Here is a 57,671-nt window from a genome sequence, read left to right as displayed (position 1 = left end):
CGTCAGTATCGTTATCTTGTGTTAGATAACGCGCTTAGGGTGCTATTGGTTGAAGATCAAGATGCCAGCCAAGCGGCCGCATCTATGGCTGTAGGCGTGGGTCATTTTGATGATCCCGCGGATAGACCCGGCATGGCGCATTTTTTAGAGCATATGCTCTTCCTTGGTACTGAAAAATTTCCCGACTCAGGCGAGTACCACGCCTTTATCAACCAACATGGCGGCAGCAATAACGCTTGGACGGGCACAGAGCACACTAACTTCTTTTTCACCATCAATGAAGACGTGTTTGCCGACTCCTTAGACAGATTCAGCCAATTTTTTATTGCGCCTAAATTTGACTTAGAACTGGTCGATAGAGAACGCCAAGCTATTGAATCTGAATTTAGTTTAAAACTGAAAGACGATATTCGCCGTACCTATCAAGTGCTGAAAGAGACAGTTAATCCACTGCATCCTTTCTCAAAATTTTCAGTCGGTAACTTAGTCACCTTAGGCGGAGAGCAAGCACAGGTACGTAGCGAATTACTCGATTTCTATCAAAGCCACTACAGCGCCAACTTAATGACCTTGTGCTTAGTCGCGCCGCTTTCCCTCGACGAATTAGAAGATTTAGCCTGCCATTATTTTAGCGGGATCCAAAACTTGAATTTAGTGAAAAACTATCCTCAAGTGCCGCTGTTTTCAGAAAATGAGCTGTTAACCCAAATTGATATCGTGCCGCTTAAGGAGCAAAAACGCTTAAGCATCAGCTTTAATTTCCCTGGCATTGACCACTACTACAAACGTAAGCCTTTGACTTATATCAGCCATATTTTAGGCAATGAGAGCCATGGCAGCCTTTTGTCCTATCTTAAAGAGCAGGGACTGGTGAATAACTTGTCCGCGGGCGGCGGCGTAAATGGTTATAACTTCAAAGATTACAGTATCGGTTTACAGTTAACCGATAAGGGACTGGCGAATCTTGATGAGATTATCAGCTGCTGTTTTGAGTATATTGAGCTCATCAAAACCCAAGGTTTAGATGAATGGCGTTATTTAGAGCGCGCAAACCTGCTCAAAATGGCATTTCGCTACCAAGAGCAAGTTAAATCACTCGATTTAGCCAGCCATCTCAGCATCAATATGCATCATTATGAAGTCGAAGATTTGGTCTTTGGTGACTATCGAATGGATGGGCTGGATATTCCAGAAACCATAGCCCTACTCGAGCTAATGACGCCCCACAATATGCGTCTGCAGCTTATTGCGCAATCGGTTAAAACGGATCGTAAAGCCAACTGGTATCACACGCCCTATAAAGTGCGCCCTATTGCACCTCAGTCCCTCGTTCGTTGGCAAGTGAGCAGTATTCGCCCAGAATTACAATTACCTGCTGCAAACCCATTTATCGTCGCCGACTCCATTCCTCGACCAGATAAGAGCGATGTCGAGGTACCAGTGATCGTTGCAGAATCGACGGGATACCGTATTTGGCACAAGAAAGACGATGAGTTTAATGTGCCCAAAGGCCACATGTATTTGTCGCTGGACTCAGAGCAGGCGAGTAAAACCCCAAAGCATGCCGCCCTCACCCGCCTGTATGTTGAAATGCTGCTCGATTATCTGACAGAACCAACCTATCAGGCCGAAGTCGCGGGCTTAAGTTACAATATTTATCCGCATCAAGGTGGCATTACCCTGCATTTATCGGGCTTTACCGGTAATCAAGAAACCCTGTTGGCCTTGTTAATCCACAAAGCCAGAGAGCGTAATTTTACTGAAGAACGTTTTGCCCTAATTAAATCTCAACTACTGCGCAGTTGGCAGAATCTAGCGCAGGCTAAACCTATTTCACAATTGTTTACTAGCCTCACTGTCACGCTACAAAAAAGCAGTTATGAGCCTGCCCGCATGGCTCAAATGCTCGAAGACATAAGCCTTGAAGATTTGCATAACCATGTACGCGCCTTTTACGAGAAGATCTATCTTGAAGGATTAGTTTATGGGGATTGGTTAGTCTCTGAAGCACAAGCTCTCGGTAAACGCTTAGAGCACATTTTATCCTTGGTTTCGACGCCAAGCGCAGAGTCCACCAGAGAATTAGTCAATTTAACGGGTCAAGGCACCTTACTTAGAGAACTTGCAATAGATCATCAAGATAGCGCGATCATTGTGTATTACCAATCCGCAGTAGCAACGCCAGAAAAAATGGCACTGTTTAGCTTACTAAATCATACTATGTCGTCCACCTTCTTCCATGAACTGCGCACTGAAAAACAGTTGGGCTACATGGTAGGCACAGGTTATCTGCCACTCAATCGTCATCCTGGGCTCATTTTTTATATCCAGTCGCCTACGACTGGACCACTGCATTTATTAGAGGCGATAGACGAGTTTATTGCAGACTTTAATTATGCCGTGATGCAAATCACCAACGAAGAATGGGAAAGCACTAAGGTCGGTCTTATTAGTCAGATCATGGAGCACGATGCGAACCTCAAAACTCGCAGCCAACGATATTGGGTCAGTGTCGGCAACAGAGATTATCAATTTAACCAAAGAGAACTGGTCGTAGACGAAATCACTAAGCTCACCCGCACTGATTTACTCAAATTCATGATGCGTAAAATGCGCACCAAACACAGTGACCGCTTAGTCTTATTTAGCACGGGTGAACAGCACAGAACTCAGGCAGCGTTGCAGTCAGAAAAGATGATCACAGATCTCAAAACGTTTAAGCAAACGGCAGAGAAGTTTAATTTCTAAACAAAAACACTTTTACACACACATTTGTTCACAAAGTTGGACAAACAAACAAAACCGCTACAAATTGCCCCAACTATAGTTGTATCTATCACGGTTGGGCGTAATACTAATGTAAAACATGGCTAGTCCATGTTCGACCCCTTCTACAGCGAACAATTTTGCTGCATCTACATGCTGTTAAAAGGATTTTTAGCCGCCTCCGCTTTGACAAAGCCCTCACTTTCTGGAAAAGTGATGTAACACAATTGTTTCATGGCATCCTCGGATAATAAGAACAAACACTATGCCTAAAGCACTCTTTAAAATCGTCTTGCTCGCTTTCTTTGGCTTGCATGCATTCGAAGACGTAAACGCATCTCCCTTTTCTGACAAATCTCCAATTATTCTCCAATCACAATCTTTTGGTGTCCCGCAAGGACTTTCCCAAAGCACAGTTACGTCTATCGTTACGGATAATGATGGCTACATTTGGATTGGCACGCTTAACGGACTAAATCGGTTCGATGGAAAAGAGTTTAAACACTTTTATGCTGATAATAGCGCTTCTGGTTTACCCAGCTCTTTTATTCGAAGCCTGCTAATCACTGAAGAAGGTGATCTACTAGTTGGTACTGACAAAGGACTTGCTATATATGATAGAAATGATGAATCACTTAAATTTATCGATGTGAAAAATGAATATTTGAATGGTGAAATATGGAGTTTATCCAACAATGACTTTACTAAAGAGATTTTAGTTGGAACCAATAAGGGCATACTTAGCCTCAACTTAAAAAATAAATCTCTAAGCTTAGAGTACATTGAAAAAGAATATTTCGAAGTAAAGAAAAGTGTAAACATTGGTGATGAAATATTTCTTAAAAGTTATGATGGTAAACTTTACAGGATAGATGGTAGTAATAAAGTAAAAATTATTGATAACGTACTTGATATAGAAAAGGAAAATAAAACCCTATATATATCAACAGAAAATGGACTTTACACCTATAGTGATAAAAGGGTATTAAAACTATCAAACAGCAAATATACTTTATTAAGTCGATACAATAGTGATATTTATGGAATAGATAAAAACAAAATATACTCGGTAAATAATGAACCCTATCTGATTGGGAAAACGGTAGAGGAGAAAGAAAAAAGTAAGGAAACATATCTATTTTCAACGGCTGACTACCTCATTATCGGAATGAACAATCAAGGGTTTGAAATAATAAGAAAGTCAAACAATCTTGTTTTAAGTACAGATCTAATAAAGGATAATGTTTGGCACATTAGTAAAACATTTGATAGCAAAATATTAGTATCATCTGATGATAGTATTCTTCGATGTTACGACATAAATTTGAATTTAATAAAAACTTATCAAACAGGCATTACCGGCTATAAAAATTCTGTAATGACAAAATATGGAATTTACATTGGAAATGAGAAAGGTGTAATTTTATTACATAACAATGGCAATATAAGTAACATAATAGGAGGTGAACAGATAACAACTATTGACTTAATCAATAACAATGAAAACATTATAGTTGGAACCGCTTCAGGGAAAGCTTTAATCATAAAAGATAATCTAATTTTAAAAAAAATAACAACTAATAAAAAAGATCCAGTTTTTGAAATCCTTTACATTTCAGATGCTGATATTTATTTAGCAAGCCAAAATGGTCTATATCATTATACTGATAATGAAACCAATAAAATAACAGATGAACTAACCTATAGCATTACAAAGTTTAGAAATGAAATTATATTTGGTACTTCAACCGCAATTAAGAAGTACAACCCCATTAGCAAAAAAACAAATAAATTATTCTCCGACAACAAAGAAATTTACTCCATATTAACTTTGGACAACTACATTTTCGCATCATCTCTTGGGCAAATTGTTTTAATTGATGGTGATAGTAATTATATTTTCTCAACAAATAATGGAAGTCAATACGAGTATAATACTAGAAGTAGCGTAGTCATTGATAATGAAAATATTTTTTTTGGGGGCATTAATGGTTTAAGCTTGATATCTAAAGATATAATTTTAGACCATATTAAAAACTCACAGCCACCAGAGACCTTCATCTCTGGATTACGTATTTTCAACTCCGTAATAGCTGGGGATGGTGAGTATTTCAAAGGTTCAATAAGTAAATCAAAGAGTATACAACTAAAATACTCTGATTATCCATTCACCATAACATTTAACTCACCAACATCAGAACCCTCTACTACGTCTTATTACTATAAAATGGATGGTCTATCAGATGAATGGATAGCATCAAATAAAATAAACTCAGCAACCTATACGAATTTATCACCTGATGAGTATATTTTCAAAGTTTATGCAGTTGATTCATTAACGCAGATAAATGGTCCAGTAAAAGAATTAAAAGTTATAATTACACCACCTTGGTGGCTATCAACATTAGCAAAGTCAATTTACTTCATTATTATAGTAATAACATTTTTAGGGATTACAAAATCAATTTTAAGAAAACGAGAGGTTCAACGCCAAATAGCGCTCAGCGAAGAAAGATTAAAGCTTTCCCTATGGGGAAGTGGTGATGAAATGTGGGACTGGGATATAGAAACTGGCAACATTTTCCGCTCAAATATCTGGGGAGCACTTGAATTTCCGCGTGATGGACATCGCTCGGGTAAATCGGATGAAGAGAGTAATATACATCCAATGGATCAAGAACGTGTTCGAGAAGCGCTCAATAAGCATTTTTATGGTGAAACAGATCATTTCGAAGCCGCATACCGAGTAAAAGGTAAAGACGACAATTGGGTATGGATCTTAGACCGTGCCAAAATTGTAGAGCGGGATGACAAAGATAATGCCCTGCGTATGACAGGTACAATTAAAAATATTAGTCAATTTAAACAAAAAGAAGAGCAACTAAAACTCTTTGAAAAAGCCATTGAAAATATTTCTGAAGGCATGTTTATCCTCGACGGTGAATACCGTTTTGTCGAAGTTAATGAAGCTTGCTGTAAGATTTCATTACGTAACAGAACTGATTTTATTGGCAACGTACTCACATTTGATTTATATCCTGAAACCTTCTCCACCCAAATCAGGACCATGTTGAAGCAACAAGGTCGCTGGGCAAATGAAGTCGAAGCCGCAAGAGGAGATAAAAGTCACTTCCACATGGAGCTGACTATCGATGCTATCTATGATGAGTTAGGCGAATTGTCACACTATGTCGGGGTTTTTTCGGATATTTCGAGACGGAAACAGCAAGAAGAAGAGCTTAGAAAACTAACCAATAATGATCTCTTAACCGGACTCCCAAATCGCTCCAACTTACAAGTGACCTTAAGTAACCTAGTGAATCGAGAAATAGCCCATGCGCTAATGGTGCTTGATCTTGATAATTTTAAACGTATTAATGATTCCTTAGGTCACCAGATTGGAGATACATTATTAAAGCTCGTTGCAGCTCGCATTAAGTCATTACTTCCCAAAAACACCAGTATTTACCGTCTAGGCGGAGATGAATTCGCCATTGTATTAGATAAAGGCTCAGATATAAGCGCCAGCGCTGCGATTGCTAACCGTATTATCGAAGGGTTAAAACCCGCTTTTGAAGTGAGTAATGAACAACTAGTCCTAGGATTAAGTATTGGTATAGTACTATACCCAGAAGATGAGCAAAGTGAGCAAGCATTACTGAGGAAAGCTGACATTGCTATGTACCATGCAAAGTCAGCAGGAGGTAATTGCTATCAGTTTTATTCAGAGTCATTAAATCAACATGCGATTAGGCAGTTAGAAATAGAGAATCTCATACGTGAAGGCTTAAAAGATGATCTATTTGAAGTTTATTATCAGCCTAAGGTTGATCTTAAGCGCGGTAAAATTGCAGGCATGGAGGCTTTAGTCAGATTAAATCATCCAGTACATGGCTTGATACCCCCAAATGATTTTATTCCACTTGCTGAAGAAAACGGTTTAATTGTTGAAATTGGTGAAATCGTCTTACGCAAAGCCTGTTTCGCAGCGCAGAAATGGCGTGAACAAGGAATATTCAGCGGCAGAGTCGCCGTCAATTTATCGTCACGTCAATTTGCACTCCCCGATATCCAACAACGAATAGAGTCAATTTTAAGACTCACCAAACTCCCCGCTTGTCACCTTGAATTAGAAATAACTGAAGGTACTGTCATTAAGCAGCCGGAAACGGCGATTATTGTCATGCAGCAACTGGCTAAAATGGGCGTTAGTTTGGCACTCGATGATTTCGGCACTGGGTACTCGTCCCTTTCATACTTAAAACGTTTCCCGATTCATACTTTAAAAATTGATAAAGCTTTTGTTGACGATATTGATAAGTCTGATCGCGATCTCAAAATGGTCGATTCTATTATCACTATCGCTCATAACATGGGGCTTTCTGTTGTGGGAGAAGGGGTAGAACAAGCAGCACAATTGAATATTTTACGAGCACTCAACTGTGAAGAAATTCAAGGCTATATTTTTAGTAAGGCCATAAAAGAGACCGAATTTACCCTGTTACTCCAAGAAGACATGATAAAGCCAAACACAAAAAGCAACATTACCTAATCATTTAACTCTCAATTTGATTGCGATTTACAACATTGGCACAACAAGTGCAATAGCTCTATCAGTGTCAATAATAAATCAATATCAACTACCCTGAGAGAGAATTAGAATGATTAAAGGAATCCTAGTAACAGTTACTTTATTATCTTCAATTGGTTTTGTAGCAAATAGTGTTGCTCTTCAAGGTTCTCCATATGTGAAGTTCAAACCCCTTGAAGTTGCGGGTTCTCCATATGTGAAATTCAAACCCCTTGAAGTTGCGGGCTCTCCATATGTGAAATTCAAACCACTAGAACAAGTTGCATAACATTAATCAGGTTAGGGAGAGTGACTATGCTAAATTCAATCAAAAAAGCACTCGGTTTATCCAAGCCAGCGCGTAAAAAAGTTAAGTTGCCAGAAGGCTTAAACCACCTTGAAGTGATTTCTGCGAAGGGTTGGTGGAATTAATTTAAGTCCTGTAGCCATGAGTCTAACTCGTGCACTGTGATGGAAAATTAGGCTAGAAACAATAAAGGGAGCATTAGCTCCCTTTAGTTTTACATAAGTAAAAAAGTATGAAAATACATAGCATTACATATTGATAGATTAGCTATTTAATATCCCTTCCTCACTACAACGGATTTTCCTCAAAGCTAAATGGCTGTGTGTCGTAAAGAGCGGATAAGCCAAAGGCCCGAGCACAAAACCCAGTAATGCCCAATGCGTAACAGAAAGGCCTGCGGTAAATGCAGCTAAGCCGAAGTACCAAGCCGAGATTAATGCGATAAAGATACCCAGCAAAGCCACAAATCACCTCTTTGAAAACAACTAAAAATCATAAATGTAGAGAAACTAATTCCCCATCAAAATGCGGATACGACTCGCTTAATTTTGCTGATTAATTCAATCTTAAAATACCGCTCTAACAGCACAATGAAAGGTTCTCCACACAGTGCAGAAACGAGCAGCACTCATTCATAGCTACGCTCTCAGCACAGAACAAATAGCTCTGAGCACTGAGCACTGAGCACTGAGCACTGAGCACTGAGCACTGAGCACTGCACTCTCGATCAAGCGCTCGGATTATACAAGATCCACATCTAAGTTATGAACATTTTTCAGGCAAAAACATGCCTTATGGCAATAAAAAAACGGCAATAACCTGCCGTTTTTTTGTTCAACCTTCATTGGCTAAAACCTAGATTAACTATGACTTAGATTCACTGAAACTTAGAAAAAGTGCGCGTTTTCTTGAGCCATGGTTTTTAAGCGCTCACAAGGTTCGAATCTGTTACCGAATTGGCTTTGATAACCTTCAAGAATTCGCACTAAGTTCGCGGCGCCTAAAGTGTCAATATAATGGAATGGGCCACCGAGGAATGGCGGGAAGCCAATACCGAAAATGGCGCCAATATCACCATCTCTTGGCGATGCGATAATACCATCTTCTAAACAACGCACCGCTTCGTTGAGCATTTGTACGACACAACGCTCGGCAACCGCTTTTGCGTCTTTATTGGTGCCAGGCTTAATGCCTAACACACCATAAACACTCTCATCGACAGCTTTAGCTTTCTTGCTCGATGCGCCGTATTGATAGAAACCTTTACCATTTTTACGGCCTTTACGATCGTCACTCAAAAGCTTGTCAAAAGCCGCTGGCGCTTTAAAACGTTCACCCAATTCTTTTTCGAGGATTGGTGAAATCTTAGCGCCCACGTCGATACCCACTTCGTCGAGTAAAGTAATAGGGCCCACAGGGAAACCAAACTTAACCAGCGCTTTATCAAGATGTTCAACACTTTGGCCTTCAAGTAATAATTGCGCGGCCTCGTTCATGTAGAGTGCAAGAATACGGTTCACGTAGAAACCCGCGCCGTCTTGCACCACTATCGGTGTTTTACCTTGCTTACGGGCAAATGCGACCGTAGTCGCAATAGTTTCTGGCGACGTTTTAGCATGGGCAATCACTTCCACCAGCGGCATTTTCTCTACTGGCGAGAAATAATGCAGTCCAATAACGTTCTCAGGACGCGTTGCCGCTTCGGCGATTTGGCTAATAGGCAAAGATGAGGTGTTTGACGCAAAAATGGTGTGCTCACCACACTCACGCTCAATGTCTTTCACCATTTGATGCTTAAGCGCTAGGTCTTCAAATACCGCTTCCACAACGATGTCGGCATCTTTAACGCCTTTATATTCAGTCGTTGTGGTCATCAGTGCCATTAGGTTGTCACGAGCAGCAGGCGTCATATGACGGCGCTTAACCCCTTTATCCAACAGCTTGTAGGCGTAAGCTAATGCATTGCTTAAACCTTTTTCGCTGATGTCTTTGACACGAACAGGGATTTTAGCCTTGGTCGTTGTGACAGATGCGATACCGCCACCCATTAAACCGCCACCTAAGATCACCGCTTTTTTCACTTTGCGCGGGCTCGCGCCTTCTGCGCCAGTTTCTTTCTTCATTTCTGTGGTTGCGAAGAAAATACTGCGCAGCGCTTCAGATTCTTTCGATACCACTAATTCGGCAAAATGACTGGCTTCGACTTCTAGCCCTTTTTGCATGCCCTTAGCAATCCCTTGACGCACGCAGTCAATGATCTTGGCAGGCGCAGGATAATTACCTTGGGTTTTCTTTTCGACCTGCTTAGTCGCTTGATCGAAAATAATATTACGGCCGAAACTCGTGCCTTCAAGCACTTGATTAACGAGTGACTTTTTAACAGGCTTCGGAACACGTTTACCCGCAAGCGCCATCTCAACGGCGGTTTGTAACAGAATCGTCTGCGGCACAACATCATTCACTAAGCCCATTTTCAAGGCTTGTTTAGGACGAATTTGTTTACCGGTCAACATCATATCTAAGGCTGTCGTAATGCCGACTAAACGTGGCAAACGTTGAGTCCCGCCGCCGCCTGGCAATAAGCCAAGTTGGACTTCCGGAACGCCGAGCATAGTCTTGCCATCGTCGCTACATACCCTTTGATGACAAGCTAAGGCTAACTCTAAACCACCGCCTAAACAGGCACCATGGATTGCGGCAACCACAGGAATCGTTAAGGCTTCTAGCTCATTAAAAACCACATGGCCTTGCAGGGATAAGGCTTTGGCATCGCCCGCCGTTTTACAGGCATCGAGCATAGAAATATCTGCGCCCGCGACGAAAGAATCTTTTTTGCCTGAGATCAGCACTAAACCGCGAATGCTCGAATCACTTTTGATCTCGGCCAGAATCTCACTGATTTCAGGGCCAAACTGCGCTTTTAGGGTGTTCATGCTTTCGCCAGGAACATCCATAGTCAAAATAGCAATGCCGTCGTCGCGGCGGGTTAAATTAAAGGTCTTTTCCATGCCGATTACTCCACTTCTAGTATCATAGCCACGCCCAAACCACCAGCCGCACAGGCTGTTGTTAGGCCAGTTCCACCACCACGGCGCTTAAGCTCACGACACACTTGCGTGATCAAACGGGTTCCCGTTGCAGCAAAAGGATGACCATAGGCAAGCGAGCCGCCGAGCACGTTAAACTTGCTCATGTCGATTTCACCAATGGCGCGGTTACGGCCAAGTTTTTCTTCGGCAAATTTTTTCGAAGCAAACATCTGCATGTTCGCTAATGTCTGCGCTGCAAAAGCTTCGTGCATTTCAATCAGGGTAAGATCTTCAAGCTCCATTCCAGCACGTTTCAGCGCCAGTGGCGTCGCGTAAGAGGGCCCCATCAGCATGTCTTGCCACACATCAATAGCGCTAAAGGCATAGCTCTTAATGTAGCCAATCGGTTGATAACCTAAGGCTTTCGCTCGACCTTCGCTCATCAGGATAATCGCTGACGCACCGTCAGTCAGTGGCGTACTGTTGGCCGCCGTCACAGTACCATGCTGTTTATCGAATGCAGGACGCAACTTAGCGTATGACTCCAGTACCGAGTTTTCGCGGATATTGTTATCGCGATCGATAAACTGTTTATACGGCGGCACATGGGCAACCATCACTTCGTCACGAAGATGGCCTGAAGCCCAAGTTTCACTCGCTAAGGTGTGTGAGCGGTGCGCTAAGGCATCTTGATCGGCGCGGCTAATATTGTAGGTTTTTGCCATTTGCTCAGCGGTTTGTCCCATGGACAAGCCCGTTGAGTACTCGGCAACCGCAGGCGGCACAGGTAATAAATCTTTAATGCCTAAACGACGGAAAATTTGTAATTTTTGCCCAAAGCTACGGGCTTTATTCAGATCGACTAACGCATGTGCTAATTTTTTCGACACGCCGATAGGCAAGACAGAAGAAGAGTCTGCGCCGCCCGCAATACCGATTTCGATATTGCCTGTCATGATAGATTCGGCCACGTTTACGGCAGATTGGAAGCTAGTCGCACAGGCACGAGTGACACTATAGGCATCGGTCGACACATTCATGCCAGTACCGAGTACGATTTCACGGGCGATGTTAGGTGCAGCGGGCATTTGCACCACTTGTCCATAGACCAGCTGCTCAATCAACTTAGGGTCCAGTTCAGAACGCGCCAATAATTCATTGACCACCATTTTGCCCATATCGAGCGCCGATACACCGTGGAATGCCGTGGCTTGCTTTGCAAATGGCGTTCTTAAACCCGCTACAATTGCGATACGCTCGCCCTTGGCGTTCGTAACCTGTTGTCTATCACTCATTTGTCACCCTCTTTATGTGCGCAATCGCTGAGAGATTTCAGGCGGCGCTAGCTATTTCCGTGTTTGACCCATTGTTTTACGGCGAAAAACGCCCAATAACAGGTCTGACCATTAAAGTGTGATCTGATTCTAACTTCTTGTCAGCAAGTTTTAAACACCTGTTTGTTTTTTTAACACTAGCCAAACCCTAAGGGAATTCTTTACCATATCCGTTGTCTATAGCCCACACACGCATTTTCAACATAATAAAACGAGTAGCATCATGCCTTTGAGTCGCTTCCATGCATTACGCACTTACCTAAATAAGGTTGTTTTAGGGCAGCCAGTATTGACCGAAAATCTGCTCATTGCCTTAATTGCCAATGGCCACTTATTAGTTGAAGGTCCACCGGGACTGGCCAAGACCCGTGCGGTGAAAGCCTTATGTGACGGGGTTGAGGGCGATTTCCACCGCATTCAATTTACCCCAGATCTGCTGCCTGCCGACTTAACCGGCACAGATATTTATCGCTCGCAAACCGGCACCTTCGAATTTGAAGCCGGACCGATTTTCCACAATTTGATTTTGGCGGACGAAATTAACCGCGCCCCCGCCAAAGTACAATCGGCCTTATTAGAAGCTATGGCCGAAGGTCAAGTCACCGTCGGTAAGCACAGTTATAAGCTGCCACCGCTGTTTTTAGTGATGGCAACCCAAAACCCATTAGAAAACGAAGGCACTTATCCCCTGCCCGAAGCACAACTTGACCGTTTTTTAATGCACTTGAATCTTGATTACCCGAGCGGCGAGACTGAAATCGAAATTCTGCGCCAATCCCGTAAAGAAGCACTCACCCACGAATTGCCGACGACTGAGCCGATTGCTCAGGCCGATGTGTTTGCCGCACGTGACGAAGCCATGGAAATCTATCTCGCCGAGCCACTCGAAAAATACATAGTCGAAATTGTTATGGCGACCCGCGAGCCTTTACGTTACAGCGAAGACTTAGCGAAATGGCTTGAGTACGGTGTCAGCCCACGCGCCACTATTTCGTTAGAACGCTGTGCCCGCGCCCGCGCTTGGCTGCACGAGCGAGACTTTGTTTCACCGGAAGACATTCAAGCCGTTGCACCAAATGTGTTAAGACACAGATTATTACTCAGCTACCAAGCGCAAGCCGAAGGCGTCAGCCGCGATCAGGTGATCAATCACATCTTGAGTCAAGTTGCAGTACCTTAACGGTGAAGATAAAGGTGAAATAAGATGAGTGACACTGCGCGACTCTCAGCCTCGGCCGATGGCTTGCCGCTGTTTGCCGATGGCTTGCATTTAACCGAGCAAGAGCTGCTGGCGTGCCAAAATATCGCCCGTGCTATGCCTGAACGTTACAGCCGTGCCCGCGCTAATTTAGCGGGCCATCGCAGCAGCTTAATCAAAGGCCGCGGGATGGAGTTTGCCGAGGTGCGCCACTATCAACAGGGCGACGATGTGCGCACCATTGATTGGCGCGTCACCGCTCGCACGGGCAAAACCCACACTAAGTTATTTGTCGAAGAACGTGAGCGCCCTATTCTGTTGTTAATCGACTTGAGCCAAAGTCTCTATTTTGGCTCAAGTTTATTGCTGCAATCGGTGCAAGCAGGACACTTAGCAACCACCTTAGGTTGGAATGCCATTAACCATGGCGATAGACTCGGCGCCTTGATCGCGTGCGAGTCTGAGCATCTAGAGCTTAAACCCCGCAGCCGTCGTCAGGGCATATTGCAATTGATCTCAGGCCTGCGCCGTGTACATGAGAATCAACTCAATCATGTTGGCAGTGGCCAGCGCGATCCTGATCATATTCTGCGCGCTTGTCAGCGATTACAACGTATCGCCAAACCCGGCTCCTTGGTTTGGATAGTGACCGATGGCAATCATTTTAGCCCCCAATGTATCGCGCCATTAACCGAGCTTAAACGTCATTGCGATGTGGGCGCCTACCTGATTACCGATCCCCTGCGCCAAGGGACACTGCCGTTACCGCACAACTTTAGTTTGCCGGTACGGGATGGGAATGAGGACTTAGTGCTCACCCGCCACAGTTATCAGGCATGGCTCGACATTCAGCTACGTCAGCAAAGGGACTTTATCGCCATGATGCAGCAACTGCGCGTGCGCACCCAGCTCATCGATGCGGGTGCTCCCCTAGCCCATCAATTGGAATTATTGCGTTAACTATGGATCCAGCAACAGTGAATTCAGAAATAGTGACACCAGTGATAGCAAATGCACAGCCTGCGGTCCCTATGGCTACAGCGCCAAACCCAGCGCTAGCGGATCTGCAGGATATCATTCATCCCGATCCAATCGGCGCTTGGCCTTGGGCAATCGGTTATTGGTTGGTCCTCGCGCTCGTGATTGCTCTCATCACACTCTTAGTTATCTGGCTAAGAAAACGCGCCCGTGACTTCGCGCCGAAAAAAGCCGCAAAGCAGTTACTTAATCAGCTCGATAAACAAGCACCGTCCTATGTCTCTGACGTTAATAGCCTATTAAAGCGTACCGCCATGAGTTACCTCAGCAGAGATGCAATAGCCTCCTTAGATGGTGAAGCTTGGGCGACGTGGCTAGACAGCTATTTACCCGCGCCTAAACGCCAACGTATTGGCCACTTGTTGGCCAAACGTCACCAGCCAAGGCCGTTAACCTTAGCTGAAGCCAATGAGTTACATGAACTCGCAAAAGCTTGGTTGGCATCGAAAGCCAAACTGAGTGCGCCTGAGCCGAATCTTGTTCAAGCTAAGGGCTACGTTCAAGCGAGAGACGACGCTCAAGCTAAAAGCCAAGCGCCAATCCAGCCAGCTGACACCAAACAACCGGAGGCACAATGTTAACAATTGCATGGCCTTGGCTATTGATATTACTGCCTTTGCCTTTGATTTTTTGGCGCCAACAAACCGTACAAGTGGATGGTGGCCGGCTGCAACTCCCCGGAATAAGCCAAACAGGCAAACAAAGCTTAGCGGCCAACACGCGCCAGAGTCGCAAACGCTACTGGCTGATGTGGTGCCTATTAGTGCTCGCTATTGCTCGTCCGCAATGGCTTGGCGAACCTATCGAACTGCCGAGCCAAGGCCGCGATCTGATGATGGCGCTGGATTTATCCGGCAGTATGCAGATTGAAGACATGGTGGTAAATGGCAAAACCGTCGACCGTTTCACCTTAATCCAACACGTCGTCAGTGACTTTATCGAGCGCCGCAAAGGCGACCGTATCGGTTTAATTCTCTTTGCCGATCACGCCTATTTGCAGGCGCCGCTCACCCAAGACAGACGTTCAGTGGCGCAGTTTTTAAAAGAAGCACAAATCGGCTTAGTCGGTAAACAAACCGCCATAGGTGAAGCCATAGGGCTGGCGGTAAAACGCTTCGATAAAATGGACGAGAGTAACAGAGTGTTGATTTTATTGACCGACGGCTCTAACAACGCGGGCAATATTGAGCCAGAGCAGGCGGCACAAATTGCCGCTAATCGTAAAGTTACCATTTACACTGTCGGTGTCGGTGCCGATGTGATGGAGCGCCGCACACTCTTTGGCCGCGAGCGGGTTAATCCCTCGATGGATCTGGATGAAAACCAGCTTAAGCATATCGCCGAAGTCACCCACGGCCGTTATTTCCGCGCCCGCAACAGCCAGGAGCTCGACCAGATTTACCAAGAAATCGATAAACTCGAACCTGTAAGTCGCGATCAGTTAAGCTATCGTCCGCAGGCAGATTTGTTCTATTGGCCGCTGGCACTGGCGTTACTGACGAGCCTGTGGATTGCCTTAGGTCAATTACCATTCTTTGCAGCGCGCCGCGTTAAACCCTCTGTCGCAACCACTTCACAGGGGAACATTAAATAATGAGCCTACATTTTATTCGCCCCGAATGGCTACTCGCCCTAGTGCCACTGGCTTTAGTGTTGTTGAGTTTATGGCGACAACACGAGAGCCACAGCGCGTGGAATCGTTATATTGCGCCGCACTTAGCCAAAATATTGGTCACCCAAGGCAGCAAGAAATCCCGCCGTCCGCTGCATTTATTAGCTTTCACTTGGCTGATTGCGACTTTTGCGCTCGCAGGGCCTGCCGTGAATAAACAGTCCTTACCTGTGTTTGCCGCCGAGCAAGGCCGCGTACTGGTGATGGACATGTCTGTGTCTATGTTCGCTACCGATCTGGCGCCGAACCGTTTAACCCAAGCTAAATTTAGGGCTACGGATCTCCTGCGTAATCTTAAAGAAGGTGAAACAGGTTTAGTCGCCTTTGCCGGCGATGCCTTTACTATCAGCCCGTTAACGCGCGATACCGGCACGCTACTCAATTTATTGCCGACCTTAAGCCCTGAAATCATGCCCGTTCGTGGCTCCAACTTAGCGGCAGGTTTAACCCAAGCTAAAACGCTACTGGCTCAGGGTGGGCATATTCGCGGTGATATTATCGTGATGACAGATGGCATAACCGCAGCCCAATTTGATGACGCTAACTCGGCATTAAGTGGCACGCAATATCGTCTTGCGGTCGTCGCTTTTGGGACCAGCCAAGGCGCGCCAATTCGTCTACCCGATGGACAATTGCAGCGCGACAGCAGCAACGAAGTCGTTGTGGCCAGCACTGACTTTGGCCTGCTGCAAAAACTGGCAGCGGATAATAAAGGCGTGTTAATCCAAAATCGCACCGACGGCAATGATCTGGCCCAATTACAACATTGGTTAAGTGATACGGGCGATGCCAAAGCCACAGATCTTGACGGTGAAATCTGGCAGGATCTTGGCCCTTATCTCGCCCTGCTATTACTGCTTCCCGCCCTTTTCAGCTTTAGGCAAGGAATCGTGGCAAGCGTTGGATTTGCCACTCTCGCGGGCGGTTTACTGCTCGCGGCCGCGCCTCAGCCTGCCCATGCCAGTGTGTGGGACAATGCCTGGGACAATGTGTGGAAAACGCCAGATCAGCAAGCGATGCAGGCCTATCAATCCCAAGATTATGCCAACGCCGCTAAGCAGTTTGAGTCACCCCAGTGGCGTGGCAGCGCCCAATATAAGGCCGGTGATTATGAGCAAGCGCTGAAAACCTTCGAGCAAGATAGCTCTGCCCAAGGCCTCTACAATCAAGGCAATGCGTTAATGCAACTCGGTAAACCCGATAAGGCAAAGGAGCGCTATCAAGCCGCACTTGAAAAACAAGCCGATTTTCCTGCGGCAAAGGCCAACCTTGAACTGGCTGAAAAGCAATTGAAAGAGCAGCAAAAGCAGCAAGGTAAAAACGATCAACAAGGCGATCAGCAGTCCGGTGATCCCCAATCAGGCAACCAACAGTCTGGTGACCAACAATCCGGTAATCAGCAGTCGCAGGATAAACAACAATCTGACCAAGATAGCGCTCAGAAAGATAAGCAAGATCAAGCGGGACAAGAGTCTCAGGATCGACAGGACAATGCCAATCCTGAGCAAAGTTCTGATCAAAGCTCTGAGCAGCAAAAAGCGGATGAGCAACAGTCTGAGCAGGATAAGCAAAATGGCAATGCTCAGGAAAAGCAGGATGAAGCTCAGCAAGATCCCGTGAAAGATAAAGCGCAACAGGATCAACAAGCCAAGCAGCAAAATGCCGAGCAGGATGCAAAGGACAATTCACCTGTAGATAATGAAGCTAAGATGCAAGCGCAGGCTAACGCCGATGCCGAGGAGCAAAAATCCGCTGAGCAAGCAAAGCAAAGCGTTGGCGCCAAAGAAGCTCCAGAGCAAAATGCGCAAGATAAACAAGAGGCTGCTATGAGTGAATCTGTCGAAGCGCCGCCAACCAATAGCGAACCGCTTCCCGCAGAAATGCAGCGAGCGCTGAGGGGCGTGAGTGAAGACCCCCAAGTGTTACTTCGCAATAAAATGCAGTTGGAATATCAAAAACGCCGTCAAAATGGCCAAATATCAAAGGATAACGAACAGTGGTGATCAGACAATTTTTTATCCTGCTACTCCTTGCCATCGGAGTGGCTCATCCTGCCTTTGCACTCACCAAAATCGAGGCATCGGTCGATCGCAATCCTGTGATGGAGGGCGAATATTTTGTGCTCAACATCAGCGTCGATGATGAAATCGATACCGGCAAGCTAGACACATCCGCCCTGCTGAAAGACTTTATTGTTGGCCGCACCAGCGTGAGTCGCAGCACACAGATCATGAACTTCGATGCGGTCAAAGAGACTCGCTGGCAAGTCTTGCTCGCGCCAAAACAAAAAGGCCAGTTAACCATTCCAGCCTTTACTATTGATGGCATCAGCTCGGCGCCGATCCCACTCAAAGTGGTCGAAACGGGTAGCCAGCCCGCACAGATGAATAACCTATTTATCGATGCCAAAGTGTCAACTGACGAGGCCTATGTCGGGCAGCTCATTACCTACAAGGTCAAACTCTATCTAGCGGTAGAATTACAAAGGGGCGTATTGAGCGCACCAGTAATCGAAGGCGCGCAGATCAAACAAATCGGCGAAGATAAGGATGGATCTGAGATAGTCGATGGCCGCCGTTACCGCGTGATTGAACGCACCTATGGCATCATTCCCGACTTACCCGGCCAAGTGAACATCAAAGGCGCAACCTTTGCGGGCGATGTGCTCGTCGAATCCCAACGCCGCGGCGGCATGTTTGGCTTTAATGAAAGCCGCCCAATGCAAGCGGGTGCCCCCTCACTCACAGTGCAAGTGAATCCTGCACCGACAAGTTTCCAAGGCCAATGGCTGGTTGCCGATTTAGTGGTGCTGAAAGAGAACTTCCCTGAGGATATTAAAGAATTTACCGTCGGCAGCCCTATTACTCGCACTATTACTTTATTGGCTTCCAATGCCGATGAAAATAGCCTGCCAGATATAGTGCAAACCCTGCCTAATGAACTGAAGTCATACCCAGAGAAACCTCAGCGACAAACCTTTGTACGCGATGCACAAATTGTCTCCCAGTACAGTATTACGTCGGCAATCGTTCCCAGCAAAGCGGGAACATTTACCCTGCCCGAAGTCAAAGTGCCTTGGTGGAATCCACACCTTAAACGTCAAGAAACCGCGACGCTCCCCGCACGCACCATAGTGGTAACAGGCGGTGCCGTCACAGATGCGCCCGCCCAAGCCTCTTGGCAAGCAAATTCAGCGGCCGACAACAATGACTCCTGGATGATTAAGGTGTTTGCTGCGCTATGGCTGATCACTCTCGTCGCTTGGATCATCACTTTAATCGCTTGGCGCCGCGCTTTAAAAAACCAATCGGCCGCCCCGACAACAATTAACGCTTCAATGAGTTCAGCACAATCAGTAAATGTTGCGAGCTTACAAGGATTGGAGCAAGCCTGCGCCAGTGGCGATGTGAGCCGCATTATGTTGCAGTTACAGCGCTACTTCAGCGAGTTACAGCAAGCGCCTATGACACTCGATAAGATTGCCGAGCAGTCACCGCAACTCGCACAGGCGATACAGCAACTGCAAATTGCCGCCTATAGTGCGAAGGCCGATGCCAACAGCCATACTGACAGTGCGAATACTAACTGTGCGGATACTAACAAGCTGACCGTAGAGTGCGCCGCGTTGCTTAACGCGGTTAAGGCCTGTGAGCATAAACATTCAAACCCAAAATCGGCGCCATTAAGCCCACTGAATCCTAAGTAAATTATGGGTTTAATGACAGAGAAGCGAGCTCAACTATGCTAAAAATTCAGCCAACAAGCCGAAAAAATAAAAATGTTTGCTAACTGGCGTAAGAAATCCGTCGAGCCCGCGGTCTCTTCTGACATGCTAAGTAAACAACGACGATACAACAGCCTAGTCAAGGCGCTACATGCAGACATCTTCCGCTACGCCTACTGGTTATGCGGCGATAAACACGTGGCTGAAGACATTACCCAAGAAACCTTCTTGCGGGCGTGGCGCTCTTTGGATTCCCTCAAGGATGATAAAGCGGCGAAGGCATGGCTGATCACGATTCTTAGGCGTGAGAATGCACGGCGTTTCGAGCGTAAACAGTTCGATTATTCCGACGTTGAGCAAGATACCTTAGAAGACAATATCTCCAATAGCAGTGAAGAGCAGACCGAGCAATATCTGATCCGTCGGCAAATTGGCAAGCTGGATATCGAATACCGCGAGCCACTCTTACTTCAGCTGATTGGTGGCTTTAGCGGCGATGAAATTGCCGAGCTGATGGAGCTCAATCGCAACACCGTAATGACGCGTTTATTTCGGGCGAGGAGCCAATTGAAAGAATTACTTGAGAAGAATGATGTGAGAGGTCAATCCAATGGATGAGCTTAAATTTAGACGTCAAGCTTATGAAGATCCTCATAATCAAGATGCTGATTTTCTGGCGCAAATTAATGCTAAGCCAGAAAACCAAGCCTTAATCAATGAGCTCAAACACCTTGATGCCAAACTGACAAATGCATTGAAAGTAGAAGTGGCGGACGATCTCGCCGATAAACTGATTTTGCGTCAGCAGTTACAACAACACCATAAACACCGCCGTCAGACGGGCTTTTTAGTGGCGATGGCGGCCTCGGTGGCATTTGTGGTGGGGATCAGTTTTAGTCTATTGCGTTTAGGGCCAATCGATTTAGCCGAACATGCACTGGCCCATGTCTACCATGAAGGTGTTGCCTTACAGGTGGATCAAAACGTCAACTTTAATCAGGTCAATGCGCAGCTCGCGTCGATGAAAGACTTTGGCAATGCCAAGTTCACCCAACAACCAGGCAAAGTGTATTACACCTCCTATTGCGATTTTCAAGGGGTGAAAAGCCTGCACTTAGTGCTACAGGGCGAGCAAAGCAAGGTCACACTCTTTATCGTGCCACTCGAAAAACGTATGGTGTTAGACAAAACCTTCGCCGATGGCAAATACCAAGGAATGGGCTTTGAAACACCCGATGCGTTTATTTTGCTTATAGGTGAAGATAAAGCAGACCTTAGCTATGTAAAAGACGAAATCAAGAACACCTTTATCTAACCCCATCTTATCTCGGCTATTTTTAAATTAACCTCCGATATTTTCACTCTATCGGAGGTTAGATTTTAATCACACTTTTATCTGCTAATGGGCGATTGTTCAAACATCTGGTAGCATGCTTGCCACTTTTAATAATAACAAGATGGGAAAAGGCAAGATGACGATTGAAACCCCGATTTTAATCACATTTGTTGGTTACTTAGTATTGATGATGGGCATAGGTTTTTGGGCTTACCGTGCTACCGATACTGTTGATGATTATATTTTAGGTGGCCGCAAAATGGGCCCCGCTGTGACCGCACTCAGTGTGGGTGCATCCGATATGTCAGGTTGGCTGTTACTGGGTTTACCCGGCGCAGTTTACTTAGGCGGCTTAGGTGAAGCTTGGATTGGCATAGGATTAATTTTTGGCGCTTGGCTAAACTGGCTATTTGTCGCCAGACGACTGCGTATTTACACTCAACTCGCCGATAACGCCCTCACCTTACCGGATTTCTTCGAGAAACGTTTCCACGATACCCAAGGCTATCTCAAGCTCGTCTCCGCAATCACTATTCTAGTGTTTTTCACTTTCTATGCTTCCTCAGGCATGGTCGGTGGCGCGATTCTGTTTGAAAAAGTTTTTGGCCTCGATTACACAGTGGCGCTGGTGATTGGCTCAGCCATCATAGTCGGTTACACCTTTATTGGTGGCTTCTTTGCTGTGTGTTGGACAGACTTTTTCCAAGGCTGTTTGATGCTTGTCGCCCTCTTGATCGTCCCCTTTGCCGTTTTCTCTCACCCTGAAAGCCACGCCGGAATTGAAACTATCGATCCTGCGATGTTGGCCTTGGTCAGCGACAAAACCACAGTGATAGGCATGTTGTCTTTACTCGCATGGGGTCTTGGCTATTTTGGTCAGCCGCATATTTTGTCGCGCTTTATGGCGATAGGCAGTGCCGATGCCCTGCCCTTATCGCGCCGTATTGCCATGAGCTGGATGGTCTTATCTTTAATTGGCGCATTAGCCACAGGTATTGCCGGTTCTCTGTATTTCGCCAATGCGCCACTGGCGAATTCAGAAACGGTATTTATTCATTTAGCCCAAGCCGCGTTTAATCCGTGGATTGGTGGTCTACTCATCGCGGCCATTTTGTCGGCCATCATGAGCACTATCGATTCACAGTTGCTGGTGTGCTCAAGCGTGATCACAGAAGATTTCTACCGTAAATGGTTACGCCCACAAGCAGATGATCGCGAGTTGATGATGGTCGGTCGCATGGGCGTGCTGGCGATTGCCGTGATCGCAGGCATCATTGCCCTTAATCCTGAAAGCAGTGTATTAAGCCTTGTGAGTTATGCATGGGCTGGCTTTGGTGCGGCCTTTGGTCCAGTGGTCTTGTTATCGCTATTTTGGAAACAATACAGCCGTAATGGTGCCATCGCCACTATTATTGTCGGCGCATTAACGGTCGTGATTTGGAAGCAACTCACGGGGGGTATTTTCGAGTTATACGAAATCCTGCCAGGATTTGTATTCGCCACCTTTGCCGGTATTTTGGTGAGCAAATTGTCTGCACCGAGTGAAAATGTAACAACAGAGTTCGAACAATTTAAGTCTGCACTCTAGTTTTGACACGCTTGTATAACTTAAAAAGCGCACACTTGTGCGCTTTTTACATTTTGTATCCTTTTAAATACTCAACACACAATTACAAACCGTTAACGTCAATTGAAACCTACCGTTAAACCCAAAGCCCTTCATATCAAGCATCTGGCCAGACCATTCAAGCGTACTAAAGTTCAACCTCTGTTTTAAAGGTTTTTAATTAACTGAAAATTAACAATTTTCACATCTGGTCGGACTTGTTGAGGTTAGGTTCAGTCCATAAGATGCCGAAGACTAATAAATGGATTTAAAGACTTTCGGCTGACTAGGACCGAATAAAAATCCAATACTTATAAAAAATAGAGAGAATTATAATGAAAACATTCAACAAGACACTCATTGCCGTTTCTGTCGCATTAGCAAGTACTCAAACCTTAGCCGCGGGCTTCCAACTGAACAGCCAATCTGCAACAGGTATTGGCCGTGCATTCTCAGGTGATGCTGTTATCGCTGACAATGCCTCAGTTCTGTCTCGTAACCCAGCAGCTATGGCGTTATTTGATGAGAAAGCCCTTTCATTCGGCGTAACCTATGCCGATATCAGCGTTACTGTAAAAGACGTTGAAAAAGCGGGCACGCCAATTAGCTTTGGTAGCGAGCACGATGCTGCCGACAGTAAAGTGATCCCTAACTTTTACTACATTCAACCGCTGAACGATCAATGGGCTTTTGGTCTAGCCGCATTCAGTAACTTTGGTACAGGCACTGATACGAGCGCATTAGCAAATAATGCCGTTACAATACCAGGCATGGGTACAGTACCTGCGCCAGTGGATCTACTGGGTAACACAGAAGTCGTCACTATGGACTTCAACGCTAGCTTATCTTACCGTTTTAACGACCACTTCAGTGTCGGTGCGGGTCTAGATTTAATCTATGGCCAAGGCAAACTTAGCCGTGAAGGTAACTTACCTTTAGGTCCTGGCGGCGCTATGGTTAATGCTAACCTAGTCGATGTTGATGCCGATGGTTTTGCTATAGGTGGAATTATTGGTGCTGTATATGAGTTCAATAAAGATAACCGCATTGGTGCTAGCTACCGTCTGAGCCCAGATTTCAAAGCGACTGGCGATATCAACACTCTGAATACTCAATTAGGTAAAGTGGTTTCCTTTGATGAAATCAATATCCCATTACCGGATATTTTCCAAGTTGCTGGTTTCCATCAGTTAACAGAGAAATTTGCCATTCACTACACAGCACAGTTATCAACTTGGGGTGACTTTGATCAGATCACAGTGACTGATGGCACTGTAGGTGGCACTCCAGCCATTAGCAGCGCGCCATTAAAACAATACGTATGGGATGACTCTTGGTTATTCAGCGTAGGTGGTACTTATACAATTAATGATAAGTGGACTGCCCGTGCTGGTTACATGCATGACCAAGGTGTTGTGAATGATATTAGCTCAATTTCAATCCCTGATTCGAACCGTAATTGGTTTACTGCAGGTTTAAGCTATAACCTGAGCACTCACTCTACTGTGGATATGGGTCTTGCCTTCGTTCGTGGTGAAGATACTGAAGTATTAGAACACAGCGCAATCATTGACGACGTGATTGCTCACACTCGTTCTGATGCCGTTTACTACTCAGTTCAGTACAGCTATCAGTTCTAAGCTAAACGCTTAACCCCAAAAGCCGCATTTTTTGCGGCTTTTTTGTATCTTAAGCATTTATTGCCTAAAGTTAATTCATACTCCTGTAAATGCAGCTACGGCTATGGCTAAAGTCATTGGACTCGGTGGAATTTTCTTTAAAAGTGCAGATCCAGTTACCTTGGCAACTTGGTATAAAACCCACCTTCAAGTTCCCATTGAAAACTGGGGCGGCGCCGCATTTTATCACACAGATAAAGCGACACTCGGCTACCATGTTTGGACGCCCTTCGCCCATAGCACTGACTATTTTGAGCCTTCAGATAAGAGCTTTATGTTCAATTTTATCGTTGATGATCTGGCGCAGGCGCTCATGCAGGTCGAACAAGGTGGCGGTCAGCTCGTGGGTGGCATTGAAGATTCAGAGTTTGGCCGCTTTGGCTGGTTTATCGATCCCGACGGCAATAAAGTCGAATTATGGCAGCCAAGTGTTATTCCTCCGGAAAAATAGCCCGTCTCAATAAAGCGACATCAAGCTGATATCGCCAACTTGTCTCCCTCAAATCTTAAGCGGCATCTATCCCGAATAAACCCAGTGCATGACTTAGGTTTATTGGGTATCGTAGGCTGAGTTTATCTAATCAAGAGATTCTTTTTATGGAAAAAAATAACATCCTTCCTGCCCTGCTGCTGGGCGGTTTCCTTTGTGCTGGGCTTGTGTATGTTGGTCAGACAGCGAGCACAGCGTTATTGCAGATGAAAGCTATGGAACGCACAGTGACAGTTAAGGGCTTAGCGGAAAAAGAAGTCAAAGCCAACGTGGCGATTTGGCCAATTAATTTCACTGAGGTTGATAATAATCTGCCTAAACTCTACGAGACGGTTCAGCAAAAAACCGACCGCGTCGTGGCGTTTTTAAAGGAACAAGGCTTTAGCGATAGCGAAATTACGATTTCATTACCTTCAATTGAAGATCGCCAAGCCCAAGGTTATGTCGATCCCAACGTCAGATACCGTTACTCGGCGAAGGTGAACCTGTCGGTTTATACCCCGCAGATTGATTTAATGCTCAATACTCGTAAGCAGATGATTAGCTTAGTGAAGGAAGGCATAGCGATCGCCAGCCAAGAGTATGACAATCGCACCGAATTCCTGTTTACCGATCTCAATTCAGTCAAACCTGTGATGGTACAAGAAGCCACTCAAAATGCCCGTGAAGTGGCGGAAAAATTTGCTAAGGATTCAGATTCTCGCCTCGGAAAAATTAAAACCGCTAGCCAAGGCCAGTTCACTATTTCGGATCGCGATAACAGCACCCCTTACATTAAACAAATTCGCATTGTGTCCACACTCACCTACTATTTAAATGACTAAATTTTAGGCTTAGTCGGAACTCACTGAAACGATGGGAATAAGGCTCTTATGGGCCTTATTCCTAAATTAGGGAAATACACTATATTAAATTTTTCTAATAAATATTGATTGCCTATTGAAAACAACTCCATTAGAATTTACTCATGAATTACATCTGGGATGATATGAATTATGACGTCAATTTCTCGCGTTCTTTTCTTACTGCTGGCGCTTGCCAGTACTCAAGTTCAGGCTGCCTCAGTCGAAACCATCGAAGTCTTAACTAAACCCTACGCCAACTGGGTCACCTTAGATGCCACCATAGAAGCAGTAAAAGCGGCGACTGTGTCAGCGCAAACCTCTGGTCGTATCGTCAAACTCAACTACGATGTTAACGATGTTGTCCCCGAAGGAGCCGCCCTACTGGAGATCACGAGTAAAGAACAAGGCGCTGAACTCGCAAGCTTTGAGGCCGATTTAGCTAAAGCCAGAGCCTTGAATGTTGAAGCACAGGCGCAATACAAACGTTATAAAGAGTTATTTCCCCAAGGCGCGATTTCTAAGGGCGCGATGGATGAAGCCACCGCCAATGCTAAGGCCACAGAGCAAGCCGTAACCGCAGCGCAAGCCCGCGTCATCAAAGCCAGCGAATCCTTAAAATACACTGTGGTATCAGCGCCTTTTAGTGGTGTAGTCACAGAGCGTTTTGTGGAACTGGGTGAAACGGTGAGCCCAGGACAAGCACTACTTTCAGGGTTTTCCGCGAGTCAAATGCGCGCCATAACCCAAGTGCCGCAGCGTTATATCAATCAGTTGAAAAATGCCCCCGAATTCCTCGTCCGTTTAAGTGATGGCCGCGAGTTAAACTCTAAAGATCTCACTATTTTTAGTTTTGCCGATCCCGTCAGCCACAGTTATCAAGTGCGCATTAATCTGCCTGAAAATGAAGCTAATCTTCAACCCGGCACGTGGGCAAAGGCTTCCTTTAAAAATGGCGAACGTGAAAAAATTCAACTGCCCACCTCTGCGCTACTCACAATGAACGAACTGAGCAGCGTTTACCTTAAAAAGGGCGAAGAATTTGTACTCACCCAAGTCCGTGTCGCCAATCCCTTAGATGGCGAGGTCGAAGTGCTGGCGGGCCTTAAGTCGGGTGACAAGGTTGCCGTTGATGCCTACCAAGTGTTGCTCAACAAAAAGCAATAAATTCCTTAGCGACTTAAGCTTTGTCGAGGTTGTTTTATGAAACATGCTCCAGTACCACAGACCACACTTGGGATTTCCGGTCGAATTGCCGCCGCCTTCCAAAATAGCGCCATCACGCCGCTATTAGCGCTTCTCGGACTCTTGCTTGGCTTATTCGCTATTTTGGTGACGCCAAAGGAAGAAGAGCCGCAAATTGATGTCACCTTTGCCGACGTGTTTATCTCTTTTCCCGGCGCGACACCTACCGAAGTTGAAAACTTAGTCACCTTGCCTGCGGAACAAGTGATCTCAGAAATCAAAGGCATAGATACCCTTTATTCGTTCTCCCAACCCGATGGCGCACTGATTATCGTCATCTTTAAGGTCGGCGTCGCGCGCAATGATGCCATCGTGAGCCTGTACAACCAGATTTATTCCAACATGGATAAATTGCCAAGGGGCGCAGGGGTTGGCGATCCGCTGATCAAACCGCGCGGTATCGATGATGTGCCCATTGTCAGTTTGACCTTGTGGTCAAAGGATAGACAAGTCTCTGCCGAGCAACTGACCCATGTCGCCCTTGGGTTAGAAACCGAAATTAAGCGCATTCCCGGTACCCGCGAAATCTATACCGTTGGCCAGCACGACATGGTGGCCAACATACGTATCGATCCCGCCAAGATGAACAGCTTTAATCTGACCTACGACAAATTAAGACAAAGCCTGAATGACAATAATATGGTCTCTATGCCCGCATCCTTAGTGCAAGGTAATCAAGAGATTAAAGTTCAGGCGGGGCAATTTTTACAGTCCATCGACGATCTCAAACAATTAGTTGTCAGTGTCTATCAGGATAAACAAGGCAAGCATATTCCGATTTATTTGGCGGATATTGCCGAAATCAGCTTAAAAAGTGATATCCCTAAGCAGAGTGTTTGGCACGCGGATAAAACCGACATTTATCCCGCCGTCACTATCGCAATTGGTAAACAAGCGGGACAAAATGCCGTCGATATCACCGACAGTGTGATTGAGCGGATTGCTAAGGTCGACAATGTATTGATCCCCGCGAATGTCGAAGTCACAGTGTCACGTAACTATGGCGAAACCGCGGCGGATAAATCTAACACCCTTATTTTAAAACTGATTTTCGCCACCAGCGCAGTAGTCGTGCTGGTCTTTTTAACCATGGGGGCCCGCGAATCCTTAGTCGTGGGTGTGGCCATTATTATCACGCTGGCGATCACCCTTTTCGCCTCTTGGGCGTGGGGATTTACCTTAAACCGCGTGTCCTTGTTCGCCTTGATTTTCTCTATCGGCATTTTGGTCGACGATGCCATAGTCGTGGTTGAAAACATCCACCGGCACATGGCGCTCGGCAAAAAGTCATTTAGTGAGCTTATTCCTGTGGCGGTCGATGAAGTCGGTGGTCCGACGATTCTAGCGACGTTCACTGTTATCGCGGCACTGCTGCCGATGGCCTTTGTGTCAGGCTTAATGGGGCCTTACATGAGCCCGATCCCCATCAACGCTAGTATGGGCATGTTGATTTCTCTGGTGGTTGCCTTTGTGGTCACCCCTTGGCTTAGTCGTAAACTGCTGAAACACAATGACAAGCACGATAGCGCCCAAGCCTCACACGAGGATGAAGCCGAAACTAAAATGGTGCGTCTCTTCACCCACTTAATTGGTCCTTTCCTGCTGGGGAAAAATGCCCGTAAGGCAAGAGTGGGACTGGCTGCCGGCGTATTTGTGTTGATCGGTATCGCCGTCGCGCTCCCCGTCGGTCAGCTCGTGGTGCTAAAAATGCTGCCCTTCGATAACAAGTCCGAGTTTCAAGTGATGGTGGACATGCCCGAAGGCACTCCCGTAGAGCAAACCCAGAGAGTGCTACAGGATTTGAGTCGCTATCTGACGACTGTCCCTGAAGTCGAGCATCTGCAGTTGTATGCGGGCACTAACGCGCCAATGAACTTTAACGGCTTAGTGCGTCACTACTTCCTGCGTCACAGCCAAGAGCTTGGCGACATTCAAGTAAACCTAGTGGATAAAAAACACCGCAAACGCGACAGCCACAGCATAGCGATATCGGTGCGAGACGAACTGCAGCAAATTGGCGAGCAATATCAAGCCAATATCAAAGTCGTTGAAGTGCCACCTGGACCGCCAGTATGGTCGCCGCTGGTTGCCGAAGTATATGGCCCAAGCCCCGCAATCCGCGAGCAAGCCGCTTACGAGATGCAGGCGCTGTTCCATGAAACCAAAGATGTGGTCGATATCGATATTTTCTTGCCCGCTGCCCAGCAAAAATGGCAGGTGATGATCGACCGCAGTAAAGCCAGCCTGATGGCCGTGCCCTACAGCAATATTGTCGACTTGATTGCCACCTCCGTTGGCGGCAAAGATGTGAGTTATTTACATCAAGCCCAGCAAAAACAACCGATACCGATCCGCCTGCAATTAAACGAAGGTGCGAAAGTCGATTTAGAGCAAGTGCTGAATATGAAGTTACTGAGCCAAACGGGGCAATCTGTGCCTGTGTCTGAGCTGGTAACCATCAAACGCGGCAAAATCGATGCACCGATTATCCATAAGAATATGATCCCTATGATCATGGTCGTCGCCGATATGTCAGGGCCACTGGACAGCCCACTCTACGGCATGTTCGATATGGCGGGCAAAATTGATGGCGCCGATGGCTTAGGGTTTGATCAGCATTATATTCACCAACCCACAGGGCTAGACTCGGTCGCCGTGTTGTGGGATGGCGAGTGGAAAATCACCTACGAAACCTTTAGAGACATGGGCATCGCCTATGCGGTCGGCATGATCGCCATTTATCTCTTGGTAGTGGCACAGTTTAGATCGTATCTGGTGCCGCTCATCATCATGGCGCCAATCCCATTGACTGTGATTGGTGTAATGCCAGGCCATGCCCTGCTCGGAGCACAATTCACCGCGACGTCCATGATAGGCATGATAGCGCTAGCGGGGATTATTGTGCGTAACTCGATATTATTGGTCGATTTTATCAATCAAGAAACTGCATCCGGCGTGCCCTTTGAGCGGGCAGTGATCCACTCGGGTGCCGTGCGGGCCAAACCCATTATGCTCACCGCATTAGCGGCCATGATAGGGGCGCTGTTTATCCTTGATGATCCGATTTTCAATGGCTTAGCGATCAGTCTGATCTTTGGTATTTTTATCTCGACCATACTGACCTTAGTTGTCATCCCAGTGCTGTACTACACAGCAATGAAAAACCGCATGAATACTGTTCAGATACAAACACAAAACTAACCACAACAAAGGCCATCACCAAGATGGCCTCAAGGAGTAAGGTATGTCATTAGAACGCAGCATTATGGCTTTTGCCGGATTTATGGTGTTACTGTCACTGGTGTTAACCGCCTATGTGCACCACAACTTTCTGTGGTTAACCGCATTTGTTGGCGCTAACCTGTTCCAAAGTGCTTTTACCGGTTTTTGCCCTGCCGCCATGGTTTTACGCAAATTGGGAGTAAAATCAGAGGCTGAAATTGCCAAGCAAAGCTAAGCCACACAAAGTCACTACTAAATAGTTAAGAGTTAGACTTAAGAGTTAAGAGTTAGGTAAGCAAGTACCCGCTTGGCTAAAACAAGCTTGCCCAAAAAATCGTCAAGGAGAGATAAAGTGACCCACAACCTCGTAATCCGTGGCCAAAGCCTGATGCGCTTAGCCCTGTTAAGCCTGCAGTCGCTGGTACTCATGCCACTGCTACTAATGCCAATGATTGCCAACGCCGCCGACCAAGATCCAGCAGTCGCATGGGATAAAATTGCCGCAGGCGCTATGGTGCTCGATGTCAGAACGCCCGAAGAATTTGCCGAAGGTCATCTAGCCAATGCGGTAAATATTCCCTTTGAGCAAGTGGAAGAAGAGTTTGCTAAGCGCGACATAGCCAAAGATACGCCTGTTGTCTTGTATTGCCGCAGTGGTCGCCGTAGCAGTATCGCAACTGAAGCCTTAGTCGCTGCTGGATACACTCAAACCTATAATGGTGGCGGTTATTCCACCTTAGTTGAGGCGCAAAAAACGCCCGCTAAGTAATTCACCGCCATCGAATAGGCTATAGTGGAGCGAAGCAAGTGTAAATCACTTAAGCACTGTCACCTCGCTCTAGTCATTCAAGGTTTAACTGCTAAAAGCGCCCTTAGGCGCTTTTTTATGGTCTAAGTGAATAAGCTTACTTTAAGCAATAGCCTATCAATCAATATTGCTTTATATAAAAAGCTTTTTATCCACCCCAACATTTGACTTCTAAGATGGCGGGCGAATGGCGAGATATTGAAGTATCTTATTAGCGTAAATCTATTCAGATAAAAATTAGTAATCGTTTTCGCTGCTACAAGTAACATCAATGAGCTGATGTATGGCAAAAAATTAACTATCTAACATGTTCAAAACGTAGATGACCTTCATTAACGCCAGTCTCACTAAAACCATTGGAAATCAAAACCCTTTTTGATGCTTCATTTTCCGCTAAAGTATGAGCAATAATGTTCTTTGTTTTTTCAAAAGAGTAAGCATGGGAAACGAGTGTATTAACGATTTCTGTAGCATAGCCACGACGCTGCCACTCAGGTAGCACTGAATAACCAATTTCAATCATCCCATGACTATCTGGAGGTCCAAAATAACCACCAGAGCCAACTAGCGTTCTCTCTCCTGAAACAGGATTAATATCAACTGCATACCAGCCATACCAACCTTGCACTGCTTCACCGCCATTTTCATAGCAAGCAAGGAAAAACGCCATTGCATCACAATCGTATTCGCCACAAGGCCAAGCATTTGAAACAATTGCATTTAATTTTTCAGCAAGTAACTGTGGTGTTTCAAGCTCTATATGAAGATGATCAGCTGAAGAAGATATCAATACGATCCGCTTAGATGTTATATTTTTTATAATTTTTATTGACTCCAATTTAGGATTTATAGTGCACAGCCTTAAATTCGTGCACTCACTCGCTTAAACCATGCCACAAGAAAACAACTTAACCTTATGAATTAATTTAACTTACCACCCATCCAACAGACACGCTATTAGGCAAAATGCTTATATGTTAAATTTTGTAAAAATGCGAAAAACCAAACTTATATATGCAGATTATTAGAAGTAAAGCGCCACACTAATGGGCGTGATAATAATTTAAATAAATATATTTTTTAGACTGTTATAACGATGAAAAATAAATAAGATTATTTAAAATTTTTAATTGAAAGTTATCGACATAATTAGCCTCACAAACATAATTGAAGCATGCACGAGTTTGCAGTGGTAGCTCATATCCTGTGCCGCTATTTTGGATAATGTACACTCAGCATTTACCGTTAACAGCCACATCGCATGCTTTCACTTCTCGTTTTGCCGCTCACATTCCCCTTCAAAAAACACCTCAACAAATTAGCGTGAATGGCTTAGCCGTCGTCAATGAATTGGCAACCGCCACTCCCTTGACAGGGTTTTGCAACAATTTCGCATAATCAATCACTTGATGAAATCTCATTATTATCCTTAAACTTTAAAGCTAAATTTAGTTATTTATAATCACAAAAAAATATATGTATAAATTTCAATACCATGAAAACAAACAAATCAATATAAAGTACTCATATTGACCGTAGATTCGCATTCGCTTATTCATTTTTACCACATAAAAAAACAAAAACTTGAATATAATCTGGTTACAACTCGTTACATTTTGAATTTATATTCACATTAACTGATTATAAAATCTGTTTTTTTACAAGCAGTCATACCATTAACAATTGGTTTACAAATACTTTAGTCGCAGATAGATTCACTAACCGAGTAGCATCTGAGTCGTAGTTATTCTTATGAAACATAAAATAATAATGATTAACACTAAATTGACCATGGAAGAAGAACATGACAATCAACAGAACCACTAAAATAGCGTTAAGCCTTTCAAGCTTAGCTATTGCGATCTCAGCTGGTGTACAAGCAGCACCACAAGCCCCAGGTTTTACCGCAGCATTACAAGCACAAACCTCTCCACTGCCAAAGCGTTACATTGTGAAATTTAAAAACACCGATGCAGCGGCCATTATGTCGGCCAGCAATGTGCAATCAATGAGTGATCAGCAATCGAGCGACGCGACAACTGACGCGCTGCCAAGCACGATGAATTATCAGCCACAAATGGCGGAAATCAGTGCCCAGCACACTGCATTGAACAAAGTGCAAGCGAAGGAAATGAAGCGTATCGGACGCAGTAACAGCTACTCGGTGAAACTCGATGCTAACGGCATCAATACCTTAAAAAAACGTGCCGATGTGGAATATGTTGAAGAAGACATGCCGCGTCACTTACTGAGTGAAAGCACACCTTGGGGCCAAACCTTTGTGGGGGCGACTCAGCTAAGCGATAGCCAAGCGGGCAACCGCACGATTTGTATTATCGATTCTGGTTACGACCGAAGCCACAGCGAATTAGGTGGCAACAATGTCACGGGTACCAATAACTCAGGTACAGGCAACTGGTTTGAGCCGGGCAACAACAACGCCCACGGTACTCACGTTGCGGGCACGATTGCGGCGATTGCTAACAATGACGGCGTGATCGGCGTAATGCCAAATCAAACTGCCAATATTCATGTCGTAAAAGTGTTTAACGAATCGGGTTGGGGTTACTCTTCATCTTTAGTGGCCGCAGTAGACACTTGTGTTGCCAACGGCGCTAACGTTGTCACTATGAGTTTAGGTGGCGCGGGTTCCAGCACCACTGAGCGTAACGCTCTGGCTGCACATTATAACAATGGCGTGCTCTTGATTGCCGCTGCGGGTAACGCGGGTGACAGCACTCACAGCTACCCAGCATCCTACGATGGCGTGATGTCTGTTGCCTCTGTGGATAATCATAAAGACCACTCGGCATTTTCCCAATACACCAACCAAGTGGAAATATCTGGCCCAGGTGAAGCGATTCTGTCGACGGTTACCCGTGGCGAAGGCCGTTTAGCCGATATCACTATCGGTGGTCAGTCTTACTTTGATTCAGGTGTCGTGCCACATAATCGCCTCATTTCATCGGGCGGCAGCTATGTACCTGCGCCATACAATGGCACAGCGACAGCCACACTTGCCGAATGTAGCGTCAGCGGAACTAGCTTCAACTGCGGCAACATGACCAATAAAATCTGTTTAGTGGAACGTGTTGGCAATCAAAGCACAAGTTACCCTGAAATCAATGCGGCTAAAGCCTGTAAAAATGCCGGTGCCAGTGCGGCGATTGTTTACAGTAACGCGGCATTACCGGGCTTACAAAACCCCTTCCTTGTCGATGCTAACAGTGAAATCAATATGGTTTCCGTGTCTGTGGATCGCGCAACAGGTTTAGCACTACGTAATCAACTGGGCGCGACAGCTACCGTCAGCAATCAAGGCAATAAAGATTACGAGTACTACAACGGTACTTCGATGGCGACGCCACATGTGTCAGGTGTTGCAACCTTAGTATGGAGCTATCACCCAGAGTGTAGCGCGGCGCAAGTTCGTAACGCATTGAAAATGACCGCAGAAGATCTTGGTACTGCGGGTCGTGACAACTACTATGGTTACGGTTTAGTCAATGCTGTTGCCGCGAAAACCTTCTTAGATGCCTCTTGTTCTGGTCCAACGGGTCCGGTTGATCCAACTCCAACCGATGGCGTGTTAGTTAACGGTGTGGCTAAAACAGGCTTAGGCGGCGCAGCGAGTGAAGAACTGCACTTCTCCTTTGACGTACCACAAGGCGCAACTAACTTAGGCTTTGTGATGAACGGTGGTACAGGTGATGCGGACTTGTATGTGCAATATGGTGCAGCGCCAACTACAGCTAACTATGATTGCCGTCCGTATAAAAGTGGCAATAGCGAGTCTTGCCCAATCACTAACATCCAATCAGGCACTTACTACGCCATGCTGAAAGGCTACTCTGCCTTCACTGGTGTGTCGTTAACAGCAAGCTACACAGCATCTAGCGGCGGAACGCCACCGACTACGCCAGCAAGCTATAGCAACACTGATAACTACAACATCCCTGATAACAAAGCAGCAGGGATCACTAGCCCAATCACAGTCACTCGCACAGGTGATTCAGGCACTGTGACTGCGGTAGTGAACATAGTCCACCCTTATATTGGTGACTTAAAAGTACAGCTGATCAGCCCTTCTGGTAAAACAGTTACATTGCATAGCAACACAGGTTCAGGTGCTGCCAATATCAACAAGAGCTATACCGCTGATATGACGGGTGCTAATTCGAACGGCGTATGGAAGTTAAAAGCCGTAGACAGTGGCCGTGGTGATGTGGGTTATATCGATAGCTGGGAGCTGAGCTTCCAATAAGTCGAAATCGATACTCATTACTGAAAAATGAAAGTAATAAATGAAAAGAGCCTGCAATCGCAGGCTCTTTTTTTACAAGACATGTTATGCAATATCTTTGAGGATTTCAGGTTCGATCAACACGCTGGTCTCATTATCCGATAGCCAAATTTGGCCTTCGCTGATAGAAACCTGCAATGCCATATTGCGCCCAACAAAGGCTTCCATCGCCGTGACCGACTCTTCGGCAATATTCCACACGGTTAAATTCTGGTAACGCTCTAACGCCTGCTGATTCTGTTTCCACCAAATGGGTACACTGCGGCCACCATAGGTAAATAACTGCACGACTTTGGCGCGGCCACTGGCCTTTCGCAGCCATTTCTCATCGGCCTGACCAAACTCAACCCACAGATCAATTTCGCCTGATAAGGTTTTGTCCCACAACTCGGGCTCATCATCGACGCACAAACCTTTACTGAAACTTAAGGTTTCGCTGGCATTCACAATAAACGCCAGTAAACGCACCATCATGCGGCCATCGGTTTCGGAAGGATGCTGGGCAAGCGTCAATTGATGGTCTTGGTAATAATTCCGATCCATATCGGCTATCTGTAAATTGACCTTAAACACGGTCGCTTTGAGGGCCATAGTCATCCTAAATGCAGAGTGAAATCCTGAAACAGCGAAATCCTAAAATAAGGCTGCCGAGTCTACCTGAGACTCGGCATTAGCTCAAACGAACAATAAGATACGTCCATCAAATCGAACAGAAAGTGCAATCGGACAGAAGGCTGAATCGATAAGAGGTTAAATCGCACCGGGTCGTAAATGCTTAGCCATCGGGAAATGCGCCTTCAACAGACTGATTTTTTGCGTATCGGCCACCAGCAACATCCGAGTGCCCTGCTCGTACTGCTGGCTCAATTCACTGAGTGCGGGTAACTCACCACGATTAGCATCTCGGCGAACTAATTCTGCCAATTCGTCGCTCAACTCCCCTTGGCTATAGATCCAATCGAGGCGCTGCAGTAACGGCATGGCAGCGAGCGGCAGTAAGTCCACAGAGGCTGAATCATCCAGCAAAAGGATTTCGCCGCGGCTAACTAAATGATTAAACGCATTATGGTAATGCTCGGCGGTACGACTATCGAAACGGTCGCCATTGGTATCGAAAAAACGTTCCCAAAATAAGCGACGTTTCGAGGTTGAATCGAGCTTGTCTTGCACTTCGACGCGTCTATCGGCGACAAAGTCGAATAAAGGCTTGAGTGATTGCGGTAGGCTGGATTCTAAGCGCGAGCGAATCGTGCGTGCAAATACCGGTGCCGCGCCCGCAGTGCTGATCGCGACCACTAAACGGCCTCTATCGACAATCGAAGGCGTAATAAAGCGACAAAAAGCTGGATTATCAACGGCATTAACCCAAATACCGCGCGCGGTGGCTAGAGTCGCTAATTCGGCATTAAGACTGTCGTTTGCCGTGGCTAAGTACACCAAATCATAATTTTGAATATCGGCGTGGACCACTTCACGCTGGGATAGCAGAATACGACCCGTATCGGCATAACGCTGCACTTCAGAATTCACCTCAGGGGCTATCACGTGAATACTGGCTTCGGTACGTGTCAGCAGCGCCAGCTTACGGCTCGCCACATCACCCGCCCCCACCAGCAAGACATTTAAGTTAACCGTATCGACAAACAAGGGGAAATATTGCATTAGATGAGATCCTGAACGCTTAATCCTGCACGACTGGCAGTTGACGCTGTACCCAGCCCTTATAGCCACCAATCAAAGAGGCAACGCGGGTGTAACCCATGAGTTGCAGATTATGGGCCGCCAAGGCTGAGCGCGCACCACCTGCGCAATAGAGTAATATGGGGGTATGCTTATCGGGGAAACGTGCTTCGATATCACGCTCTAAAATACCCCGACTTAGATGTTTTGCTTGGGGTAAATGATCCTGCAGCCACTCGCGATCCTCACGCACATCCACAAGATGCCAGCTATCATCGGCCTGATAGGCTTCAATGGTCACTTCGGTGATGTTAGGCAGAATTGCGTCAACAAGGGCGGAAAAAGCACTGGGATGCGACATCACTGACTCCTAGATAAGATATTGAATGACATGATGAATGTCAGCTTATCAGCAAAGTGTAATCTTCTCATCCAGTAGACGCAATCTTTCAGCCACAGCACAAAGCAAAGGTGATTGCCTATCCAAGGCTAATTGTGACTTTCACTGCGCTCAGAGCTGCATTGCCAGCACAACTCAAAACTGCCTTCATTGGTTTCATGGCACTGCACACATTGCCATTGTGGGCTTTCGACATCCAGCGCATTCAGCTGCACTTGCGCCGACGCATGTTGGGACTCGCCCACCCACAACTCGACGTTTTGCATCCCTGTCGGAAGCTCACCAATCCCGCCCAATAGCGCTTCACCTCTGAGCTCAACATGAATACCACAGGCCTCTAATAAACCTTTCCATGTGTGGGCTTGCAATAAATTACCACCAGCAACTAACACTTTACGTTCTTCCATGCGACATCCTACGGCTACAACTCTCTGGAATATGGGTTGCCGACATCCTACTGCTAAATAGCCGAGCCTGTCGAGCGCTGATTTTTACACCAGTTGTTAATTTAAATAACATTCCATTTTTACAGCATAACTGACTATAACTTTGTGAGTTTGCTAGCAGAATGTCAGATCTATCTCAAAACTGAGGTAAAAAAAAGCCACCTCGTCGGTGGCTTTTTAACGCGAATGTAACCTTTAAGGCATCATAGGAGGTTGGTCTGCGCCTTCTTTCTCAATCTCAACTGGCATCATGTGTTCACGATTGATACCCAGTTTAATGGCCAAGAAACTCGCCACATAGATAGAAGAATAAGTACCCACAAAAATACCCATCAGCAATGCAGTCGCAAAGCCATGGATCATAGTGCCGCCCTTAAGGAACAAGGCCACGACCACCACTAAGGTTGTACCTGTAGTGATGATTGTACGGCTCATGGTTTGAGTAATGGAAACGTTAACCACTTCTTCAGGGTCGCTTTTACGCATCTTAAGGAAGTTTTCACGGATACGGTCAAATACCACGATAGTATCGTTGAGTGAGTAACCCACAACCGTCAATAGACCCGCCAGAACGGTCAAGTCGAATTCCAATTGGAATACCGAAAACACACCTAAAGTCACGATCACGTCGTGCGCCAGTGCTGCCACTGAACCAAATGCTAGGCGCCATTCAAAACGGAATGACACATAGATCATGATACAGATAAGCGCGACTAATACCGCTAAAGCGCCTTGCTCAGCCAGTTCTTTACCCACTTGTGGGCCAACGAACTCAACACGCTTCTGCTGAACTTGTGGATCAACTTTCTGCGCAGCTTCCATGACAGACTTAACTTGCACGTCACTCTTTACGCCTTCTTTCACCTGTAAACGTACTAATACGTCACGGCTAGAACCGAAGTTTTGCACAATGGCGCCTTCAGAATCAGGCGTCGTCAGTTGCACCCGCAGGGCGTTTAAATCGACCGGATTAGTGAACTCCATTTCAACGACGGTGCCGCCAGTGAAATCAAGACCCCAGTTGATGCCATTGGTCGCGAGCGAAACCAGCGAGCCCAGCACCAATACAGCCGACATAATACTGATAGGCAGTGCATGACGGAGGAAGTTTACCGTATGTTTTAAAGATAAAATTTCAAGCATTGTCACTTCCCCTTAGATAGACAGAGTCTTCACGCGCTTACCACCCCAAATCGCGTTAACGATTGAGCGAGTACCCACGATTGCGGTAAACATGGAAGTCGCAATACCTATCATCAAGGTCACCGCGAAGCCTTTAACAGCGCCCGTACCTACGGCAAATAGAATCAGCGCCGTTAGGAAAGTGGTGATGTTCGCATCGGCGATGGTGGAGAATGCGTTGCCATAACCTTCATGGATGGCCTGCTGGACGCTACGGCCCGCACGTAATTCTTCACGGATACGCTCATAGATCAGCACGTTACCGTCAACCGCCATACCCACAGTCAACACCATACCGGCAATACCCGGTAGGGTTAACACTGCGCCAGGGATCATAGACATTACGCCCACCACCATGACTAAGTTTGCGGTTAACGCTATGTTGGCGATAAGACCAAAACCACGGTAGTAAACCAGCATAAAGAGTAAGACAACTGCCATACCCCAGACCATAGCTTGCACACCGTTTTGAATGTTTTCAGCACCTAAGCTTGGACCAATGGTACGTTCTTCAACAATTGACACTGGGGCAATCAAGGCACCAGCACGCAGTAATAGCGCGAGGTTTTGTGCTTCACCATGGCTTAAGCCAGTGATCACAAAGTTACGGCCTAAACGCGCTTGAATGGTCGCAACAGAAATCACTTCTTGGATTTTCTGCATCTTAACGCTGCCGTCGGCATTGCGCTCACCACTGTCTTTATATTCGATGAACAATGTCGCCATAGGCTTGCCTATGTTGTCTTTGGTCACGTCAGAGAAAATGGTGCCGCCTTTCGCATCAAGGTTGATGCTAACCTGTGGACGACTGTACTGGTCAAAGCTAGGTTGTGCGCCCGTGATATGATCACCGGTCAACATAACTTCTTTCTTCAATATCACAGTGCCACCTTCACGGCGCTGGTACACTTCAGAACCCGCTGGTAAACGGCCTGATTGCGCAGCATTAGGATCAGCTTTGTCATCGACCATGTGGAATTCAATCGATGCGGTTGCACCTAAGATTTCCTTGGCGCGAGCCGTATCTTGCACACCTGGCAGCTCAACGATAATGCGCTCGGCGCCTTGACGTTGTACTACAGGCTCAGCCACACCTAACTCGTTTACACGGTTACGAATGGTAGTAATGTTTTGTTGCAGTGCTTCTTCTTTAATCTGCTTAAGGTACACGTCACTCATCACAGCTTGCAGGGCAAAATCTTCGCCACGGCTAGCATCAGTGAACACCATATCTTTACTGCGAGACTTAAGGAAACGCTCTGCACTCGCGAGACTTTCAGCATCACGGAACTTGATTTCGATACCTGTGGTATTGCTACGAATACCAGCATAACGAATTTTCTCTTCGCGTAATTGTGAACGGAAATCGGCAACTTTAGCCTCTTCCATCTTGCGAATCGCTTCGCCCATGTCCACTTCCATTAAGAAATGCACACCGCCGCGAAGGTCGAGACCGAGTTTCATTGGGCTGCCGCCCATTGACTCGAGCCATTTAGGCGTCGCTGGGGCTAAGTTGAGCGCCACAGTGAACTTGTCACCTAAGCTGTCAGCAATTAATTCTTTCGCCAGTAGCTGTTGATCCGCATTTTGCACACGGACCAACAACTGACCTTTTTCAAGCTCAGAGCGCTTTACCGCAATGCCCTTACTGGCTAACAGCTCGTTCACACTGGCTTGGGTTGATGCCGTGACTTCAGCACCTCGAGTCGCCACCACTTGCACCGCGTGATCTTCACCAAAAAGGTTCGGTACGGCATAGAAACAACCTATGGCGATGACGAGCATCACCATAATGTTTTTCCACATTGGGTATTTATTTAACACGCCTGAGCCCTCTTGGCTTACAACGACTGGATAGAGCCCTTAGGCAATACAGCTGCAATATAGTCTTTTTTGATCGTGATTTGAGTCGTGTCGTTTAAGCTCAGTAACACGTAATCGCTTTCGTCGCTGATTTTTGCAATCTTGCCTAAAATCCCGCCACTGGTCAGCACTTCGTCGCCTTTGCTGATTGATGACATCAGGTTTTTGTGCTCTTTAACGCGTTTTGATTGCGGACGGAAAATCATGAAATAGAAAATCAGGCCGAAAATTGCCAGCATGAAAATCAATTCCATCGTGCCGCCACCTTGTGGTGCGCCGGCAGCGCTTGCGTATGCATTTGAAATAAACATAGTTTTCTCTTCTTATTAGCAAAAAATCAATCGACTAACTCTGGTACTTCGCGACCTTGACTGGTATAGAAGTCCGCCACAAAGGCGTCTAATGTACCCGTCTCAATCGCACCGCGCAAACCTTCCATTAACATTTGATAGTATCTCAAGTTGTGAATGGTGTTTAAACGCGCACCCAGAATCTCATTACAACGATCTAAGTGGTAAAGGTACGCCCGTGAATAATTTTTACAGGTATAACAATCACACTTAGTATCAAGTGGTGACGTGTCATCTCTATGACGCGCATTGCGTATTTTGATCACACCTTCACTCGTAAACAGATGACCGTTGCGGGCATTACGGGTTGGCATCACACAGTCAAACATGTCAACACCACGACGTACACCTTCAACTAAATCTTCTGGTTTACCGACCCCCATCAGATAGCGAGGTTTGTCTGCAGGAATTTGCGGGCAAATATGCTCAAGAATGCGATGCATATCCGCTTTAGGCTCACCTACGGCCAAACCACCGACGGCATAACCGTCAAAACCAATATCGACTAAGCCTTTTAAGCTTTCGTCGCGTAAATCTTCATACACACCGCCCTGAATAATACCGAACAGAGAGTTAGGGTTCTCTAGACGGTCAAATTCATCACGTGAACGTCTCGCCCAACGCAGAGACATCTGCATTGACTTACGTGCTTCGTCTTCAGTTGCGGGATATGGCGTACATTCGTCAAAAATCATCACCACATCACTGCCCAATGCATCTTGGATTTGCATTGATTTTTCAGGATCTAAGAAGATTTTCTCGCCATTGATTGGCGAACGGAAATGCACACCTTCTTCGGTGATCTTACGGATATCGCCAAGACTGAATACTTGGAAACCACCCGAGTCAGTTAAAATCGGACGCTGCCAGTTCATAAAATCATGCAAGTCACCGTGCTTACGCATGATTTCTTCGCCTGGGCGCAACCATAAATGGAAAGTGTTACCGAGCAGAATGTCCGCGCCTGTGGCACGTACTTCCTCTGGCGTCATACCTTTAACTGTGCCGTAGGTTCCCACAGGCATAAATGCAGGGGTTTCTACTGTGCCACGGTCAAAAATCAACCGACCACGGCGCGCACGGCCGTCGGTAGTATCTAATTCAAATTTCATAATTCACCTCGCCAGATAAACAGTCTGACTACATTTTTAATGGCTAATGCCATTTTGATTAACAATAGAGATGGGGACAGCGTTAAAAGGTTCAACCTTTTGACGAAAAAAAGTTGCCGCCCATACTCACTTTGGGCGGCTATTTTAAAACAAAATCTTGGTCTAGTGGGCTTTTTTCGTCACAAACATGGCATCGCCATAGCTAAAGAAGCGATATTTCTGCGCGATAGCATGTTGATACGCCGCCATAACATGATCAAAACCCGCAAATGCACTGACTAACATGATGAGGGTCGATTCAGGGAGGTGGAAGTTCGTCACCATGGCATCGACCACTTGGAATTGATAGCCGGGATAAATAAAGATATCGGTATCGCCGCTAAAGGCTTTGAGTTCACCTTGACTAGCGCGCGCCGCACTTTCTAAGGAACGTACAGATGTTGTACCAACAGCCACGACGCGTTTACCCGCCGCTTTGGTTTGCGCGATTAAATCGACCACATTCTGCGGCACATTGGCCCACTCAGAATGCATCTTGTGCTCAAGAATGGTATCAACACGCACCGGTTGAAACGTTCCCGCGCCCACATGCAAAGTCACAAACGCGATATTCACACCCTTGGCTTTTAATGCATCGAGCATGGCATCGTCAAAATGTAACCCCGCCGTTGGCGCGGCAACGGCGCCTGGGTTTTGGTTATACACAGTTTGATAGCGCTCTTTGTCAGCATCTTCATCGGGTCTATCGATATAAGGCGGTAACGGCATGTGCCCTACGGCTTCGAGCACCTCTAGAATGGTCAACTCGGATAACAGCTCAAGTTCAAACAAAGTATCGTGACGGGCGACCATCTTCATTTGATAGCCACCATCGAGCAGAATGAACGAATCGACTTTAGGGGATTTAGAGCTGCGAACATGGGCAAGGATGCGCTTATCATCGAGCATTCGCTCAACTAAGATTTCTAACTTACCGCCGCTGGCCTTTTGGCCAAACATACGCGCGGGGATCACTCGGGTATTGTTAAACACCATTAAATCGCCGGGATTAATCATCCCCAGCAGATCGGTAAACTGTTTGTCGCCTAACGCGCCAGAATTGCCGTCTATGGTTAACAGACGTGATGCATTACGCTGCGCCATAGGATAACGAGCGATCAGCTCATCGGGGAGATCAAAAGAAAAGTCTGCAACGCGCATGATAGGCCTCTAGGTAGCTTAGAACGGCGGCTAGTCTATGGTTAGAGGCCAAGAATATCAAGATTACTTATTGCCAGCGTCCACTTCTTGCTCAGGATCCACAGGATTGACGCCATCTTGGGGCAGATTGTCTTCGGCATCGAATTTAAGCCGCGAACGGCTGAAATCATCCATGCTAAAGCGGTGTTGTTCAAAGGGGATTTCTACCAGCACTTTTTTGCGCTTCGGCTGCTCGTCTCTACCAAGCATTTTGGTGAACCAGTTCCACATCATCCATGATCCTAAAAAAGGTTATTGATTTTATTTCACTTTCTTTCATATTGATGGCTAGAACAGCGTTAACGCTGACGAGGATTATTCGTAATGAATAAACACTCGTAATCAATAAAAAGTGAAAAAATACTGCATTTTTGGCTTCCGCGCTTTCCTAAGCGCGCTTGTGCATGATACCGTGAACCGACGTGGTTAACCAAGCGCAAAATAATGAACTTTCTTACACACTTACATCTCGCCGACATCAGTAAAACACACCTTGCCGCCAATGTGGCGGGTAACTATATTCAAGCGCCAATTACACAAGCTCCAGCTGAGTTACGCCAAGCGTTATGGCTAAACCAAGAGATTAATACCCTCTGCGCTAGCCACGAACTCACGATTGAATTAATGGAAGCTTTCCCTGCGCCCTTAAAAAGCATAGCAGCAGAACTCATGGCCGTGAGTTTCGATCACTATTTAGCTTATTATTGGGAAGAATATCATAACCAACCCTTGGATGAATTCAGCAGCAAGGCCTATGACGCGTTAGATACTTTCGCCGCCCAAGGTGTAGACCCATACCATCCTGAGGCACTTGCTAAACTCTTGCCCACAATGCGCAGCGCCGATTGGCTTGGCAGCTATACCACGGAAAAAGGCTTACAACACGCCTTGGCACAAGTGGCAAAACAGCATCCGCAAGCCGCACTGTTTAAAGATGCCCACAAAGTCGTCAATAAAATGCAGATAGAAATCGAAACCGCGTTCCGCACTTTTTATCCGCAGCTGATGGCTTATACCCGTATTTGGAGCCGTAAGACGCCTGCAGAATATTTGCCCTCCCCCCTCTCGCAATAAGCGAGCATGAGATTATGCTGTGTGCCTGCGTAAATTTTGCTAGTATGGCCGCGCAAAAATGAGGACAAAATGCAGATATTTGATTACCAGCCCCCAGCAGTTCCTTGGTTAGACATACGCTATAAAGATAGAGATCTGATTATCATCAATAAACCTTCAGGCTTATTGTCGAATCCGGGTCGAGCGGCTCACACCTTCGATTGCGCGTTAACCCGCTTACAAACCCTTTATCCAGAAACGATTTTAGTGCATCGGCTCGACTGCGCAACCTCGGGCATTATGGTGTTCGCCCGTAATAAAAAAGCCGAGTCGCATTTAAAAACGCAGTTTCAAGATAGGCAGAGTAAGAAAGTCTATATTGCCGAAGTGATGGGACATGTGCCGCAGGAACAGGGCATGATTGACCTCGCGATTGCGCCAGACACAGAGCATCCACCCTATCAAAAGACGCTACAGGCAGGAGAGACTGGCGGTAAAAGCGCACTCACCTACTACCGTGTACTAGAACGCAGAGAAAACAGCACCTTAGTCGAGCTTTCGCCAGAAACAGGCCGCACCCATCAATTGCGTGTGCATATGCTTGCCCTAGGGCATGCGATTTTAGGCGATGAGTTTTACGGTGATGCCGAGGTTATCAAAGCCAAACCGCGTTTATGCTTACATGCACAAAGCTTAAGTCTGACTCATCCGTATTCGGCTAAACCGCTCTTTTTTAGCAGTAAACATCCCTTTAGCGAATAACTCAATCCAATGGCTGCAATCCCATAAAAGCAAAAGGTCGCGACTTAGCACTGAGCTAAAATGCGACCTTAGTTATTTACGGATTCGACTGTAGCCTTTTAAGCGACGCGCATGCCTTGAGCAAAATCGGCATCGGCGGCTAATTGTTCCGCTTGGAAATAACAGCCCTGCTCATTACAAAATTGTAATTGCTGCGACTGTGTCACAATAAAGAATTCACCAAAGAAATTACCGCCAACATCTTCTAGCTTATGGCCTTCTGCGATTTGCGACATATAGACTTCATCTAAACTATGGCAGCCATCGCTAAACCAAGTTTCTAAAAAATATTTTTCGTCTTCTTTATAGAGGGTAATTTTATCACCCAATAAAGGACGCCCATCTAACCAACGACCTATAATTTCACGATTTTGCATATCTGTCTCCCGCCAATGAAGGCGACGGCGTTTTTCAATCCCAGACATCCTGATATCCTTATGCAATACCCAATCACCTAAAGTGAATGTCAGTTGTGGTAGTACATTAAGCATAGAACCCATTTAACGCTTTACTCCCCACTGCAGCAAATTACTTCAAACCGCCCGTCAAATGTAACTTTATGGTTAATTTAAATTTGCTAAATGTTTAAAATATAAAAGATAAATACCTTTGGCTAATTAATCGGCAGTGTAGCTCAATCTACAAATAAAAACGCGATCTTTATCACTATTTACTTATCGCTAAAGTAAAGGCAGCTAAAAGACTTATCTAGCGAGCTGAATGAGCTTGTTACATCTTTTATTGCCAATTTAAATGGGGTTTCTGATATAACCCATAAGTGAATTACCGTACAAATAAGACCAAGTGATATTTCAATATCCCTACAAAACAAAAATAAAGCAGGAAGCGCTATGTATAACATTCATCGTCGTAATTTTCTTAAGGCCGCAGGTGCCGCCACCGCAGGACTCGTTACTGCCAATATTGCTCTCAATGCCTACGCCAGTAGCGTCGCCCCTAAACCGCAAGCCGGTAAATCTGTTATCGGACTCATAGCACCTAAGATGGACGTGGTTCGAGTCGGCTTTATCGGTGTTGGCGAGCGGGGGTTTAGCCATGTCGAGCAATTCTGTCATTTAGAAGGCGTTGAACTCAAAGCCATTTGTGATACCCATCAAGCGGTACTCGACAGAGCCGTAGATCATATCGTTAAACAGAATCGGCCAAAACCCACTGTCTATACCGGTAATGACCTGAGCTATCGCGATTTGCTGAGCCGCGATGATATCGATATTGTGATTATTTCGACCCCGTGGGAATGGCACGCGCCTATGGCAATCGAAACCATGGAGAGCGGCAAACATGCCTTTGTTGAGGTGCCAATGGCGCTCACGGTTGAGGAGTGCTGGCAAGTTGTCGATACCGCTGAGCGCACTCAGAAAAACTGCATGATGATGGAGAACGTCAACTACGGCCGCGAAGAACTGATGGTGCTCAACATGGTGCGCCAAGGCGTGTTTGGTGAGCTACTCCACGGCGAAGCCGCTTATATCCACGAACTACGCTGGCAGATGAAGGAAATCGACCATAAGACAGGCTCATGGCGGACTTACTGGCATACCAAACGTAACGGCAACTTATACCCAACCCACGGTTTAGGGCCTGTGTCCCAGTATATGAACATTAACCGCGGTGACCGATTTGATTATCTTACCTCGATGAGTTCCCCTGCCCTTGGCCGTGCGCTCTATGCTAAACGTGAATTTCCCGCCGATCATGAGCGTAATCAGCTCAAGTACATCAATGGGGATATCAATACCAGCCTGATTAAAACCGTTAAGGGCCGAACCATCATGGTCCAGCATGACACGACGACCCCAAGACCTTACAGTCGCCACAATTTGATCCAAGGGACGAATGGCGTGTTTGCCGGCTTCCCGAATCGGATCGCCGTCGAAAATGGTGGCTTTGGTCAAAGTTACCACGAGTGGGATAGGGACATGCAAAAGTGGTACGACAAATACGATCACCCACTGTGGCAGCGCATAGGAAAAGAGGCTGAAATTAACGGCGGCCACGGCGGCATGGACTTTGTGATGCTATGGCGCATGATTTATTGCCTACGCAATGGTGAAGCTTTAGATCAGGATGTGTACGATGGCGCGTCTTGGTCGGTGGTGAATATCTTAAGTGAACATTCACTTAATGACCGCAGTAACTCAGTCACTTTCCCTGATTTTACTCGCGGCGCATGGCAAACCGCCAAACCATTAGGGATTATCGGCGCTTAAGCAGCGGCTTTCGCCAAGTTCACTATTTGACACCGCAACCATAAGGATAAGTGCCTCGGCCTTATCCTTTTTCTTATTCAATTAAGCCTTGAGATCACCCGCGCCATTAGCAACAAGCCATCTGCCATAGGCTCTTAGCGGTAAGAAACTCGCGACAATAAATTCACCATAAGAAACTCACTACAAGCGCTAGTAGTAGCCGATTTCTCTGATTTTCAATGAAAAGTCGCCACTTTGCTGGGCGCCAATCACTAACCCTAAGCTGCACAACTGACTCAATACTATATTCGGACGGGAAATGGGTTTACCCCGACATTGGGGTTTGAAATCACTGAAGGGAATTTCAATCCGCTGCCAATTCAATACTCTGGCACTACTCACACCAAAGGTTTGGTGAGTTGGCGTGGGCATAGGCGCTTGATATACCGTACTTTGCGGTGTGTCGACATCCTTTAAATTCACTTTATAGTCTTTAGTTCGGTCGCCATCAAGTTCGAGGTAAATCCCAGTAAATTCAATGACATCTATGGGGCTAAACTCACAACGCACTGAGGCAAACCCGCCGCCATTTGCCAGCGACACATGGCCACTAAACTCACCATAACCTAAAGGTGAAACCGTCATTTTACTGCGGGACAAACCGCCCATCACAGTGTCATTTATTCCATACCAGGGCTTTGCAGCATCTAGCACGCTAAAATCAAAAAAGATCATAACGACTCCCATAAAAAAAGCAGCCACCTAAGTGACTGCTTCCATAATACTTTTCGATACGAATAACAGCACTCGTTAACTCAGTTTAGCTTTATTCTCAGCGGCTTCACAAGCGGCAGCAGTAAAGATAACGTCAGTTGAGCTGTTTAGTGCAGTTTCGGCTGCATCTTGAACCACACCAATAATAAAGCCAACAGCAACCACTTGCATGGCAACATCGTTAGAAATACCAAACAAGCTACAAGCCAGTGGGATCAATAATAATGAACCACCCGCCACACCCGATGCGCCGCAAGCTGAAACAGCAGCAACAACACTCAGTAACAATGCGGTCAGTAAATCGACTTGAATGCCTAAGGTATGCGCCGCAGCTAAGGTCAATACGGTAATAGTGATCGCCGCGCCGCCCATGTTGATGGTGGCACCTAAGGGAATAGAAACGGAATAAGTGTCTTCATGCAGCTTTAACTTTTCACACAGCGCCATATTCACCGGAATGTTTGCCGCGCTCGAGCGAGTAAAAAACGCCGTCACACCACTTTCACGCAAGCATTGAAATACCAGCGGATACGGATTACGTTTAATCTTCACGTACACAATCAATGGATTAACGACTAAAGCAATAATAGCCATCGCACCTAATAGCACGGCCAATAACTGGGCATAGCCTGCAATCGCCGCAAAACCGGTTTCGGCAAATGTCGCCGCAACGAGACCAAAAATACCGATAGGCGCTAAACGGATAATAAAGCGCACCATTTGTGAAATACCGTGGCTCATATCGGCAAACACTTGCTTAGTCGAATCGGTAGCGTGATGTAAGGCTAAACCTAAGCCCACACCCCAAGCGAGAATACCAATATAGTTGCCCGTCATTAACGCATTCACCGGATTATCAACCAGTTTGAATAACAAGGTATGGATGACTTCACCTATGCCCTGTGGTGGGCTGGTGCCTTCCACGCCGGCAACTAAGACTAAATTAGTCGGGAAAATTGAACTCAGGAGCACTGCGGTTAATGCGGCCGCAAAAGTGCCGAATAAGTACAGCACCACAATGGGACGCATATTGGTTTGGGTATTCTTCTTTTGGTTGGCAATCGATGACGCCACTAAGATAAATACTAGGATGGGAGCGATCGCTTTCAATGCCCCAACGAATAAACTGCCTAAGAAGGCGATATCTTTCGCGCTACTCGGTGAAAAACTGGCTAAGACCACACCAGCGATTATCCCCAAAAAGATTTGTATTACTAGACTGCCATTAGCCAACTTAGCTAACAATGATGATTCTTGTTTCATGGTTTAACCTATCGTTATTATATTTCGGTTGAGATCCCCAACGCGCACCTTCGGAAATGAGGCCAATAAGGTTTTTATAGGATGTGACTGGACTTGTCTAGTTTTGCGGGGAAATAAGCTAACTAAATTACCCTAGCCCCGCAAAAAGCATACAAAAAACTAACAAGCGCCAGATTAGCGCTTGTCTAAGGCGAGATCGGCGCCCCGTAACATGGCGTCGATTAACTCGTGGGCATCGAACTTAGTCAGTGCTTCATTCGCCCCTACTTGATGGGCCTGACTCACGCTAATTTCGCTGGATAAAGAAGTGTGCAAAATAATGTAGGCCTTGGCAGTCAGTGGATTATCACGCACTTCAAAAGCCAGTTCGTAACCATCCAGTCCCGGCATCTCGATATCACTCACCAGAATATCTATCGGGTGATGTTCCAGTGCCGCTTGCTCCATCATCACTAGCGCTTCTTTACCGTCTGCCGTGACTCGATAAGGAATGTTAATCATATCAAGGGCGTCGGATAACTGCTTACGTGCCACCTTAGAATCATCCACTAAAAGAATATTCATAGGTTTGAGTTTTTCACGTTGTACGTCGGTCAAAATAGCCCGATTCGCCTTTGGATTATCGGGGAAGATTTTCGACAATAACAGTTCAACGTCGAGTAACTGTACCAGTTGGTCCTCGAAACGTGTCACGCCGGTCAAATAGGCATTTTTACCCAAACTAGACGATGGTGCTTCAATATCACGCCAGTTGCATTCGATAATCTTATCGATACCACGCACTAAGAAACCAATGATCATCCGCTGACAATCCGTGATGATGATGTAGCACTTTTCCCGCTCTTCTGGGGCAATCGGCCGATAACCAATCGCCGCCGCCATATCTATGATAGGAATCGTATGGCCGCGGATAGTTGAAGCCCCCAGAATCGTCGGATGAGATTGAGGAATTTTACTGAGACGAGTGTACGGCACCAGCTCACGCACTTTCAACGTGCCTAAGGCAAACACTTGAGTCTGTGATAACCGAAACAGTAGTAATCCCTGTGACTGACTTGCCTTACTTTTCATAATTAGATAGATAACTCACTAAAACCAACCTGCGGATAGCTTAACCTTAACACAGTAAAAATTTGATGACTAAGGTCAAACGAATGAAACTATTATGCCTATTAATGAATAGGTTCGACTCTAAGTCGCCTAAAAAAGGCTTAGTCTTGTAATGCGTACAAAACGTCAAAGGCGAATTGATCCCAGCCATCGGCTGTAAAGGCGATATCGCGAATACTGCGAACTTGGCTGACAGCGTGTAATGGCGCAGCACCATTGACCATCAAGTAATAAGCCATGATGAGACTGGTGCGATCCTTACCCGAGCGACAATGGATCACCACAGGTAATCCATCGGCTTCACACTGCTGAATAAAGGCTAATGCCTTGGGCAATTGAGCGACACAAATCGCCACATCACCATCTTGGGGCGGCACATTGCGCGAAAAGGGAATACATTCGTAACGTAAATCGAGCTTTTTAAAGGTGCTAGGCTCACAGCCTTCGCCCCCATTGACCGACAGGATGGCACCAATACCGGCCTCTTTAAGCGCCTGCAAATCCCAAGGATCTTTATTGGGACCACTGCGCCCTGCGACTTTACCTTCAACTAACCAGAATAAGTGTTGCATAAACCTTACCTACGACAAGTGAGATGACAAGGGACGTCAGAGATAAGCTAAGAATAGCTTGTTTCCAACGACTTAAGATTTTTTACCCCAAAATTCAGCATTGGCAGGTGGTAACTGTTTACGTTTTTTTTTACCCGTACCTTCGGGCTTGGCGACAGGTTTCGCTTGTTCTAACAGTTCGGCTGGTATTTCGTCATCGGCTTCAAAACCGACAATTTGCTCACGCACTAACTTAAGCTTGTTCTTTTTCTCTATCACGCCAAAGTGGTGATAATCCTCATGGGAAATCAAGGTCACGGCTAAGCCTGCTTCACTGGCGCGGCCACTACGGCCAATGCGATGCATATAATCCGCAGGGCTTCTTGGTAAATCAAAGTTGATCACCACAGGCAGTTTATCGATATCGATACCACGGGCGGCAATGTCAGTGGCGATTAACACACTGATCTCACCATTTTTAAACCCATCGAGCACCCGCGTACGCGCACCTTGGGCTTTATCGCCATGGAAGACTTCGGCACTGATCCCACGTTTAGATAACTTTTGCGCTAAATGATTACAGGTATTTTTGGCACTCACAAAAATCAACGCCTGTGACCACTGATGTTCTTTAATCAGATGCGCCAATAATGCGGTTTTCATCGGACGATTGACGGTAATCACCCGCTGATGAATCGTGCTTTCTTGTTCACTTTGAAATTGGTATTCAAGCGGATCATTCAGCAGTTTTGCCGTTAATTCGCGGACTTCTTCAGGGAATGTCGCTGAGAATAATAAGGTTTGTTTCTTGGCGGGCAACGCATCAAGCACTTGGGCTAATTCTTCTGTAAAACCAAGGCTTAACATACGGTCAGCTTCATCGAGCACTAAGGCACTAACGCGGTTAAGTTTGATGGCATTGCTGGACAACAGATCTAACAAACGACCCGGCGTTGCCACTAATACGTCAGCACCTGCGCGTAGGCTCTGCATTTGCGCATTGACTGACACACCGCCAAACGCGGCAACGATTTTTAGCTTGCCATTCAAATGCGAAGCATAGGACAAAAAGCTGTCTGCGACTTGCTGGGCTAATTCACGGGTGGGTACTAAGACCAAACAACGAACATAAGCGCCTGTCTTATCGTCTGTTTTTGCTTCAACAAGTTGCTGTAACAGCGGCACGGCAAAGGCTGCCGTTTTACCCGAGCCCGTATTGGCGCCGGCTAACACATCCCGCCCAGCGAGCACAGCGGGAATCGTCGCCGCCTGTACTGGTGTGGGCGAAACATACGCTAATTCGGTTAGTCGATTTAGCAAAGGTGCAATAATGCCGAGTTGGGCAAAGCTTGCCGCAGAGGAAGAAGCCTGAGTCATAGAAAGTTTAACTGCTCACCAATATCTTAATAGGCGGCTATTCTAGCTTAAATATCGAGGCAGTGCTTGTCAGTTTCCAGCGTTAACAACTGCTGTTTCATCGCAAGCCCGTAGGCGTAACCCGTTAACTTGCCATTTTTGCCTATCACTCTATGGCAAGGCACGATAATCGCAATTGGATTGGCACCATTGGCCGCGCCCACGGCGCGCACTGCCTTAGGCCGACCGATTTGCTCGGCAATCTGCCCATAACTGCAGCTCTGACCGTAATCTAGATTGAGCAAAGCTTGCCATACGTCGCGCTGAAATTCAGTGCCCTTGGGCGCGAGCTTTAAATCAAATTCAACCCGCTCACCTGCAAAGTAATTCGCGAGCTGCGCCTGAGTTTCACGAATATGCGCCATGGCTTGATTGAGGGCATCCTCACTCGCCTTGGCAAGCGCAATCTCAGTGCGATCCGAGCCGACAACCGTTAAATGACTCAGTCCATAGGCATTGGCATTTAACTGCAATATTCCAACTGGACTGATAAACGTATCCACGGCGCAGGGTTGATATTCTGCAATGCTTGGCGCTTGGCTCAATTGACGAATCGCATGTTTCATAATCTGTCTCTTCGTTTTATCTTAATTTGGTTCTTAATTGAGTCGTTAAATTGGCTCTTAACTTAACGGCGAACTCATCTTTTTAAACTGGCCGTTAAATGTGAGTCGGCTTGATGGTTATTGGTGCCAGAGCTGAAAGGTTAAGTAACTGCCCCACGGGGCAATTTGTTGACTCAGCTGCTCGCACAATTGGGGATAGCTCACTGCCGCAGCGGCCGTTTCATCCAACCTATTGTTCTTGATATATAAGGCCAATAAATGCTTTTTAACAATCAAATCCGAATGCAAAAACACGTTTGGATCGCCCAAGCCACGAAGCTTGGCATACGCTATCGTCCAAGGACCTATGCCTTTAACGCTGAGCCAATCATCGACACTTGCCTCAGGATGTTCGCAGATAAACGCCGCGAGCGCATTGAGGGCTAATTTACGGGCGCCCGGCATTTTAAGCTCAGTTAAACTCGCCTCACGAATCGCCTCGGGTGTTGGGAATAATCGATACTCGCGGCCATTGAGACTAAAGCGCTCGCCATAGGCTTCAACCAATATATTCAGTAGCTTAGTCGCCTGCACGACCGTCACTTGCTGACCCAAGATCGCGCGGCAAACCGCTTCAAACAAAGATCCTGCGCCAGGAATGCGCAATCCCGAAAACGGCATTAAACCTAAACTCGGCAGCGTACTTAAACCTTGCTCAATCTGCTGCATATCCGCATCGAGATCTAAAATGCGTCGCACCTCAGTGACCAGCAATTGCAGCTCATCGACGGAGGAATCTTCGGTCAAAGCAATCGCAAGTTTGAAGCGATTCAGCTTAGGCTCATGGATAATTTGCACTGTGCCGCGCATCTTGCCGATGGCAAAACAGCGACCATATTCGAGCCCGTTATCGTCAGCTTTGGCTTCTGCTGAAACATTGGTCTCATCTGCAATTTGAACTGCATCACTCGCTTGTGGATGACTGACTTGCGGCGTGAACCACTCCATTCCTGTCACTGCACGTAAGCGATAAAATGCCAGCTGCGATGCCCAATCCAATGGGGGTCGATAGTATTGATATAGGGTTAATCCATAGTGCGGCACAAATTCACCCAAAGTATCAATTTCACCGAATCCTGTTGATGAATCAATATCCTGCTCCTTTGCCGCCTTGGTTAACGCGGTCTTTCTTAATTGCGTTGGCGTCAATTGTAAGGTTTGCTTAAATGCCTCATTGAAACGGCGAATACTGTTGAAACCCGCCGCCAACGCGACTTGGGTGATAGGTAATTGGGTTTGATGTAGCAGTTGTTTTGCAAACAGTAACTGCCGGTATAAGGCATATTGTTTAGGCGAAGTGCCAAAACCTTCGGTAAAGAGCTTATTGAGATAACGACTACTGATCCCTAATCTGTCAGCCAATTGTGTCACAGTCGACGCTGGCTCTCCCGATGATTTCCCCGCTAATGCACCCGCTTCAATTAAACTAATGGCCCTCGCCAACGTTGTGCCAGTGCCTTTCCACGGATTTGAACCTGGCGCACTGTCGGGCCGACAACGCAAACACGGGCGTAATCCAGCTTGTGCGGCTTTCACGGCCGAATCAAAATAACGCACATTCTGCTCTTTTGGCGCGACGGCAGGACACACGGTACGGCAATAAATGCCCGTCGTTAATACGCCCACAAAAAACTTACCATCAAAACGCGGATCGCGGCTCATCCTCGCCTCACGGCAAATAGACGCAGAAAGTAGCCCAGCACTTGACTCCAGTGAATGCACTGAGTCTATTTCATCACGCTTAATCGCACTCTCAGACGCTATATCTGTACTCATTTTTCACTACGCCCGACAATATTCGCTCACAATTAATTTCTTGTTCATTACTTTACGTAAAACTAGCATGTAGCACTAGCGGAAAACGGAACTCAATCATTTCAATGCTTTTAGGGAATGAAATCCTATATGCTATACGCGACTATTTTTTATCTCACCATAGAGTTAATTCATGTTTAAACGATTTGAATCTTGGGTTGAAGCCCTCCCCGATGATGAACCGACTAAGCCACCCACAGGGGTTTATGCTTTTTGCCGCCACTACACTAAAGGCTACGAACTGCCGCTGATCTTAATGTCAGTGCTAACCGCTTTGTTGGCGATGCTTGAAGTGTCGCTGTTCGGATTTATGGGCCAATTAGTGGATTGGCTTGTGAAAAAAAATCCCGAAACCTTATTTCAAGACGAAGGCATGACCTTAATGCTGATGGGGGGCATGGTGCTGATTGTGATGCCAATCTTGGTATTACTGCATGCGCTTATCATGCATCAAACCTTGCTCGGCAATTATCCTATGTCGATCCGTTGGCTCGCGCACCGCTATTTGCTAAAGCAAAGTGTGTCATTTTATCAAGATGATTTTGCCGGCCGAATCGCCACGAAAGTGATGCAAACGTCCTTAGCCGTGCGCGAAACTGTGATGAAGTTGCTCGATGTATTGGTATACATTTTGGTGTATTTCACTTCTATGTTAGTGATGATCGCCAGCGCCGACCTGCGCTTGGTGATACCTATGCTAGTGTGGCTTGCACTGTATGTTGGGCTGCAATGGTACTTTGTGCCTAAGCTGAAAAGTGTCTCTACCGAGCAAGCCGATGCGCGCTCAACCATGACAGGCCGTATCGTCGACAGCTATACCAACATCACCACAGTGAAGCTATTCGCCCACACGCAAAAAGAAGCCGAATACGCCAAATCCAGTATGCGGATATTTTTAGACACGGTTTATCGCCAGATGCGCTTAGTCACGGGCATCAGCGTCAGCGTGCAAATCATCAACTATATGCTCGCCTTCAGCATTGCCGCGGTAGCGATTGCTCTATGGACTGACAGCGCGATTACTATCGGCGCCATTGCCATTGCGGTCAGTTTAGCACTGCGTTTAAACGGCATGTCACAGTGGATCATGTGGGAAATCAGTTCGTTATTTGAAAATATCGGCACTGTCACCGATGGGATGAACACCTTATCGAAAACAACGATCATCCAAGATGAGCCAGACGCCAAGGCGCTGGTCGTCAACCATGGCAAGATTGATTTCAAGCAAGTGTGTTTCCATTACGGCGAGCAGACTGGGGTGATTGAAGATCTGAATCTGAATATTAAGGCAGGTGAAAAAGTTGGCTTAGTTGGGCGTTCTGGCGCGGGTAAGTCGACCTTAGTGAATCTATTAATGCGATTCTACGATGTCGAAAAAGGTCAGATTAATATTGACGATCAAGACATTAAGACGGTTATGCAGGATTCACTGCGCTCGCAAATCGGCATGGTGACCCAAGATACATCACTGTTGCACCGTACTATCCGCGAGAATATTCTTTACGGCAATCCAACGGCCAGCGAAGAACAGCTCGATAGCGCCATTAAACAAGCTCAAGCCTATGACTTTATTAAGGATCTAAGTGACCCTCACGGTAATCATGGCTTAGATGCCCAAGTGGGTGAACGTGGTGTAAAACTTTCTGGTGGCCAAAGACAGCGGATCGCTATCGCGCGGGTTTTATTAAAAAATGCGCCGATTTTGCTGCTTGATGAAGCCACTTCAGCGCTGGATTCTGAAGTCGAAGCCGCCATTCAAGAAAGTTTATATGAGTTAATGCAAGGTAAAACAGTAATTGCAATCGCTCATCGACTTTCGACCATTGCAGCAATGGACAGGCTAATAGTGTTAGATCAAGGCCGAGTCGTCGAACAAGGCACGCATCAAGAACTCATTGCTGCTGGCGGCATTTATGCCCAGCTATGGGCACACCAAACCGGTGGATTCTTAGGCGTAGACTAAATTAAAAGTTAAATGACGAAAGGCGACACTTAGCAATGAGTGTCGCCTTTTTTATCTCAAATAAGTCTCCGCCTAATTCTGCCCTCTTCCCGCAAGGCTTCACTCTTACACTCGCCCTCATATTCACCGCAACGATACGCTATTCAGCTATTACAATAGCTACCGTAAGAACGGCTCACTTCAAATTGCGCTCGTTGAGCTATTGGAAGCATGAGATAAATCGCGATTAACGGTTCAACTTATCAGTATTGAAAGTAGCAGCATTCAAAGTGCCAACACACTGAATAATCCGAAAGGTAAGTTTTAGCTATGGGTTAACGCAAGGTTAAGCAGGAAAACACTTAAATAATTCTTATCACACAATTGGACAGAATGACTTCACCACACTAAGTATGCCTCTCGAAGCATTATTTATCTTAATGTGGATGGTTTGATTGGTGGGTAAATTCGGCTTAGGCAAATAACTCGAGGCGTATGACTCGTAAATGAATCGGGGATATCTCGATTTAATATTCAAAATTCAGACACAAAAAAACCACCTTTAGGTGGTTTATTGTCTTTAACCAAAGTTTCGATAAACCTTGATTAAAATTGGTATCCCCTAGGGGATTCGAACCCCTGTTACCGCCGTGAAAGGGCGGTGTCCTAGGCCTCTAGACGAAGGGGACC

45 protein-coding genes, 1 tRNA gene and 1 pseudogene (1 of these 47 running past the window's edge) are annotated in these 57,671 nt (G+C 46.2%); 24 read left to right on the top strand and 23 right to left on the bottom strand.

Going from position 1 to position 57,671, the window contains the following annotated elements:
* From BM607_RS13595 to BM607_RS13585, 3 genes and pseudogenes are all read left to right on the top strand, one after another.
* Window positions 1-2,748, top strand: the 3' portion of a protein-coding gene (locus BM607_RS13595) for an insulinase family protein (RefSeq protein ID WP_071939572.1). Its footprint begins 42 nt before the window's first position; 2,748 of the gene's 2,790 nt are visible here — the last part of the coding sequence; its start codon lies off the left edge, out of view; the stop codon is at window positions 2,746-2,748.
* A 283-nt stretch (window positions 2,749-3,031) separates the two neighbouring features.
* Window positions 3,032-7,318 carry an EAL domain-containing protein gene (locus BM607_RS13590; protein ID WP_071939573.1) on the top strand — a complete coding sequence of 1,429 codons (4,287 nt, stop codon included), beginning with the start codon at window positions 3,032-3,034 and terminating at the stop codon, window positions 7,316-7,318.
* Window positions 7,319-7,427: 109 nt separating this feature from the next.
* Window positions 7,428-7,613 (top strand): annotated as a pseudogene (locus BM607_RS13585) (hypothetical protein); the annotation flags it as partial.
* 293 nt (window positions 7,614-7,906) lie between these two features.
* On the opposite strand, the gene BM607_RS13575 reads toward BM607_RS13585, so the two are convergent.
* The 3 genes from BM607_RS13575 to fadI all read right to left on the bottom strand — a co-directional run bounded on the left by BM607_RS13575 (window position 7,907) and on the right by fadI (window position 11,967).
* Window positions 7,907-8,107, bottom strand: coding sequence for a hypothetical protein (locus BM607_RS13575; protein WP_071939574.1), 201 nt, complete (start codon window positions 8,105-8,107; stop codon window positions 7,907-7,909).
* 423 nt (window positions 8,108-8,530) lie between these two features.
* A complete protein-coding gene (fadJ, locus tag BM607_RS13570) occupies window positions 8,531-10,651 on the bottom strand; it encodes a fatty acid oxidation complex subunit alpha FadJ (RefSeq protein WP_071939575.1) in 2,121 nt (706 codons plus the stop codon).
* A gap of 5 nt (window positions 10,652-10,656) precedes the next feature.
* A complete protein-coding gene (gene fadI / locus BM607_RS13565; RefSeq protein WP_012089601.1) occupies window positions 10,657-11,967 on the bottom strand; it encodes an acetyl-CoA C-acyltransferase FadI in 1,311 nt (436 codons plus the stop codon).
* A gap of 262 nt (window positions 11,968-12,229) precedes the next feature.
* On the opposite strand from fadI, the gene BM607_RS13560 reads away from it, so the two are divergent.
* The 16 genes from BM607_RS13560 (at window position 12,230) to BM607_RS13485 (ending at window position 30,827) form a co-directional block, all read left to right on the top strand.
* Entirely contained in the window at window positions 12,230-13,186 is a 957-nt protein-coding gene (locus tag BM607_RS13560) for a MoxR family ATPase (RefSeq protein ID WP_006082248.1), read from the top strand.
* Window positions 13,187-13,210: 24 nt separating this feature from the next.
* Window positions 13,211-14,164 carry a DUF58 domain-containing protein gene (locus tag BM607_RS13555; protein WP_071939576.1) on the top strand — a complete coding sequence of 318 codons (954 nt, stop codon included), beginning with the start codon at window positions 13,211-13,213 and terminating at the stop codon, window positions 14,162-14,164.
* Window positions 14,165-14,166: 2 nt separating this feature from the next.
* Window positions 14,167-14,823 carry a DUF4381 domain-containing protein gene (locus BM607_RS13550; RefSeq protein WP_071939577.1) on the top strand — a complete coding sequence of 219 codons (657 nt, stop codon included), beginning with the start codon at window positions 14,167-14,169 and terminating at the stop codon, window positions 14,821-14,823.
* The gene (locus BM607_RS13545; protein WP_071939578.1) at window positions 14,817-15,836 is read left to right on the top strand and encodes a VWA domain-containing protein; all 1,020 of its coding nucleotides are present in this window, start codon (window positions 14,817-14,819) and stop codon (window positions 15,834-15,836) included. The genes BM607_RS13550 and BM607_RS13545 overlap by 7 nt, the downstream gene beginning before the upstream one ends.
* Window positions 15,836-17,917, top strand: a complete 2,082-nt coding sequence (locus BM607_RS13540) for a VWA domain-containing protein (RefSeq protein ID WP_071939579.1) — start codon at window positions 15,836-15,838, stop codon at window positions 17,915-17,917. Before BM607_RS13545 ends, BM607_RS13540 begins: the two co-directional genes overlap by 1 nt.
* Window positions 17,911-19,620, top strand: coding sequence for a BatD family protein (locus BM607_RS13535; RefSeq protein WP_071939580.1), 1,710 nt, complete (start codon window positions 17,911-17,913; stop codon window positions 19,618-19,620). The genes BM607_RS13540 and BM607_RS13535 overlap by 7 nt, the downstream gene beginning before the upstream one ends.
* Window positions 19,621-19,692: 72 nt before the next feature.
* On the top strand, window positions 19,693-20,256 hold the full coding sequence (locus tag BM607_RS13530) for a sigma-70 family RNA polymerase sigma factor (RefSeq protein WP_006085483.1): 564 nt from the start codon (window positions 19,693-19,695) through the stop codon (window positions 20,254-20,256).
* Window positions 20,249-20,953, top strand: a complete 705-nt coding sequence (locus BM607_RS13525; protein WP_071939581.1) for a DUF3379 domain-containing protein — start codon at window positions 20,249-20,251, stop codon at window positions 20,951-20,953. Before BM607_RS13530 ends, BM607_RS13525 begins: the two co-directional genes overlap by 8 nt.
* Before the next feature lie 157 nt (window positions 20,954-21,110).
* Complete coding sequence (gene putP / locus BM607_RS13520; protein WP_011847196.1) at window positions 21,111-22,562, top strand: sodium/proline symporter PutP; 1,452 nt, start codon at window positions 21,111-21,113, stop codon at window positions 22,560-22,562.
* A gap of 353 nt (window positions 22,563-22,915) precedes the next feature.
* Window positions 22,916-24,220 (top strand): outer membrane protein transport protein, encoded by a 1,305-nt coding sequence (locus BM607_RS13515; RefSeq protein WP_071939582.1) that lies wholly within the window; start codon window positions 22,916-22,918, stop codon window positions 24,218-24,220.
* A 103-nt stretch (window positions 24,221-24,323) separates the two neighbouring features.
* Window positions 24,324-24,710 (top strand): VOC family protein, encoded by a 387-nt coding sequence (locus BM607_RS13510; RefSeq protein WP_006082260.1) that lies wholly within the window; start codon window positions 24,324-24,326, stop codon window positions 24,708-24,710.
* A 146-nt stretch (window positions 24,711-24,856) separates the two neighbouring features.
* Window positions 24,857-25,573 (top strand): SIMPL domain-containing protein, encoded by a 717-nt coding sequence (locus BM607_RS13505; RefSeq protein ID WP_006082262.1) that lies wholly within the window; start codon window positions 24,857-24,859, stop codon window positions 25,571-25,573.
* A 171-nt stretch (window positions 25,574-25,744) separates the two neighbouring features.
* The gene (locus BM607_RS13500) at window positions 25,745-26,758 is read left to right on the top strand and encodes an efflux RND transporter periplasmic adaptor subunit (protein WP_071939583.1); all 1,014 of its coding nucleotides are present in this window, start codon (window positions 25,745-25,747) and stop codon (window positions 26,756-26,758) included.
* Window positions 26,759-26,794: 36 nt separating this feature from the next.
* Complete coding sequence (locus tag BM607_RS13495; protein WP_071939584.1) at window positions 26,795-30,037, top strand: efflux RND transporter permease subunit; 3,243 nt, start codon at window positions 26,795-26,797, stop codon at window positions 30,035-30,037.
* A 43-nt stretch (window positions 30,038-30,080) separates the two neighbouring features.
* Window positions 30,081-30,293, top strand: coding sequence for a DUF2892 domain-containing protein (locus BM607_RS13490; protein ID WP_006082265.1), 213 nt, complete (start codon window positions 30,081-30,083; stop codon window positions 30,291-30,293).
* A gap of 117 nt (window positions 30,294-30,410) precedes the next feature.
* Complete coding sequence (locus BM607_RS13485; protein WP_071939585.1) at window positions 30,411-30,827, top strand: rhodanese-like domain-containing protein; 417 nt, start codon at window positions 30,411-30,413, stop codon at window positions 30,825-30,827.
* Between the two features lie 337 nt (window positions 30,828-31,164).
* Here the strand turns inward: BM607_RS13485 and BM607_RS13480 are convergent, their stop codons facing one another.
* On the bottom strand, window positions 31,165-31,656 hold the full coding sequence (locus tag BM607_RS13480) for a GNAT family N-acetyltransferase (RefSeq protein ID WP_071939586.1): 492 nt from the start codon (window positions 31,654-31,656) through the stop codon (window positions 31,165-31,167).
* 1,014 nt (window positions 31,657-32,670) lie between these two features.
* Here BM607_RS13480 and BM607_RS13475 point away from each other — a divergent pair.
* Window positions 32,671-35,130 carry a S8 family serine peptidase gene (locus BM607_RS13475; RefSeq protein WP_071939587.1) on the top strand — a complete coding sequence of 820 codons (2,460 nt, stop codon included), beginning with the start codon at window positions 32,671-32,673 and terminating at the stop codon, window positions 35,128-35,130.
* An 84-nt stretch (window positions 35,131-35,214) separates the two neighbouring features.
* Here BM607_RS13475 and BM607_RS13470 read toward each other — a convergent pair whose 3' ends face one another.
* From BM607_RS13470 to BM607_RS13425, 10 genes are all read right to left on the bottom strand, one after another.
* Window positions 35,215-35,760 carry a YaeQ family protein gene (locus tag BM607_RS13470; protein WP_006085495.1) on the bottom strand — a complete coding sequence of 182 codons (546 nt, stop codon included), beginning with the start codon at window positions 35,758-35,760 and terminating at the stop codon, window positions 35,215-35,217.
* Window positions 35,761-35,919: 159 nt separating this feature from the next.
* The gene (locus BM607_RS13465; RefSeq protein ID WP_087486528.1) at window positions 35,920-36,831 is read right to left on the bottom strand and encodes a bifunctional precorrin-2 dehydrogenase/sirohydrochlorin ferrochelatase; all 912 of its coding nucleotides are present in this window, start codon (window positions 36,829-36,831) and stop codon (window positions 35,920-35,922) included.
* A 19-nt stretch (window positions 36,832-36,850) separates the two neighbouring features.
* A complete protein-coding gene (locus BM607_RS13460; RefSeq protein WP_071939588.1) occupies window positions 36,851-37,210 on the bottom strand; it encodes a rhodanese-like domain-containing protein in 360 nt (119 codons plus the stop codon).
* Window positions 37,211-37,338: 128 nt separating this feature from the next.
* Window positions 37,339-37,656, bottom strand: coding sequence for a DUF2007 domain-containing protein (locus BM607_RS13455; RefSeq protein WP_006082273.1), 318 nt, complete (start codon window positions 37,654-37,656; stop codon window positions 37,339-37,341).
* Between the two features lie 234 nt (window positions 37,657-37,890).
* A complete protein-coding gene (secF, locus tag BM607_RS13450) occupies window positions 37,891-38,838 on the bottom strand; it encodes a protein translocase subunit SecF (RefSeq protein WP_071939589.1) in 948 nt (315 codons plus the stop codon).
* Window positions 38,839-38,850: 12 nt separating this feature from the next.
* Window positions 38,851-40,701 (bottom strand): protein translocase subunit SecD, encoded by a 1,851-nt coding sequence (gene secD / locus BM607_RS13445; protein WP_011847205.1) that lies wholly within the window; start codon window positions 40,699-40,701, stop codon window positions 38,851-38,853.
* Between the two features lie 17 nt (window positions 40,702-40,718).
* Entirely contained in the window at window positions 40,719-41,051 is a 333-nt protein-coding gene (gene yajC / locus BM607_RS13440; protein ID WP_006082276.1) for a preprotein translocase subunit YajC, read from the bottom strand.
* Window positions 41,052-41,077: 26 nt separating this feature from the next.
* On the bottom strand, window positions 41,078-42,202 hold the full coding sequence (tgt, locus tag BM607_RS13435; RefSeq protein WP_006082277.1) for a tRNA guanosine(34) transglycosylase Tgt: 1,125 nt from the start codon (window positions 42,200-42,202) through the stop codon (window positions 41,078-41,080).
* 162 nt (window positions 42,203-42,364) lie between these two features.
* Window positions 42,365-43,402: a tRNA preQ1(34) S-adenosylmethionine ribosyltransferase-isomerase QueA gene (queA, locus tag BM607_RS13430; RefSeq protein WP_071939590.1), complete on the bottom strand. Its 1,038-nt coding sequence runs from the start codon at window positions 43,400-43,402 to the stop codon at window positions 42,365-42,367.
* A 63-nt stretch (window positions 43,403-43,465) separates the two neighbouring features.
* Window positions 43,466-43,675 carry a hypothetical protein gene (locus BM607_RS13425; RefSeq protein WP_063884734.1) on the bottom strand — a complete coding sequence of 70 codons (210 nt, stop codon included), beginning with the start codon at window positions 43,673-43,675 and terminating at the stop codon, window positions 43,466-43,468.
* 210 nt (window positions 43,676-43,885) lie between these two features.
* On the opposite strand from BM607_RS13425, the gene BM607_RS13420 reads away from it, so the two are divergent.
* A complete protein-coding gene (locus BM607_RS13420; protein ID WP_071939591.1) occupies window positions 43,886-44,515 on the top strand; it encodes an acyl carrier protein phosphodiesterase in 630 nt (209 codons plus the stop codon).
* A gap of 69 nt (window positions 44,516-44,584) precedes the next feature.
* Complete coding sequence (locus tag BM607_RS13415; protein WP_012587302.1) at window positions 44,585-45,256, top strand: pseudouridine synthase; 672 nt, start codon at window positions 44,585-44,587, stop codon at window positions 45,254-45,256.
* Window positions 45,257-45,354: 98 nt separating this feature from the next.
* Here the strand turns inward: BM607_RS13415 and BM607_RS13410 are convergent, their stop codons facing one another.
* The gene (locus BM607_RS13410) at window positions 45,355-45,795 is read right to left on the bottom strand and encodes a hypothetical protein (RefSeq protein ID WP_071939592.1); all 441 of its coding nucleotides are present in this window, start codon (window positions 45,793-45,795) and stop codon (window positions 45,355-45,357) included.
* Window positions 45,796-46,146: 351 nt separating this feature from the next.
* Between BM607_RS13410 and BM607_RS13405 the strand changes: the two genes are divergently transcribed.
* Window positions 46,147-47,526 carry a Gfo/Idh/MocA family oxidoreductase gene (locus BM607_RS13405; protein ID WP_071939593.1) on the top strand — a complete coding sequence of 460 codons (1,380 nt, stop codon included), beginning with the start codon at window positions 46,147-46,149 and terminating at the stop codon, window positions 47,524-47,526.
* Between the two features lie 189 nt (window positions 47,527-47,715).
* On the opposite strand, the gene BM607_RS13400 is transcribed toward BM607_RS13405, so the two are convergent.
* The 7 genes from BM607_RS13400 to BM607_RS13370 form a co-directional block, all read right to left on the bottom strand.
* Window positions 47,716-48,240, bottom strand: coding sequence for a CIA30 family protein (locus BM607_RS13400; protein WP_071939594.1), 525 nt, complete (start codon window positions 48,238-48,240; stop codon window positions 47,716-47,718).
* Window positions 48,241-48,315: 75 nt separating this feature from the next.
* Complete coding sequence (gene sstT, locus BM607_RS13395) at window positions 48,316-49,542, bottom strand: serine/threonine transporter SstT (protein ID WP_006082286.1); 1,227 nt, start codon at window positions 49,540-49,542, stop codon at window positions 48,316-48,318.
* Window positions 49,543-49,716: 174 nt separating this feature from the next.
* Window positions 49,717-50,613, bottom strand: coding sequence for a chemotaxis protein CheV (locus BM607_RS13390; RefSeq protein ID WP_011847213.1), 897 nt, complete (start codon window positions 50,611-50,613; stop codon window positions 49,717-49,719).
* Between the two features lie 140 nt (window positions 50,614-50,753).
* Window positions 50,754-51,224, bottom strand: coding sequence for a dual specificity protein phosphatase family protein (locus BM607_RS13385; RefSeq protein ID WP_006082288.1), 471 nt, complete (start codon window positions 51,222-51,224; stop codon window positions 50,754-50,756).
* Between the two features lie 72 nt (window positions 51,225-51,296).
* Window positions 51,297-52,580 (bottom strand): DEAD/DEAH box helicase, encoded by a 1,284-nt coding sequence (locus BM607_RS13380; RefSeq protein WP_071939595.1) that lies wholly within the window; start codon window positions 52,578-52,580, stop codon window positions 51,297-51,299.
* Window positions 52,581-52,627: 47 nt separating this feature from the next.
* Window positions 52,628-53,185, bottom strand: coding sequence for a methylated-DNA--[protein]-cysteine S-methyltransferase (locus BM607_RS13375; protein WP_071939596.1), 558 nt, complete (start codon window positions 53,183-53,185; stop codon window positions 52,628-52,630).
* Window positions 53,186-53,302: 117 nt separating this feature from the next.
* Window positions 53,303-55,000, bottom strand: a complete 1,698-nt coding sequence (locus BM607_RS13370) for an Ada metal-binding domain-containing protein (protein ID WP_071939597.1) — start codon at window positions 54,998-55,000, stop codon at window positions 53,303-53,305.
* A gap of 172 nt (window positions 55,001-55,172) precedes the next feature.
* Here BM607_RS13370 and BM607_RS13365 point away from each other — a divergent pair, with 172 nt between their 5' ends.
* Window positions 55,173-57,002 (top strand): ABC transporter ATP-binding protein, encoded by a 1,830-nt coding sequence (locus tag BM607_RS13365; RefSeq protein ID WP_071939598.1) that lies wholly within the window; start codon window positions 55,173-55,175, stop codon window positions 57,000-57,002.
* Window positions 57,003-57,594: 592 nt separating this feature from the next.
* Here the strand turns inward: BM607_RS13365 and BM607_RS13360 are convergent.
* Window positions 57,595-57,670, bottom strand: a tRNA-Glu gene (locus BM607_RS13360).
* Between the last annotated feature and the right edge of the window lies 1 nt (window position 57,671).

This window comes from Shewanella sp. SACH, from assembly GCF_001887095.2.
Lineage (GTDB): Bacteria > Pseudomonadota > Gammaproteobacteria > Enterobacterales > Shewanellaceae > Shewanella > Shewanella baltica.
This window is presented reverse-complemented; position numbering and strand designations above follow the sequence as displayed.

What these genes read in the sequence shown, in the direction of transcription:
- BM607_RS13590 (WP_071939573.1), top strand. Translation starts at nt 3,032, where the DNA reads ATGCCTAAAGCACTCTTTAAAATCGTCTTGCTCGCTTTCTTTGGCTTG.
- fadJ (WP_071939575.1), bottom strand. Translation starts at nt 10,651, where the DNA reads ATGGAAAAGACCTTTAATTTAACCCGCCGCGACGACGGCATTGCTATT.
- fadI (WP_012089601.1), bottom strand. Translation starts at nt 11,967, where the DNA reads ATGAGTGATAGACAACAGGTTACGAACGCCAAGGGCGAGCGTATCGCA.
- BM607_RS13560 (WP_006082248.1), top strand. Translation starts at nt 12,230, where the DNA reads ATGCCTTTGAGTCGCTTCCATGCATTACGCACTTACCTAAATAAGGTT.
- BM607_RS13555 (WP_071939576.1), top strand. Translation starts at nt 13,211, where the DNA reads ATGAGTGACACTGCGCGACTCTCAGCCTCGGCCGATGGCTTGCCGCTG.
- BM607_RS13550 (WP_071939577.1), top strand. Translation starts at nt 14,167, where the DNA reads ATGGATCCAGCAACAGTGAATTCAGAAATAGTGACACCAGTGATAGCA.
- BM607_RS13545 (WP_071939578.1), top strand. Translation starts at nt 14,817, where the DNA reads ATGTTAACAATTGCATGGCCTTGGCTATTGATATTACTGCCTTTGCCT.
- BM607_RS13540 (WP_071939579.1), top strand. Translation starts at nt 15,836, where the DNA reads ATGAGCCTACATTTTATTCGCCCCGAATGGCTACTCGCCCTAGTGCCA.
- BM607_RS13530 (WP_006085483.1), top strand. Translation starts at nt 19,693, where the DNA reads ATGTTTGCTAACTGGCGTAAGAAATCCGTCGAGCCCGCGGTCTCTTCT.
- BM607_RS13525 (WP_071939581.1), top strand. Translation starts at nt 20,249, where the DNA reads ATGGATGAGCTTAAATTTAGACGTCAAGCTTATGAAGATCCTCATAAT.
- putP (WP_011847196.1), top strand. Translation starts at nt 21,111, where the DNA reads ATGACGATTGAAACCCCGATTTTAATCACATTTGTTGGTTACTTAGTA.
- BM607_RS13515 (WP_071939582.1), top strand. Translation starts at nt 22,916, where the DNA reads ATGAAAACATTCAACAAGACACTCATTGCCGTTTCTGTCGCATTAGCA.
- BM607_RS13510 (WP_006082260.1), top strand. Translation starts at nt 24,324, where the DNA reads ATGGCTAAAGTCATTGGACTCGGTGGAATTTTCTTTAAAAGTGCAGAT.
- BM607_RS13505 (WP_006082262.1), top strand. Translation starts at nt 24,857, where the DNA reads ATGGAAAAAAATAACATCCTTCCTGCCCTGCTGCTGGGCGGTTTCCTT.
- BM607_RS13500 (WP_071939583.1), top strand. Translation starts at nt 25,745, where the DNA reads ATGACGTCAATTTCTCGCGTTCTTTTCTTACTGCTGGCGCTTGCCAGT.
- BM607_RS13495 (WP_071939584.1), top strand. Translation starts at nt 26,795, where the DNA reads ATGAAACATGCTCCAGTACCACAGACCACACTTGGGATTTCCGGTCGA.
- BM607_RS13490 (WP_006082265.1), top strand. Translation starts at nt 30,081, where the DNA reads ATGTCATTAGAACGCAGCATTATGGCTTTTGCCGGATTTATGGTGTTA.
- BM607_RS13475 (WP_071939587.1), top strand. Translation starts at nt 32,671, where the DNA reads ATGACAATCAACAGAACCACTAAAATAGCGTTAAGCCTTTCAAGCTTA.
- BM607_RS13470 (WP_006085495.1), bottom strand. Translation starts at nt 35,760, where the DNA reads ATGGCCCTCAAAGCGACCGTGTTTAAGGTCAATTTACAGATAGCCGAT.
- BM607_RS13465 (WP_087486528.1), bottom strand. Translation starts at nt 36,831, where the DNA reads ATGCAATATTTCCCCTTGTTTGTCGATACGGTTAACTTAAATGTCTTG.
- BM607_RS13460 (WP_071939588.1), bottom strand. Translation starts at nt 37,210, where the DNA reads ATGTCGCATCCCAGTGCTTTTTCCGCCCTTGTTGACGCAATTCTGCCT.
- BM607_RS13455 (WP_006082273.1), bottom strand. Translation starts at nt 37,656, where the DNA reads ATGGAAGAACGTAAAGTGTTAGTTGCTGGTGGTAATTTATTGCAAGCC.
- secF (WP_071939589.1), bottom strand. Translation starts at nt 38,838, where the DNA reads ATGCTTGAAATTTTATCTTTAAAACATACGGTAAACTTCCTCCGTCAT.
- yajC (WP_006082276.1), bottom strand. Translation starts at nt 41,051, where the DNA reads ATGTTTATTTCAAATGCATACGCAAGCGCTGCCGGCGCACCACAAGGT.
- tgt (WP_006082277.1), bottom strand. Translation starts at nt 42,202, where the DNA reads ATGAAATTTGAATTAGATACTACCGACGGCCGTGCGCGCCGTGGTCGG.
- queA (WP_071939590.1), bottom strand. Translation starts at nt 43,402, where the DNA reads ATGCGCGTTGCAGACTTTTCTTTTGATCTCCCCGATGAGCTGATCGCT.
- BM607_RS13425 (WP_063884734.1), bottom strand. Translation starts at nt 43,675, where the DNA reads ATGATGTGGAACTGGTTCACCAAAATGCTTGGTAGAGACGAGCAGCCG.
- BM607_RS13420 (WP_071939591.1), top strand. Translation starts at nt 43,886, where the DNA reads ATGAACTTTCTTACACACTTACATCTCGCCGACATCAGTAAAACACAC.
- BM607_RS13415 (WP_012587302.1), top strand. Translation starts at nt 44,585, where the DNA reads ATGCAGATATTTGATTACCAGCCCCCAGCAGTTCCTTGGTTAGACATA.
- BM607_RS13410 (WP_071939592.1), bottom strand. Translation starts at nt 45,795, where the DNA reads ATGGGTTCTATGCTTAATGTACTACCACAACTGACATTCACTTTAGGT.
- BM607_RS13405 (WP_071939593.1), top strand. Translation starts at nt 46,147, where the DNA reads ATGTATAACATTCATCGTCGTAATTTTCTTAAGGCCGCAGGTGCCGCC.
- BM607_RS13400 (WP_071939594.1), bottom strand. Translation starts at nt 48,240, where the DNA reads ATGATCTTTTTTGATTTTAGCGTGCTAGATGCTGCAAAGCCCTGGTAT.
- sstT (WP_006082286.1), bottom strand. Translation starts at nt 49,542, where the DNA reads ATGAAACAAGAATCATCATTGTTAGCTAAGTTGGCTAATGGCAGTCTA.
- BM607_RS13390 (WP_011847213.1), bottom strand. Translation starts at nt 50,613, where the DNA reads ATGAAAAGTAAGGCAAGTCAGTCACAGGGATTACTACTGTTTCGGTTA.
- BM607_RS13385 (WP_006082288.1), bottom strand. Translation starts at nt 51,224, where the DNA reads ATGCAACACTTATTCTGGTTAGTTGAAGGTAAAGTCGCAGGGCGCAGT.
- BM607_RS13380 (WP_071939595.1), bottom strand. Translation starts at nt 52,580, where the DNA reads ATGACTCAGGCTTCTTCCTCTGCGGCAAGCTTTGCCCAACTCGGCATT.
- BM607_RS13375 (WP_071939596.1), bottom strand. Translation starts at nt 53,185, where the DNA reads ATGAAACATGCGATTCGTCAATTGAGCCAAGCGCCAAGCATTGCAGAA.
- BM607_RS13370 (WP_071939597.1), bottom strand. Translation starts at nt 55,000, where the DNA reads ATGAGTACAGATATAGCGTCTGAGAGTGCGATTAAGCGTGATGAAATA.
- BM607_RS13365 (WP_071939598.1), top strand. Translation starts at nt 55,173, where the DNA reads ATGTTTAAACGATTTGAATCTTGGGTTGAAGCCCTCCCCGATGATGAA.